The sequence below is a fragment of the Dendronalium sp. ChiSLP03b genome, assembly GCF_034531165.2.
GTDB lineage: Bacteria > Cyanobacteriota > Cyanobacteriia > Cyanobacteriales > Nostocaceae > Dendronalium > Dendronalium minutum.
The window spans coordinates 1-57671 of the sequence record NZ_JAVRBR020000112.1 but is presented as its reverse complement, the minus strand read 5'-3'; the positions used below and the strand labels follow the sequence as shown (position 1 = coordinate 57671).

Below are 57671 nucleotides of genomic sequence, written 5' to 3'. Positions count from 1 at the left end.
ATTTTGTTAATGGTACTCGCCTAAGTGTAGGAGAAATGTTTGAAGAAGGCTAAAAGACAAAGGGTAAAATATGAAAGGTTTCATTTTTTATCATTCATCCTTCTCATAGAAACGGCAAGACTCGCAAGGTCCATTTGGATTGACTGCACAGCGAATGATTTCAGAATAAGCATTATAGCTACAGGTAGCATCACCAATTACCCAACGTCCTTCTACTAAAGTTTTTTCTGCTGGTCTTTGAGCAAATTGGACGTAAATAGCTATAGTATTCAAGCGGTAACGCCCTGATTTAAATTGGTATCTGTGGCGGCGCTCTAAAACTGCGTAAGTTTTACCTTCAAAATCTAGATAATTTCCAGGTTGGGGTGTCCAATCGAGTTGGACTCTACCAAGGGACTGACGCGGATGCGTCAGAATCACCTCGGTTGGTAAAGAGTCTGGCTCCATAAGTTTATGTGATGTGATTTACATTATAAAAATGGTATCGCAGTAGCCTACTCTAGCCTACCGAATTTAGAATATAATTAATGATTCACTAAATTTGTTGGAAATCTGCAAAGTAGGGACTGGAGACTGGGAAAGAAATATTTGTATTACCTCCTTATCCCCACGAGACACTCATGCTTTTTCCAGAACTAATAATTTTAATTATGGGGTTTCCCCCCTCTGCGTCTTGTTGACTCAGTAATAACTACCAGATTGAATATAAAATAAATAGAAATATTTATCGTTAGTTCAAAGTAATGTGCATTGAGTTCTTAAAACCTAGGAAATAATTAAATTTTAATATACCAAGTATGTGCTAGAAGGGAAGGTCTAAACGTAGAAACACCTTGGTGTAAACTTTGGCAGTTAAGGAGAGAATTGTTTTCAAACCTTAACAAAGTCATCACATTTTTACAAACACAGTATAAAGAATTGGCAACATTGGGTAAAGACAGTCAACAATAGCCATAGCTTAACTAGGAGTATTGCCAACCTATGCAGCCAATTCGCACATTCAACGTCTCCCCCTCACTACCGCCGCGACTCGAACCGCTGCGGCGGCTGGCATATAACTTGCACTGGGACTGGAACGTTGAAACCAAAGATTTATTTCGTCGCTTAGACCCCGATTTGTGGGAGTCCAGTCATCATAATCCGGTGTTGATGCTGGGTACTATCTCGCAAGGGCGGCTTTTGGAAGTTGTCGAAGATGAAGGCTTCCTCGCCCAAATGGATCGAGCCGATCGCCAGTTAGAAGATTATTTACAGGAGCGCACTTGGTATCAAAAACAACGCAGCCAGAAGCCAAAAGAATGCTACGCCTATTTTTCGGCTGAATTTGGACTGGTGGATTGTTTACCTGTCTATTCTGGTGGCTTGGGAGTTCTGGCGGGAGATCATCTCAAATCTGCCAGCGACTTAGGGCTACCTCTGGTCGGTGTCGGCTTACTGTATCAGCAAGGGTACTTCGCTCAGTATCTCAACGCTGATGGCTGGCAGCAGGAACGCTACCCAATCAACGATTTTTATAACATGCCCTTGCACCTAGAGCGCAATCCCGATGGTTCAGAACTGCGGATTGCGGTAGATTATCCAGGACGTAAGGTGTATGCCAGAGTCTGGCGCGTACAGGTGGGAATGGTGCCACTGTATATGTTGGACACCAATATTGAACCTAACAACGCTTACGACCACGACATCACAGATCAGCTCTACGGTGGCGACATCGATATGCGTATCCACCAAGAAATGATGCTGGGTATCGGTGGTGTGCAGATGCTGAAAGCACTGGGATATAATGTCACCGCTTACCACATGAATGAAGGTCACGCGGGATTCTCTGCTTTAGAGCGCATCCGCATTCTGATGCAAGAAGAAGGGTTGAATTATGCCCAAGCTAGACAGGTAGTGGCTTCCAGCAACATCTTTACTACTCACACGCCAGTGCCAGCGGGAATTGACTTGTTCGCTCCCGACAAAATTATGTACTACCTAGGATACTATGCAGAAATCTTTGGCTTGCCCAAAGAGCAATTTTTAGGACTAGGGCGTGAGAATACGGGTGATTTATCTGGGCCTTTCAGTATGGCTGTGTTGGCGTTGAAGATGGCAACATTTTCTAACGGGGTGGCGCAACTGCATGGCGTAGTATCGCGGCAGATGTTTCAGGGTTTGTGGAAGAAAGTGCCAGTAGAGGAAGTACCGATCGCGGCAATTACTAATGGTGTCCACGCCCGTAGTTGTGTTGCTAAATCAACTCAGGAGTTGTACGATCGCTATCTTGGGCCAAATTGGTCATCAGTACCACCAGATAACCAATTGTGGGAACGGATGGATGCTATTCCGGATGAAGAGTTGTGGCGCAATCACGAACGCTGCCGCTTAGACATGATTTTGTATGTCCGAGAGCATTTAGTCAAGCACTTGCGCGATCGCGGTGCTTCTGCCTCGGAAATTGGCCAAGCGCAAGAAGTTTTAGACCCGAATCTTTTAACCATTGGCTTTGCCCGTCGTTTTGCTACCTACAAACGCGCCACCCTCTGGATGCGCGATATTGAACGTATCAAACGGATTTTACTGGGCAATAAAGACCGGAAAGTGCAATTCGTGATTGCTGGTAAGGCGCATCCTAAAGATATTCCTGGTAAAGAACTGATCCGCGACATCAATCACTTTATCCGCGAACAACACTTGGAAAAACAGGTGGTGTTTGTTCCCAATTACGACATTCATATATCCCGGTTGATGGTGGCGGGTTGCGATATCTGGTTAAATACACCACGTCGTCCCCGCGAAGCTTCTGGTACTAGTGGCATGAAAGCCGCAATGAACGGATTGCCAAATTTAAGTGTCCTTGATGGCTGGTGGGATGAAGCTGATTACGTCCGTACTGGTTGGGCAATTGGACATGGCGAGAATTACGACGATCCTAATTACCAAGACGAAGTAGAAGCAAATGCTCTCTACGAGTTGCTAGAAAAGGAAGTGGTACCGCTATTTTACGACCACCGAGATGTTGATGGCTTGCCTCGTCCGTGGGTTGCCAAAATGAAGGATGCAATTCGATTGAATTGTCCGTTTTTTAATACAGCGCGGATGGTGGGAGAATATGCACTACGGGCTTATTTCCCTGCTAGCGATCGCTACCACATCCTAACTACCGATAACTATGCCCCAGCTAAAGAATTAGCTGATTGGAAAGCAAAACTGAGTGAAGACTGGTTTAACATCAAAATCAAAGATGTTGACGTATCGTCAGCTGCGGACATTGAGGTTAACCAAACCGTTGCCGTCAAAGCCAAAATTGACTTGTCAACTTTGACCAATGATGATGTGCAAGTAGAACTCTACCAAGGTGCGATCGATGCCAATGGTGAAATCGTCAACGCTGTGCCAGTAGTGATGGATTTCCAAGGACAGGATACTCAAAAATTGAGTGTTTATACAGGTGACATCACTTACACCAGTTCTGGCTTGCAAGGCTTGTCTTTGCGTGTGTTGCCGAAACATCAATACTTGTCTAGTTCCTATGAACCAAGGTTGATTGCTTGGGCGGAGTAAACCAATTTTGGATTTTGGATTTTGGTGAGGCAATCCGGTCTTGGGGTTTCACGCCACTTCCTACCCTGCGGGAAGGCGTTCCGCCTACAACGGGGGGAACCCCCGCAACGGAGTGGCTCGGCTCCCCAAGTAGAGGAACTGCCGTTAGCGCAGCGAAGCGCGAGTCCTCTCCCAAGGGGAGACGCTAAGAGCGAACGAGCGTCACCCATAAGGGTTCCCGTCGTTAGCGCAGCGAAGCGCGAGTCTTCTCCCAAGGGGAGACGCTACGCGAACGAGCGTCTGGGGGACTGCTGTTAGCGCAGCGTTAGCGACGCAGGAGCGTCACCCGAAGGGATTTTAGAGTGATAATCCAAAATCTAAAATCTAAAATCTAAAATTTTCTGGGGGATGACAATATAACCAGTAGTGCGATCGCCTAATACTAGGTTACGTTGCTCTCCCCAATACCACCAGTGTGCTGCGACGTAAGCGCAGATTAGGCTATCTAGTTTATCTTCGGTTTCTTTGAGTGCTGCACCTGTAGAAGGGATTTCCAAAACTAAGGAACCGTTAAGGGAAGAGAGAAGTACAGGAGGTGTAAGGGTAGGTAGGATATCAAGAATATATTGATAGAGTTTGATTAATTCTAAACGACGCTCGCTGATGCGTCCTTTTTTGTATTTGAGGATGCGTTCTAAACCAAATAAATGCACTATTGCTGGATGGGGAAAAACTTCGATTTGATATCTGCTGAGTTTTTGCGGTTCGATAGTGGGTGCGTGTACAAAGCCACGAAGTTCTAATTCTACGCCAAAGTTTACAGTGCGTTCTGCAAACGGTAAGTTCATGTTAGCTGGGTAGCAACCAGCGTGATATTTGCCAAAGTATTTGTGGGTGAGTTTGTCGGGTAAGCGACTCCCCGTAGTGTTGGGGATTAAGGTGGGTGCGTCTACAGCAATTATGGCTGGTTCGTTTGGTTGTACGCTGCGATCGATCCAAAGAAGGATGTCTGCAATGGCTTCTTTGCGGTCTAAATCGAGTAGTTGCAGTTGTCGATCTGTCCATTCTAAGCAGCATAAGCCACTTGGTTGCGACTTCCAGCCTAAATCAATACCGATAAATTTCATGGAGCAAAGCAAATCAGCAAAATAGCTACCAAATTAGTTTAAAAAATAATCGCTAATTGCAGAAAATACAATTAGCGAAAATCATCTGGAAATTAGATGCTAGAAAAATTCATAACATGCGTACTCATGTCAAGTCTCTAAAGATACAAAATCACTCTCGTTAATCAAGCTGGAATTAATGCTGCTTAAAGTAGCCAATACTTGATTTGTGGAGGTAATACGAATGGAAGTATTACTGCCACTTGAAGAAATAGTCAAAGCCCCATAAGTCAAACCACCAAATAAACCGAGTCGATCGATACCATCCTCAAAGCCGTAGATGGTATCAATGCCATTGCCAGAAGCAAGAACTAAGATATCTGCACCTGCTTGCCCATACAGTATGTCATTGCCTGCACCACCATTGAGTAAGTCATCACCATTACCACCGTATAGATAGTCATTGCCTGCATTACCCGTGAGGCGATCGCTGCCATCCTGCCCATAGAGGGAGTCTTTACCACTACTGCCCAACACGGTATCATTCCCTGCACCACCGTAGAGATAAACACCAGCAACAGTGAATGCCGTAGCATCTAAAATATTGTCACTAATACCACTAGTAAGCGTTATCCGTTCGATGCTACTGAAGATGTCATTACCCAAGCCAGAAAGTTGAGTATCAGTCAGCGTAAAGTTGACATCACCTGATTCAGTTAAAGAATCATTGCCATCGCCACCTTCGAGAATATCATCACCCGCACCGCCAGAAAGGTTATCATTGCCAGCGCCACCGATGAGATTATCGTTGCCATTCTCACCGTAGAGGTAGTCATTACCATCACCACCTTCGAGAGTATCATTAGCACTACCACCATATAAATAGTCATTGCCTGCATTACCAATCAGGCGATCGCTGCCGTCTTGACCGTAGAGATAGTCATTGCCACTACCACCGAACAAGGTATCATTTCCTAAACCGCCATAGAGATAGACACTACCAAAACTGAACGCCGCAGCATCTAAGATATTGTCACTAATACCACCAGTGAGCGTTACTCGTTCAATACTCATGAGGGTGTCGTTACCTAATCCAGACAGTTGGTTGTTACTCAGGGTAAAGTTGACATCACCTGATTCACGGAGAGAATCATTGCCATCGCCGCCATCAAGGCTATCATCACCTACATCACCAGAAAAGTTATCATTGCCAGCGCCACCGATGAGATTATCGTTGCCATTCTCACCATTGAGGTAGTCATTACCATCGCCACCTTCGAGAGTATCATTAGCAGTACCACCATATAAATAGTCATTGCCCAGACTACCGTAGAGGCGATCGCTGCCATCTTGCCCGTAGAGGTAATCATTGCCAGCACCACCCAATAGAGTATCATTTCCTAAACCACCGTAGAGATAGACACCAGCAAGACTGAACCCCGAAGCATCCAAGATATTGTCACTAATACCACCAGTGAGCGTTACCCGTTCGATGCTACTGAAGGTGTCGTTACCTAACCCAAACAGTTGATTATTAGTCAGAGTAAAGTTGACATCACCTGATTCGGTCAAAGAATCATTACCATCGCCACCTTCGAGAATATCATCACCCGCACCACCAGAAAGGTAATCATTGCCAGCACCACCATAGAGGCGATCGTTGCCATTCTCACCGTAGAGATAGTCATTGCCATCACTACCGTCAAGGCTATCATCACCTACACCTCCATAGAGAGAGTCAAGACCGACACCACCAGAGATGGTATCTTTTCCTGCTTCTCCATAAAGGCGATCGTTCCCTTCATAGCCGTAGATGACATCATCACTTGCGCTTCCAGTCAGCTTATCTGCTGAAGCCGTACCATAAAGGGTATTTTCGCTGACATCTTGAAGGTTGACTGTGACAGTTTGTGCGGTACTAGTATTAGTGCCGTCGCTGACAGTAACTTGCAACTGAAAGTTAGGATTACTCTCAAAGTCGAGGTCGTCGCTATCGTTGACAATAATTTGTCCAGTGGTGGAGTTGATGTTAAAAGCGGCCTGACCGTCGCGATCGCTGTCAAGGTTACCACCTGCGATCGTCCAGTTGGAGAATGTACTGCCATCCACATCTGTAGCAACGACAGTGCCAACCACCGTACTATTAGCAGTATTTTCATTAATGCTAAAGCTTTGACCTGCGGTAATCACCGGAGCATCATTGACAGCAGTAACGTTAATAGTTTTAGTAACGCTGGTACTGATACCGCCGTCACCGTCAGTGAGGACGAAACTGACAGTACGGGGAGTTGTTGAGGGGTTCTCTGAGATGTTGCTGTAAGCAATACTGCGTAGCAATGCTTGAACAGCAGTCGGCGTTGCTTTAGAAGTAAAGTTGATTACTAAATCTTGAATGCCGACACCACCGTTGAAAGTACCGATGAAGTTGCCATTATGTAAAATGCTGTCTGTGCCGCTGACTGCAATTCCATTTGTCGTGCTGTTTTGGATAGCGAGGCGGTCATCGGCAGTTCCACCAGCACTGAAGCGAACTGTTAGCTTACCTGTGTCAAAGTCTTGAGAATCAGGGTCTGTGAGAGTTGCACTAGGGTCGATGAGAATAGTAGGAGCATTTTCAGTGTAGGAGGGATTAGTTCCTGGCAAACTAATTTTAGGAGCATCGTTGATGGCAGTAACGTTAATAGTCTTACTAACAGTGTTACTAATACCACCGTCACCATCAGTGAGAACAAAATTGACCGTGCGGGGAACAGTAGAGGGATTGTCTGAGATATTGCTGTAAGTAATACTGCGTAGCAATGCTTGAACGGCAGCAGGCGTAGCTTTAGAGTTAAAGTTGATTACCAATTCTTGATTGCCGATACCGCCGCTGAAAGTGCCGATGAAACTGGTATTGTGGGAGATGCTTGTGCCGTTAACTACAATGTTATTGATTGTGCTGTTTTGGATAGCAAGACGGTCATCTGGGGTAGCGTTAGCACTGAAGCGAACAGTCAGCTTGCCTGTGTCGAAGTCTTGGGAGTCAAGGTCTGTAACAGTTGCACTAGGGTCGATGAAGATAGGAGTAGCATTTTCAGTGTAGGTGGGGTTAGTCGCTGGTAAATTGATGGTAGGAGCTTGATTACCAACATACAAAGTGACCATTGCAATATTAGAATCTGCAATACCGTCATTAGCTTTGTAGGTAAAGCTATCAACACCTTTAAAGCCAGCTTGAGGATTGTAAGCAAAAGAGCCATCTGAATTGAGAACAATGGTACCGTTGTTTGGCCCAGACACTAGGGTTGCTTTTAGTGCAGTTTTTTCGTTATCTGTGTCATTGGTTAATACACCAGCAATGAGATTGTTAGGCGTAGCACGGTATTGAATGCGACCTTTGAAACCTTCGCTGGCAGGGTCGCCGTCACCAAATTCTTGGAAAGTGGCATCAAAGCTGAGAATTTCGTCACCAGAGCCGTAGACGATTTGATTAACGGTAAACTGACCTGTCAAGCTGTTATAACCACGTCCATCGCCACTCACATCTAAACCAGGCTGACTAGGGTTTTGGAATGGAAAACGTGCTGCACCTGTGTATGTAGTGCCTGCTTGGAGTGGAGCATTAAAGGGAGCAGCAAATTCTAAATCCCACCGTTTGCCACTAATTTCAGGCTCAGAGTAGCTGATTCGGATGGCATTATTACTACTGGAATTGGTAGGGTAAGCACGGACAGCCTTAAATTGACCTGTGGTGGGAGTATAGCTATAGTAATCGCTCTGACCGATATAGTTACCGCGATCGCTATCTAAAGTCAGGGCTGTTATAGCAGCAGCAGTAGTTAATTGTATGTTTTCAGATACGAAGTATGTGTCGTTGGTCGCTACTGGTGCCTGATTGGTGCTAATAGCTGTACTCGTCACCTTGATATCATCAATCCCAATCCACTCATCTTCCCCATTGGCATCAGTAGTAATGAAGCGAATTTGTACTTGCGGCTGATTGGTGACTTCGGGTGGCAACAACACACTCAAGCGTGCTTCCCGTGCGTCATAAGAAGCTGAGGTTGTAGCATTATTAGAAGCATCGGGTACAAAAGCTGCTGGCAGATTGATGAAGTCTCCTGTATTGCCAAGACGGTATTGTACAGCAATCGGTTGTATAGCATCGCGTGTAGAAAAATCAATGTCTTTAAGCGTGAAATTTAGGCGGAGATTATGCCGCCCAGTGGCATCTAAATAAAGTACTAAATGGGGTGCAACAGTTGATGAACCTCTAAGAGCAATAGTTGGGTTGCTAAGTGCGAACTCTGCAATGCCACTATATGTGTAGGTATTAGGATTGGTCTGATTAGCGTTAACATCAATAGGAGTTGCAGAACCGTCTATACGCACGGTTTGTGGATCGATACCAGGGCTGCTGATTAAATTATCCCCTCGGAATCCTCTAATGGTGGGTATATTGCTCCAATCATCATCAGTATTAATTAGATTTGTGTTTGACCAATCTTGGCTAAAGTCGCTCTGTGCAAGTTGGTGATAGACAAAAGTATTGGATGCTACTGTGATTGAGGCAGTATCGGTGGCGGTGCTTACAGAATTGGGGCCTCCATTACCTCCGATGAAAGCAAATGCACCATTGGGACCGAACGTTCTGTCCCAAGCGCGAAAGGTAATGGCATCAATAATATTGCCTTGGAAGTTGAAATTTGGTTGGAAATAAATACGGGTGTTGGCATCTGCTGCCAGCAGACGAGCAATTTCAGTTGATACATTACCTAAAGAGTACCAATTTACACCATTATCAGTAGTAAACCACCACTGACCATTGTCAGTCTTAGCATTGGTTACAGCAATACCAGTAACTGCCCCACTGTCTGGATCGAATACATTTTTTCCTATGCTGACCAAGGAGGAAACTAGAGTACCTACCGCCCCCCAAGGTGTGCTTGCATTTCCATTGACTGAGTCGAGGGTAACAATGGTGTCAATCAAAGTGGGAGGAGTATTTGATGAGGTGGGAGTCCCAGTGGAAGTTCCTTGGTAGCGCAGCACCGCAAAGTCACCGTAGCTACCCCCTGCCACTACAATATTGCCATCAGATTGAATAGCAACGCTTTTACCGCCATCGTTAGCACTACCGCTACCGATCGCAGTAATCACCTTACCACCACTGCCAAAGCTGTTATCTAGAAAGCCATTGGCATCATAACGTGCCACAGCAAAGTTTTTGGTGCTGCCATTCCAGCTAAACCCTGTCACCACAATCTTGCCATCTGACTGAAGGGCGATACTATTGATGACTTCTACGTTGCTACCACTACTAGGGGTAACAACTATACCACTATTACCAAAACTGGTATCCAGTAAGCCATTGCTGTTGTAGCGTGCTAGGGCAAAACTATTACTACCAGTTCCTGCCACAACAATCTTGCCATCTGACTGAATCGCAACGCTGTAAGCTTCATCATTACCATTGCTGATGTCGGCGATCGCTCTACCACTACTACCAAAACTGTAATCTAGAGTACCATCAGTGTTGTAGCGTGTCAGGGCAAAGTTTTTGTTCGCACCAATCCCCGCCACGACAATCTTGCCATCTGCCTGAATCGCAACACTATTGCCATAGTCGTAGCTGGCATTTATATCAGTGATTACCTTACCATTATTACCAAAACTAATATCCAAGCTGCCATTTGTGTTGTAGCGTGTCAGGGCAAAGTCACTTGTACTGCTATTTTGGGTATTACCTGCAACTACAATTTTTCCATCTGACTGAATAGCAACGCTTTTGCCATAGTCGTCGCCGCCTACCTCAGTAATCACCTTGCCGGCATTGCCAAAGCTCGTATCTAGACTGCCATTTGTGTTGTAACGTATTACAGCAAAGTCTGCTTGGTAGCCATTATGAGCATATCCTGCCACGACAATCTTGCCGTCCGCCTGAAGTGCCATACTATAGCCGTAGTCGCTGATGCTGCCAACAGGAGTGATGACTATACCGTTATTACCAAAGCTAGAATCAATGGTGCCATTGGAGTTGTAGCGAGTGATAACAAAGTCATTATATGTACTACCGTTATCTGCAAATCCTGCCACAACTATCTTGCCGTCTGCTTGAATAACAACGCTTTTAGCACCATCGTAGTTACTTGTACCGATAGGAGTGATAACTTTACCACTGTTGCCAAAAGTAGGATCTAAGTCTCCAGCAGCAAGTACCTCAGGATATTTAGCAAGAGTATCTTGCCGGAATGCTAAGCTCATATCCTCTCGTGTCCCTCTTGAAAAGAGAGTTAATCCGACGCTAACTTCTAGTTCCCAATTTCCCCCCAACGCGGCATTACCTGTCCGCGTAGTCGAAGCAGCAATATTTGCCCCTGTTAATCGGTGCAACTTCTCGATGAATTCCTCTCCGGCATCCCCTGCCGCGACGTTACAGCCGTAGAGTAATAGAGATGGGCATAACCAGCTTTGTAAATTTTGAGTGTAGCGTTGCAGTGTACTAAGGCTGAGTTGGGTGTTACCCAGGTAAACGCAGCCAGGAGAGCCGTGAGAGACGATGTGGACACTTTCAATTCCACGGCGCTGTGACAGTACTTGAGTGATTTGCTCTACTCCATCCTGGCTTGAATCAAGAACGATTGTTTCAGTCCCTGATACAACGGCTTTAAGTAATGTTGCGTAATCAATTACAGAAGCGTCAAAGAAAATAATTCTTGCAGTTTTGAGATTCATATGATTAAGATTTTGTGTCAGTTTTTGAGTTTTAATGGTTATTAAAACCATTAAATGAAATATTGGAGATTGGATAAAATAACTGAAGCAATTCTCTATCCAACAGTTGTTTTTTCAACAATTAAGCTTGGTTTATTAGCTTAATCCAACTACATAGAGTCAAAAAAATAACAGTTTTTCTCCTAGGACTATTCTGCTGATATCAAGCATTAATTCCATCGATGAATTTTCTGAAATATTGTCAAGATGCTGTGAAGCGCTTAAATGCAAATGTGTTTATTAATACAATACTACTCTAAATAAACAAAGTTGACTATTGAACGCTAGTCGCTACCCTACTCTGTCTTTCGGGAACGCCTACTGTAGGGTGCCCGGCTGTAGGGCAGGCGCGTCTACAAGTCGGGAAACCTGTCCACGGCGTTGGCTCTTGTTGACTGCCAACGTCTGAATGAACTGATTGTGCAACGATTATGTGTTTTAGCTTATTATTTCCTCATGTCTTCAATTTTCCTGCCTCCTCCTATCCAACAAATCAACAGCAAAATTACCCGCCGCGCTGGTGTTGATTTGTATGTACTGCGCCTCGATCTCATGCATCCATGGGTGAATGGCAACAAGTGGTTCAAGCTGAAGTACAACCTCTTGGAAGCCAAGCAGAACAATTTTACGACGCTGCTCACCTTTGGTGGCGCTTATTCAAACCACATCTATGCAACCGCCGCAGCTGGCAATCTTTTTGGATTCCGTACCATTGGTGCAATCCGTGGAGAGGAAAGACTGCCGTTAAATCCTACATTACATTTTGCTGTACAGCAAGGTATGCAGCTTGTGTACCTCGATCGCGAGAGATATCGACAACGAAACACCACAGCCCTACAGGAATATCTGCGGCAAAGTTTCGGTGAGGTGTTTATGATTCCTGAAGGTGGCAGCAACTTGAACGGTGTGCGCGGTTGCACGGAGATAGCTAGCGAAGCAACGGACTTCAATTGTATCTGCGTGGCCTGCGGTACGGGCACTACACTGGCTGGCATCGCACTTTCATTGCGTAAAGAGCAGCGAGTACTTGGTTTTTCCGTACTGAAAAATGGTGCATTTCTCGCCCCAGAAATCAACAGCTTGGTAGAGAATTACTTCGCCTGTGGTCTACCCACACCAACTGACTCTCCAGCATCCTGGGAGTTGATATGTGATTACCACAGTGGTGGCTATGCAAAAGTAAACGACGAACTACTACTGTTCAGCCAGCAATTCAGGCAGGAACATGACATACCCTTAGATTACGTATATACCGCTAAAATGTTTTATGGAGTGATGGATTTGCTACAGCAGGAATTTTTTCATAAAGGCGATCGCCTCCTACTCATACACACAGGAGGCTTGCAGGGCAATCTCGGCATCGAAAAACAGTTAAAGAAGGTACTGAGTTAGGAATTATTTATCAGTTGGTAGTTAGAAGTTATTCTCCCTCTCCCCAGTCACTTCACTGCGTTTCTGATTGTTGAGCATCTTCAACTGGACTAGCTATTGTAAAAGAAATCGATTTAGGGGATTGAGTTGGTGAATCTAATAAAGATGCTTCAGGTGATGTATCCATAGTTGCATCACTGAAGTAAGAGCCAATAATCTTGTCATAATTAGAAGCAACAGCTAAAAAAGCCCCTCCCAAAATATAGATAGGCAATGGCAGAGTAAATTCTTGTAACCAGTCAAATAATTCTGCCAACGCAAACAACACTAAAAAGCAGGCAAGCCAAACCCTCATTTTTTTATCCCCCGTCTGCAAGCGACTCTACTAATAGGGTAGACAGCTTGCATCATAATTGGTGTTCACTCTAGCTCATTTAACCACAATTTTTCGGAGGGACTAATATTCTACTTGGGCTTGAGGAAGATGACGGGAAAGACTTGTAATAAATTCTCCTGTGCCCCTCCGCCCCACAAATCAGCTCCTCCTCTGGAGAGATATATATCTCTGGCATCTGCATCATTAGCCAGATGGAAGAGGGGTTTGAGATTTTTAAGCTGAGTTTAGCAAACTATGAATCTATATTGGTCTTGACTCACAGGCATTAGAGCTACAAGTTATTTTACCTCAATCCTCTGCTTTGCTGCTCATTTGTAGCACACGTGTGAAATAGGATGAAACGGAGTTTGGAACTCGTACAGTACTTCTGAATATTTAATTTTTATGCTAGACGCAACTATAATTAACCTAGCTGATGCAGTGCGTAAGTCTGCATACCAACTGACTGGTGCGATCGCAGACTACAACCCATTGATGCACTTTATCGGCAATGCCCGTTTTGCTTTGATTGGCGAAGCTTCTCACGGGACTCATGAGTTTTACGAGCAACGGGCTGAAATTACCAAACGGCTAATTCAAGAGAAGGGATTTACAGCCGTAGCAATTGAAGCTGACTGGCCAGATACCTACCGTGTTAATCGTTACGTACAGGGTGCAAATGACGATCCAACACCTGCGGAAGCGCTCTCAAGTTTCCAACGTTTTCCCACTTGGATGTGGCGCAACACAGATGTCCTGAATTTTGTCAATTGGTTGCGGGAATATAATGACGCTCTACCCGAAAATGCTATCAAAGTCGGCTTTTATGGGCTAGACCTATATAGCATGTATATCTCTATAGAAGCAATTCTCAATTATCTGGATAAAATTGACCCCGAAGCTGCCCAACGTGCCCGTTATCGCTACTCTTGCTTTGAGCATTTTGGCGAAGATACTCAGACCTATGGGTATGCTACTAGTTTTGGACTCACGAAATCCTGTGAGCAAGAGGTAGTAAATCAACTGCAAGAACTACAACAACGGACTGCCGAGTACATCCAAAAAGACAGTCGGATAAAGGCAGATGAGTTATTTTTTATTGAGCAAAATGCTCGACTGGTGAAGAATGCCGAAGCCTACTACCGTGCCATGTTTACAGATCGAGTATCGTCATGGAATATTCGCGATCGCCACATGGCAGAAACTCTAGAGCGGCTAGTTGACTATCTAGATCGACAAGGTCAACAAACTAAAGTCGTTGTTTGGGAACACAACTCTCATATAGGAGATGCACGAGCAACTGATATGGGGACGCTGGGTGAAGTGAATGTTGGTCAATTGGTGCGCGATCGCTATGGTAGTGACTCAGTACTGATAGGCTTTACTACTTATATAGGTACAGTTACCGCTGCTTCTAACTGGGGTGGAACTACCGAACTCAAGCAAGTTCGGTCTGCTCTACCAGTAAGTTACGAAGCGCTATTTCATCAGACTGGATTACCGCATTTTTTGCTACTTCTACGAAATGATAATCCTGCAATTGCTAATCTGCGGCAACCGCGACTGGAAAGAGCAATCGGTGTCATTTATCAACCAGAAACTGAGCGTATCAGTCACTACTTTTATGCCCGTCTCCCCGAACAATTTGACGCAGTAGTTCACATTGATGACACAAAAGGAGTACAACCCCTAGATCGCACTGCCTACTCAGAAATGGGTGAACCACCGGAGACTTTTCCCTTTGCAGTCTAATTCCATCATCAGGCTGAGTGAGCTAGTCCAGTAACGTACTCAAACTATGAGACAAAACCTTGGTGTCATCAGAATGGGAACCCGCTTAGCTCGAAATTGGTGGATAGTCGCATTGCGGGGAGCGATCGCCATTATCTTTGGTTTAGTTGCACTATTCTTGCCTGCGATTACCTTGACAGCATTGGTCTTTTTCTTTGCTGCCTTTGTATTGATAGGTGGAATTTTATTAGCGATCGCAGCATTCAGAGACGATCTGAATAATACCTGCGGATGGTTGCTGTTACTAGAAGGAGAAATTGGTATTGCAGTGGGAACCTTAGCTTTCATCTGGCCCGGTATAGCTGCATTAGTGTTGCTTTACTTCATCGCAGCTTGGGCGATCGTGACTGGCATTTTCGAGATCCTAACAGCAATTCAGGTGCGAAAACAAATCGAGAATGAGTGGTTACTAGCATTAGCCGGCACGGCATCGATACTCTTCGGTTTACTACTGATAATTTGTCCTCTTGCTGGGGCATTAGCAATTCTGCGGATTATTGCTGCTTACACAATCATTTTCGGTTTCCTTTTCTTAATTCTTGCCTTCCGACTGCGTATTTGGTGGATTAAACGCAGGCTCCTCTGAAGAGGACAAGGAAACAAAGAGAAGATAAAACTCCTCATTTCTATTCCTGGGCATTATTTTCTTGGAACTACTTCAGCAGAAAACTTCCGTTCTAATTGAGTTATACCGATCTCATAGAACTAATGCATTTAGTAAATCGAAAAGTTTGCCTAAAGAAGTAATACTTCAGAATTTTGTAGTCGGTAACACTTTTTCTCAAGAGATTTTTTTAACAACAAAGCAATTAATGATTACGATTACTTATGAGTAATTAGCTTTTTATTTGTTATTTTTGAAGAGTCTCATACAAAAGTATGATTTTTTTTAATATTTTATATTTATTTTATTTATGATTAAATGAAATAAAGTAATAAAAATAACATATATCGTAATTAAAAACTGAAGAACAATCAATAGTTTTTAGTTATTAAAGTCAAAATTAATACTAATTTTTCTGACAAGAGAGTACTTCATTATTTGCTATTGTGCTTTTTTGTAAATTACTTTGTTTGTAGTATGCTATCAGTACCATTTTAGTATTTAAAAAATAGGTATTAATTCATACTAAACTTTTTTGATTCTTAATATAATCTATAAGAATATTTTAATGTTATTTATAAGACGTGTTAAATAAATAAACTGCATATTTATACTGATATCAAAAATCATGAAAACTCAATTTAGACAATCTCAACAATAGAAACAATAATTTTCAACATAAATATCAAATCTTTTTTTCAAGCCGATCTACACCTTTCGCAAATATAAATTTAACGTAGATACATTAACTCTAATCCATGCCCAGATTGACTTTTTGAAATTAAATGCAGGAAAGTGAAAAATAAGATGAAATATTTTTTGTTTATATATATAGATTTTGCATTTTGGCAAGAGTACTAACAACCAATTGACATTGGTTTTAATTTGTGTATAAAGCCAAATTAGGAAACATTTTAACTTTTGGTTTGGGAAACACCTTTTAATGAAAAGACTTAAAAGAAGTAAAAAGTGTTCCTTCATCTAATCTTTACTGATTGCAATCAATCAAAAGTATGAGAAGATGCTTGGTTAAAAATTAGGAGGTTTAACTCTTTCGCTCAATTTAAGTAGATTCACGGTGAGATTTTCATGTTTCCAAGTTTATAAAAAGGCAAACTAAAGTGTTCTGAATTCCATCGTCTCGAACGAAGGATCAACTGTTTCTGAATCACAACAAGAGTGATTTTGGACAAAATGTCTATCTGAAAACCTTGAATTAAAAAGGAATTCAAAGCATGGCTACCATTAGCGTTACTACTACTGCAGACAACGGAACAGGTTCTTTAAGAGAGGCGATCGCCTCTGCTAAAAGCGGGGATACTATCGAGTTTGCTTCCACACTGGCTAATAAGACCATCAAACTTACCAGTGGTGAAATTGTAATTACCAAGGATCTGACGATTAATGGAGCAGGAGCAGCAAATTTAAAGATTAGCGGCAACAATGCCACAAGAGTATTTACTGTAGAGCGGCAGATTAATGCCAAGTTTCAGAACCTCACTATTGCCGAGGGTAAGACGACTGGAAGAGGCGGTGGGATTCAAGTCTGTGACTACGGCAGCATCACAGTCGATAACTGTGAATTTAACAACAATAGTGGTGGTACAGGCGGAGCCATCTACCTTGGCTATGGTGGTCGTTCTACAGTACTTAACAGTAGCTTTGATGGGAATGATGGTACTTCTACAAACTCTGGTTGGAGTGGTGGAGCGATCGCCACTTGTGGTGCTGGTGACCTCGTTGTCAAAGACTCTATATTTACAGACAACAAAGGGGTAAATGGCGGTGCAATTTATAGCTTGCTGGGCACATTGACAGTAGAGAATTCGGTCTTTGAGGGCAACACTTCAGAGGGTGATGTTGGTGGTGGTGCAATCTTCACCGATGGAGCAAACCCCGTAGGATCTGGTTCTCCAGTCGGAGGTACAATTATCGTCCGTGGCAGTCGCTTTGAAGATAACCATACCAAAGGCGAAGGCGGCGCACTCTTTCTCTATGGTTACGGTACAGACAAAATCATTCTTGAAGACAGCACTATAGTCGGCAATAGTGCAGGTTACAACGCTCAAGGAGTATCACGAGGAGGGGGATTACGAGCTAACAGTGCCCTGACTATCAAGAACGTTACCTTCGCCAACAATACTGCTGAAAGGCAAGGAGGAGGTTTGTGGATAGATAGAAGCTCGTCGGTGGACATCATTAACAGCACCTTTTCTGGAAACAAGGTGACCAAAGATGCGGGTGGAGCCATGTTCTTTGACACCGATCCTACCGCCCCCGTCAACATAGTCAATTCCACCATCGTTAACAACTTTGCTGGACGGGCTGCTGGGGCAGTCATGTTCGGTGGTAATAAGAACATAACCTTAACTAACTCGATTGTTGCTTACAACACAGCAGGCGATCGCTACCAACAGCAAGTCGCGTTTTCACTCAAAGATGGCGGTGGTAACATTGAATATCCTGCCCCCGCATACAGCGCTCGCCGAGTTGTAGCTGGCAGTCGGATTGTTGATCCTCGTCTTGATGAACTGCAAGACATCGGAGGAGTTTTAGTGCATCCTCTTGAACCAAATAGCCCTGCTATTAATGCTGGTGTAAAAGGTAGTAATGTGCCTACTGTCGATCAAGGCGGGGTAAAGCGAGATGCTCAACCGGATATTGGTGCTTACGAAGTCACCGCTAGTAGACCTATTTCATCAGATCAATCAAGTGGATATACAGATCCACCTAGCAATTCCTGGTATGGCACTAAAGGTAACGACAGATTGATTGGTAACAATGGTAACAATATTTTGCTTGGTGGCTATGGGAACGATACCTTGATTGGTGGCAATGGTAAAGATGTCTTGCTTGGTGGACCGGGTGATGACGTATTTGCCTATCGTAGCCTTTCAGAAAAAGGCGATCTGATCGTTGGTTTTAACCCTGCAAAAGAAGTGATTGACCTCAGCAAAGTTTTCGATATACTTGGGTTGATCAGCCTCAATCCTTTCAAAGACTATATACAATTAGGCCAAGTTGGCAGTAATACGAGTGTTAAAATCGACACAAATGGTGATAATGAGTTTGAAAGTTTTGTGACACTAAGGAATGTCAAAGTCAGCAGTTTAGATAGCGGTAATTTCATTTTGTAAGACTAGGTTGTCATTGGGTGCATCCCAGTTTTTATTTTGCAATGAGAGAATAGCTGTAATCCGCGATCGGTTGCTCTTAATAAGTAATCTGTGGAATATGAGCCGCTTGTTATGATATGTACATTGCAGTTTTCGGTACTGATAGAAGAGCAGCATCTTACATATCTTGAACAAAGACAGCTAATACCCCTATCAGGGTTGTATTTCATCGCTTTTATCCTCATCCTTTAAAGCGATCGCCATAATCTCAAGGCTATCGCAGTTTTCTATTATGCTGGGACGGTGTAAAACTGGGGATTAGACCTCTTGCATAAATCCTTAAAGTGTCATGTTAAGCAAAGCGAAACATTGGGTGAGATTCTTCACTACACTACGTTTCGTTCAGAATGACATTCCTAATTTTTTGACTTTTGCAAGAGGTCTATTTCTTCAGTCGGTAAGCTCATAATAATTATAGATTTCGGCTATTTAGATACATAGTCGAGATTGCTTTTTTTTGAGGCTGATTGAAGAGTAGAAAAAGAAAATATGGGTGATAACTCGTCCACAACTACCAATTACAAAACTCATACTTTTGATATAGCTACACTACCCCCTATGACTGAGGCGATCGCTAAATTTTAATTTATTTTAAAAGCTTAAACTGATAGCAATAACTGAGATTCAAAAGTTCCTTATTTTCGTAAAAATAACTTCATAAAATACGTAATCTAACATAATAAATTTTCTATGTCCTGAGCAATAAAGGGTAGTTATTCCATTAGAAAGAAGCGGTTGTCTCTCCTACTCTCTAGAGTTAACCCAGGAAGAGTGAAATAAATCTCTGACCAAGATATATAGCTTATCCCGTTTCTTTGTGAAGCTGCGCCAAACTCTCTTAATCTCTCATTTCTTCGCGTTCTAGCCTGCGGCTTCTGCTTTGCAGTGTGTGTCTTCTCTGCGAGACGCTGACACGAACGCGGTTTGTTTTTGATTTTTTTGCTAAGTCCTAAGATAATTAGGCGCATCTTCATACAGAATTGGTATTAGATTCATGACTATTTTTGGTTTGAGAAGTTACGACTCATAACTAAAGCCAAAAATTAAAAATAAAAAGTCGAAAGAGAGAATCCTGTCTTTTACATTAAGCATATTGGCAATGTCTTTTGGGAAAACAGCAAGGCTTAGCCGAAAAAGAGTGATTAGACAATGGATTTACTGAGAATTTATCGATGCCCTTGATTTTCATACAGGAAAACTATCATGACCACACAGGAGCAACTACACCAATGGCATGAACTAGCACAACAGTTGCGTGTTGATAGCATTCGCGCTACAACCGTTGCGGGTTCGGGTCATCCTACTTCGTCGATGTCCCCAGCCGATCTGATGGCTGTTTTACTTTCGAAATATCTCCGCTACGACTTTGACCATCCGGATAATCCTAATAACGATCGCTTCATCCTCTCTAAAGGACACGCTGCACCACTGCTTTATGCTATGTACAAATCTGCGGGGGTCATCTCTGATGAGGATTTGCTATCACTACGAAAATTAGGCAGTCGGCTAGAGGGTCATCCTACACCAGTTTTACCTTGGGTTGATGTAGCAACAGGCTCCTTAGGACAAGGATTGCCAATAGCTGTAGGAGTGGCTCTGGCAGGTAAATATCTAGATCAACTCCCCTACCATGTGTGGACGCTCCTAGGTGATAGTGAAACATCTGAAGGATCGATTTGGGAGGCTTTCGATCGCGCCTCACACTATACCTTAGATAATTTGATTGCCATTATCGATGTGAATAGATTGGGACAGCGGGGTCAAACAGAACTAGGTTGGAACACACAAGCCTATGCCGCACGAGCCAGAGCCTTTGGCTGGCAAGCGATTGAAATTGATGGACATAATTTGACAGAAATCGAGCAAGCATTTAGCGCGGCTTTAACCATCAACGATCGCCCCACTGTAATTATTGCGCGGACAAAGAAGGGTAAAGGTGTAGCTGCTTTAGAAGATTTAGGTGGTTGGCATGGCAAAGCACTGAAAGCCGAACAAGAGAAACAGGCGATCGCAGAATTAGGTGGTGAACGCCAGATCAAAATTCAGGTCAACAAACCTGAAGAACAAGGTCAACCTGTCTCTACAGGTAAAGCTCAACCACTACAACTTCCCATTTATGACAAAGGTGCAAAAGTTGCAACACGTCGAGCATATGGTGATGGCCTACTAGCCTTAGGAGCCGCTCAACCAGATGTAGTTGTTCTCGATGCCGAAGTCAGTAATTCCACTTATGCCGAAGATTTTGCCGAAGCTTATCCCGAGCGTTACTTTGAGATGTATATTGCTGAACAGCAAATGGTAGCAGCTGCCGTAGGTTTACAAGTACGAAAATACAAACCTTTTGCTTCCACTTTTGCTGCTTTCTTGACTCGTGCCTATGACTTTGTGCGAATGGCTGCTGTCTCTCGCGCCGACATTAAATTAGTGGGTTCTCATGCTGGAGTCTCGATAGGTCAGGATGGCCCTTCGCAGATGGGATTGGAGGATTTAGCAGCCTTTCGGGCAGTGTGGAATAGTACAGTACTTTATCCTAGCGATGCCAATCAGACTGCAAAAATAGTAGCCCAAATGAGCGATCGCGATGGAGTAGTCTATCTCCGCACCACAAGAGAAAACACTCCAGTCATCTATAGCTCTGATGAAGAGTTTCCCATTGGTGGCAGTAAAATAGTCCAAAGTTCTGACCAAGACCAAGCTACTGTAATTGGTGCAGGTATTACTCTGCATGAAGCCCTGAAAGCTTATGACCGCTTAAAAAATGAAGGCATCATGATACGCGTTATAGATGCATACTCTGTTAAACCCATTGATGTACAGACGCTGCATCAAGCTGCACGCAATACAAAGGGTAATTTAGTAGTTGTCGAAGACCACTGGCTGGAAGGTGGATTAGGCGCAGCGGTGCTTGATACCTTTGCTGGTACTAGCAGTACTCCTATCTATGATGGGCCGCAACTGCGACTAATTAGGCTAGCAGTTAGTGATATGCTAGGTTCCGGCACACCAGAAGAACTACTTCATGCTGCCAAAATAGACGCAGATGCCATTGTGGAAGCGGTAAAATCGCAAGTTCGACAGCCAATAGGAGTATGAGCAAAGGGGCAGAGGGGAAATGTAAATAAAGCTGAAAGATGGCATACGTTCCTGTGTCTGGTTATCGAAAGGACAATTCAGGCAACAAACATCTAAAATAAATTGAAAACTCCATAAGTACATTTTGCTGGGTATGATATTTAATCTGCAAGCATTTACCTAGTGAATACCAGCTATGACCCAGAACTACCGCATTACCCTACTCCCCGGCGATGGCATTGGACCCGAAATTATGGCAGTAGCGGTAGACGTGTTGAAAGTCGTAGGGAAACAATTTGATATTCAGTTTGAATTCCAAGAAGCTTTGATTGGCGGTGCGGCAATTGACGCTACTGGCGAACCCCTACCATCCGCCACTCTAGATACATGCCGCAATAGTGATGCTGTATTACTCGCAGCCATTGGCGGCTATAAATGGGACTCCTTGCCATCCAATTTACGCCCGGAAGCGGGTTTGTTGGGACTGCGTGCGGGGTTACAATTATTTGCCAATTTGCGCCCAGCCCAAATTTTGCCCCAGCTAATTGATGCCTCGACTTTAAAACGCGAAGTCGTGGAAGGCGTAGATATTATGGTGGTGCGCGAACTGACGGGTGGAATTTACTTCGGCAAACCCAAAGGAATTTTTGCCACTGACACTGGTGAAAAACGCGGTGTCAATACAATGGTTTACACAGAATCAGAAATTGAACGCATTGGCAGAGTAGCATTTGAGGCAGCGCGGAAACGTCAAGGCAAACTCTGTTCGGTGGATAAAGCGAATGTGTTAGAAGTATCTCAGTTATGGCGCGATCGCATCACCAAACTCTCCCAAGAATATCCAGATGTGGAACTATCTCATCTGTATGTTGATAACGCTGCTATGCAACTGGTACGCGCTCCTAAGCAGTTCGATACTATCGTGACAGGCAATTTGTTTGGCGATATTCTCTCTGATGCTGCTGCCATGCTCACTGGTAGCATTGGTATGTTACCCTCTGCTAGTTTAGGAGCTTCTGGCCCTGGCGTATTTGAACCCGTCCACGGTTCTGCACCAGATATTGCCGGACTTGATAAAGCAAATCCCTTAGCCCAAGTTTTGAGTGCGGCAATGATGTTACGCTACGGTTTAGACCAGCCAAAGGCAGCAGACCGCATTGAGCAAGCCGTACTCCAAGTTTTAGAACAAGGCGATCGCACAGGCGATATCATGTCTGAAGGCAAAAATCTGCTAGGATGCCGCGCTATGGGCAATGCACTCATTCAGGCTCTTGCAGAAAAATAATTTCTTGTCTTACCTAGGCAATTTGGCAGCCTTTGCTGAAAGTTTCAGATAAACTAGAGAGAAATCTAGCAATCATATAAGCGGTCGATAGTGTACGCATTACGACAAGAACAAACAAACTATACTGCCTCAAGTACTGCCTCCAGGAAACAACCTCCTTTGGTCGATCCTGCCGTGATTAGAGCGGCGGGGCAGATTTACTATACCCACTGTGAGGTTCATCCTGAAATAGTTGGGCAGCCTTCAGGAGTAGCAATTAATCGCGTTACTCATCGAGGTAAAGTGATTTTTACTAACCAACCAGTTCTCTTGCCACAAGAATGTTTTGTGCCATTAAGTCAAATTGAATCGTGTATGTATTAGTCAATGGTCATTAGTCATTAAGTCATTAGTCAAGGGTTAATTACTAGTGCGGCATGGCAAAAAAGTATGCAGTCAGAAATAACATTAAGGTTTATATTCTTAACCTCCTGCCTTCTGCCTCCTGCCTTCTTGTAACTCTCGACAAAGGACGAAATATCGACGACAAATGACACAGAACCCTCCGGGTGACGCTCGTTCCTCGCTAACGCTGCGCTAACGCCAGTTGCTCATGAGGGAAATCCCCAAGACCGCACTGGCTCACAATTGACAAATGACTATATGGACATTTTGATAGTCATCCCGGCGAGTATCATTGTTTTCGCCTTGGGTGCATCTATTGGTAGTTTTATCAATGTTGTAGTTTATCGGCTACCAGCCAGGTTGTCGATTCTTTGGCCGCCTTCCCGCTGTCCCCATTGCTTAAATCAGCTCAAGGCTTACGATAATGTCCCAGTGCTGGGATGGGTATGGTTACGAGGGCGATGTCGATACTGCAAAAGTAAGATTGCTGTCCGTTATCCTGTAGTAGAAGCGGTGACAGGTATCATTTTTGTACTCATTTTTTTGCTATTTAAAGTTTCAATTGCTACGCTAGGATACTGGGCTTTTTGTAGCTGGTTATTAGCACTATCGCTCATTGACTTAGATACCATGATCCTACCCAATGCACTTACTCAGTCGGGTTTGGTACTAGGGATAGTTTTTCAAATGACAGTTGGTTTTTTTTCAGAAGCTAGCTGGGTGGGATTAGTACGTCACCTGATGATGGGGATAGTGGGGGCAGTATTAGGCTTATGGCTATTTGAAGCGATCGCCATTGTTAGTAAAGTATTTTATAAAGACGCAATGGGTGCAGGTGATGCCAAATTAGCAGCCATGATGGGAGCTTGGTTGGGTTGGAAATATTTGCTCCTAGCTGGTTTTGTTGCCTGTACGGCAGGAGCATTGGTAGGAATCGGGGCAATTGTAATGTCGCAGCGAAAATGGGGTCAAAAAATACCTTTTGGTCCTTTTTTGGCTTTAGGAGCAATAATTACTGTGTTTGGCGGCGAAGCAATTTTGTCTGCCTATCTGCGGTTATTTTTTCCAACTAGTTGAAGATTGAGAGATAAAAACTAAATTAAAAATTAATAATTAAATTTGATGTTTGGGATTTTTCATCTTTGTTATTTCATCAGTTCATCATTAGAAAGCTTCATTATCCTTGACTGTAGCTGGCATTACGCCACTGATTCTTCAGAGCTTGGTAATATCAACCTGTGACTTGTATTACCCTCTCAATGAAGAGTAGCTTTTGGTAAGCAACTAATTGTAAAAAAAGTATGAAATTTTAAGGATGAAGGATAAAAAAACAGTACAAGCTCACGCAACTTGACGGCAGTTGCGACAACGGGGAGGCAGCCACGTGGGCGGGTTTCTCACGCCACTTGCCACAACGGGGGGGGGAACCCCAACGGACACTTGCTTCAAGTCGGCAAAGCCGCCCAACGCAGTACCCTCCGCAAGGCAGTTGCTCGACTTGAGCGGACTGCCGTGGGAACCCCTAGAACGCACTGTCTCCTCTACTTGAGCAAAGCCCAAGACCCTATCCTTTTAGAGTTCATTTACAAGATTAGACAAACAAAGGACTTGTGTTGGCATAAGTAATTTCGTTAAGCTGGCAACCAAAGATGCAAAATAAGGTCTAAATTGCTTATAAGCGTAATTTGACGATGTAGTCAAGAGGAGCCAGTACAATAGGTGGGCAATGCCCGACTGATGCATCTGGCGTTCAAGAGCCAAAAAGGGGTGTTATTTGCGTCTGTATAAGAGCAAATCTGGAGACTTTGAAAGCTAAGGTCAAGAGTTACAATTATTTACTCTGGACTTAGGATTTGTTAGCATAAATGCCCCGTAGCGACTTGACTTGTTTTCGACCTCATAACCACTTGAATAAAATAAAAATGGCGAACAACGAAGAATCACGCGGTTTAAAGTCTCTATTTGATTGGTTTGCAAATCGGCGTAAACCAGGATCTACCAGTCCAGAACGTCAAGAACGTGAAATTGCTGATGGACTATGGCATAAATGTTCACAGTGTGGGGTATTGACATATACGAAAGACCTGAGAGCAAATCAGATGGTTTGCGCTGAATGTGGTCATCACAATCGGGTGGACAGCGATGAACGCATCCGCCAATTGATAGATCCCAATACCTGGAGACCGATAGATGAGCATTTGCGGCCAACAGATCCGCTGCAATTTCGCGATCGCAAATCATATAGCGATCGCTTGCGGGAAACTGAAGAAAAACTTGGTTTAGTAGATGCAGTTAAAACTGGTTTGGGTCAACTTAATGGCTTATCTGTTGCCCTTGGCGTGATGGACTTCCGCTTCATGGGTGGTAGTATGGGTTCAGTTGTGGGAGAAAAAATCACACGCTTGATTGAGCAAGCGACTCAGCGACGATATCCTGTAGTTATCGTCTGTACTTCAGGTGGAGCAAGAATGCAAGAAGGAATGCTCTCCTTGATGCAGATGGCAAAGATTTCCGCAGCCCTAGAACGCCATCGCAACGCCAGACTATTGTATATTCCCGTTCTCACCAATCCGACTACTGGTGGTGTCACCGCTAGCTTCGCCATGTTGGGCGATATCATTCTGGCAGAACCAAAAGCCACGATCGGTTTTGCAGGACGGCGGGTAATCGAGCAAACCTTGCGGGAAAAACTGCCAGACGATTTTCAAACGGCAGAAGATTTGCTCAAGCATGGCTTTGTCGATGACATCGTACCCCGTACCCAGTTAAAAAACACCCTAGCGCAGCTGATTGCTTTGCACCAGCCCATACCAACCACACCCCCTATGGTATTGTGGGAGACAATGACTTTAAGTTCCAGAGTTAGTGAATAACAAAGTTATGAATTCAGTAAGGGCACGGTATTATCGTGCCCTTATTTTACTTTCTTTTATTGTGTATTACGCCACTCCAGCAATTAGCTGAAGTTGAAGCCGGAAGTCGAGAAGTTGTCACAACGAGCCTTACACGATTGAGTACAAAATCACCGAGAGATTACCGCTACGGATTTGGTAAGGGTGCTGGCGGCTCTGGGATCAGCTTAACAGGGCGTGGTGGTAGACTTGTGTATATGACTTTTTGGAAATCTTTGTTGAAGCCAACACGATCGCTTGAGTTTTTTTTCCTAGCCATAGAAATCACCTTTATGTACTACTAGATAGTACAATAATGTACTCAACTTGGATAGTAGTCGATTTGGCTTAAGATTGCAGCGCGTCCCCGTGGAGTAAGAGACTTTCGATAAAAAGTCTAAATTACCAATCGCCCGAACATCTCAAACCCGATGAGGTCAAGCGATTAATCACCGCCAAGTCGGTAGGCAGGCACAAGCAACGCGATGAACTGCTATTTATTGTGGTGTAGAACAAAATGGATATAGGTTTGTAGCCCAGTCAGCGAACAAAAACGGGAAATACTCCTATGACAGCACTTACATTAAACCTCAATTCTGTAATTCAACTCACAAGAGAGCAATTTTATCGATTGTGTGAAGAAAATCCCGATTTAAAATTAGAACGCAATGCTCAAGGAGAGTTAATTCTAATGCCACCTACGGGAGGAGAAACAGGAAAAAGTAATTCTACTATTAACGCTCAAATATGGTTCTGGAACGACCAAAATCAATTGGGCGAAGTTTTTGATTCATCAACTGGATTTACTTTACCTAATGGAGCTGACCGTTCTCCAGATGTTTCTTGGGTGGAAAAATCTCGTTGGGATGCTTTGACTAAAGAACAAAAAGAAAAATTTATTCCTCTATGTCCTGATTTTGTCATTGAGATACTTTCACCTAATGACAGCTTGAAAAAAACTCAGAATAAGATGCAAGAGTATATCGAAAATGGGTGTCGTTTGGGTTGGTTGATAAACAGAAAAAAACAGGAAGTAGAAATTTACCGTCCAGGACAGAATACAGAAGTTTTAAAATTACCTCAAACTCTTTCTGGGGAAAGTGTTTTACCTGGTTTTGTACTTAATATGCAACGAATATTGTATTGATAGTTAACTGTTAACAGTTAGCAGTCAACATTTTTAATATTACTAGAGCTTGAGCCAAGATAAATCAATCGCCTTAATGCCTAACTTTGAGCTATCTTTTTACGACCTAACCAAACTTGTATCATCTGAGTTAAAGATTGTGTTGGTTGCTCTTTCACAAAGATGAGTGGCACAAGGGCTACTAGTCGAAACAAACTAGAAACGGTAAACAATCCTAGTAAGCCACCATAGCCAATAAATTGGGCGATGAAGCTGCCGATGGTTGTACCTAAAGCACCACTAGCACCAGAGACAGCAGCTGCGATCGCAAAATAAATAGCCTGATTTTTAATTGGTGTAATCCCTATTTGCAAATTGTTGTTACACAAGTCAATTGCCGCCCAAGTCACTCCAGCTAAGATATGTAGCAGCGGCAACCATAGCCAAATGTCAAGGTGATGATTACTAGTTCCCAGCCAAAGCAGTGGTGAAACAGCAACTAAAATTCCGACTGCGATCAGAATTGGACGGTTGCCTATCTTATCTGCTAACTTGCCCCATAAAATCAGCATAAGCAAATTTGCCCCCGCCTGGATACTAGTGTAAAGGGTTACTAAACTTACATCTAAATGCAGCGTGTCTAGCATATAGAGGTTAAAAAAAGGAGCGCTAATATTAACAGCAAGCATCCATAACCCGAAATAGAGCAGAAACCTCAAAAAATTAGAGTTTTTCCAAATACTGCTAGCAAAATTGTTTTGTGGAGAGCTAATATTTGCTATGGAGAGTGATTCATCACCCAATTCATCTTTTTGAGGTATGAAACTTTCACTATTTTGAGGGTACTCGACAACAGTGTTTTGCAATTGTGGATTCACATCAACTTGAAAATACTGACACCACAACCCTACAATTCCAAACACAATACCGACCAGCAAAACTACTCCATAACCTTGTAAAGCTCCACCAGGCCAATGTGATACAGCTAGACCTGCTAAAGGCAGACACAGCAAATTAGTTAGACTGGCGGCGCTATTGCGTAGCCCAAAATATCTACCTCGCAATCGCCGAGGTACTATCATTGCTATCCAACTTAACCACGATGCGTTTCCTAGTCCTCCCAAAAGATGAGTGGCTAGAACAATCAAGAGTGTCAACACCATCAACTGGTGTGAATTAATTCCTCCCCAATAGAAAATGACGATGCCTATAACTAAAAACAGCCAGAGTAGTCGAGAAATTCCATATGTCCGCAGGGCATACTGAAAGCGGCTGGTGGTGCGTTCCGATAAATAGGCACCTAAGGGTTGAATCAGATTCACCAGCATGGGTATAGAAGACAGCATTCCAAACACTATTGGACTGGCATCTAACTCTACTAGGAAATTACTCAGCAAAATCCCACCTGTAATCAGGGAGAAAATCGCTGAGAAAACAGCATCCCCTGTAGAAGCTTTTAAACTAGTGCGAATCGCCTGCTTGGAAATTCGGGTACTGGGTCTTGAAGTGGGAAGTGCTTTTGGTGGTAAGACAATCTGGGGAATTTCCAGAGTCAGAGGTGAAGCTGTTTCAATTTGAGCAGAATCCATAAATGCGGGGGGCGGAGGGGGCGGAGGAGCAGAGGGGTCAGGGGAGCAGAACCACTGACAATCCTTAACTTTTTCGCAAACTACAATTGAATTAAAAAGTACTTAGCTAAAAACTATTGGTTGAAATACTTAGTATGTCTTCATAAGCTTTGGTGATAACTTTTTGTTATTTTATCTTGCATTTCTTAACAAAAATTCAGAAGACTAAAATATCAGCCCGCAGTTGCAGAAGATATAAGTGAAATTAAAGAGACTTTTATCTAGTTGTGAGCAAAAAAAGCTGGTTGAAATTTTGGGGACTGATAATAGCGATCGCGATCGCTTTGATTACTGTTCACAGTCTACAAATGTCAAGTAAATTGTCAAGTCCCACGGCAGTTACTATCAAACTCAGTGGATGGGGAGGCAATCCTGTTGAGCAAAAACTATTAAAACAAGTATTGCAAGACTTTGAAGCAGAACATCCAACTATCAAAGTCAAATATGAGGTGATTTCTGACCAATACATGGATGTACTCAAAACCCGCTTGGTTGGGGAAGCAGCACCTGATGTTTTCTATTTAGATGCCCTAGAGGCTCCTTTTTTGATGAGCCAGAATGTCCTGGAACCGCTAAATAGTTATATCACCCCCGAATTTGATTTAGCAGATTTTGAGGAGACTTTACTTAACAGCTTCAAATACCAGAACCAAATTTATGGTCTTCCCAAAGATTATTCTACCCTCGTTTTGTTTTATAACAAAAAAGCCTTCGCCGCTGCTGGCTTGAGTAATCCCCCAAAGACTTGGGATGAATTGCGCTCCTACTCCAAGCAGTTGACAGGTAAACTTAACAGATACGGTTTCGGAGTTACCCCAGAGTTGGCACGTCAGGCATACAAAATTAAAGCCTTTAATGGGCAAGTCGTTGACCAAAATGGTTACGCGACCTTTGCTAGTGAGGCAGGTTTGCAGGGATTGCAGTTAGTGGTAGACCAGTATCGAAAAGACCGCTCCTCTGCCCTAAAATCTGATGTTGGGACAAATTCTGGTAATGAAATGTTTGGTCAGAGTAAGGTGGCAATGGTAATTGAAGGCAACTGGGCAATTCCTTACTTAACTGAAACTTTCCCTCAACTAGAGTTTGCTACAGCCGAAGTACCCACCATTAATGGTAAAAAAGGTACGATGGTGTATACCGTAGCCTACGTGATGAACAAACAGGCACAGCACAAAGCCCAAGCCTGGGAATTAATTTCCTATCTTACAGGTAAACAAGGGATGCAAAAATGGACGGGAACAGGCTTTGCATTGCCAACACGTAAATCGGTAGCCCAGAAATTAGGTTATGACCAAGACCCTCTCAGGTCGCCATTGGTAGCTGGAGTTGATTACGCTACACCGTGGCAGGTTGGTAAGTATCCGGGGGCAATTGTCAACAACTTTGATAACCAATTTATTAGCGCTTTGCTGGGGCAACAACCATTAAAACAGGCGATGGTGCGATCGCAGAATGCGGCTAATCGGCAAATTAAAACTATGGAGTGATTAAAGCAGCAATGCTGACAGACATTGCAAAAGCTATATCTTATCTATAAACTTTTGAATTGCTTGCAAGTATGAGTTACTTCCAGGCTGATAAATACGGAAATGTTCTGCTCCTGGAATCAACAAAATTTGTTTAGGTTCAGGAGCAGCATTGTACAATTGCTGACTCATATAAGATGGCACAACGCTGTCAGCAGTTCCATGAATAAACAGAACAGGAATACGTAAAGAGCGAACTTTAGAGATAGAATCAAATTTTTGTGTCAGCAGCAAATCGACGGGAAACATCCATAACCAATTTCTATGTTTGACTTCCTCAGCCATTGATGTAAATGAGCTTTGCACAATTAATCCGCTGGCTTCTGGATGTTTTATTGCCAAATCTATAGCAACTGCTCCTCCAAGAGACTCTCCGTAAATAATAATTTGCTTGGGAGGAATTTGTCGTACTTTTACTAAAAAATTCCAGGCTATTTGGCTATCTTGATAAAGCTGAGATTCACTTGGATATCCCCCTTTGCTACTGCCAAAACCTCGGTAGTCGATTACTAATACAGAAAACCCTAATTGCCGCATTCCCTTAAGTCTGGCTACATGATTGTAATAACCTTTGTTACCAGCAGCACCGCAAAAATACAAAAAGGTTTTAGGCGATTTTATAATTCTTATAGGCTCATTTGGGATAACAGAAATTTTCTCTTGAGGAGATGGTGCTGGAATCCACCAGCCATGTATATATTCGCTACTAGCAATAGGTAAACGCACATCTTTGTAGGGAAGAAGAAAGTCAGCCGAACTCGGTAGCGTTAAAATTTGTGGAGTCGGGCGAAAGATAATATAACGCTGGCGAAAAAATAAAAATACACAAGTCGAAATGTAGGCGATCGCCAGTATTCCTATACTTATTAGCAGCAGTTTGCGAAGATAAAAATTTCGCTTCAAATTGTTGGTCACAGCTATAATTACTAGGGCGTTAAATTAACGTTCATAGCAGATTGTTAACGCTAATAAAATAAGCGATCGCCATTTTTATTAAGCTATTGCTAATCTAATCCCCATTCTAATTTAAGAGTTTCCAACTTGGGATTTTTTACACTCAATTGCTTACATTCATCCAAAAATTCCTTGACTTGCTCTTGATTGAGACTTAAGCCACCATCTTGCAGATTATTAATGTAGGTGATGACATCTGAAGTTGTCAAAGATGAACTTATCTCTTCTAGAATGATGGCATTTCTGACTTCCCGACAAATCAACTCAATATCTGATGATGTAAATCTTGCGCTTTTTTCTGCGAGAATTTCAAAGTTAACTAGCTGATTAATCTCAATCTGTGACAAGTAGTGTTTGAACAAATCTATTCTTTCTGCTTGGTCTGGTGGAAAGATAGGAATCTTCCAATCTAATCTGCCAGAACGTTTTAAAGCACTATCAATACCACTTAGATAGTTAGTTGCAGCAATTACAATTACATCACTATTTTGGAGATTATTCAGTTCTATCAGTAATTGGTTAATGGTTGCTTTTTGATCCGTATGTGCGTTGTCTTCATTACGATTAAAGCCAATACTGTCTAACTCATCGATAAATAAAAGTGAAGGAGCTTTTTTCTTAGCTTGAGCAAAAATATCTCGAATATTTTTTTGACTTTGGCCTATCCAAACACTAACAATATCAGCAGGAGAAAACTTAAAAAAATATCTCCCAGACTCATTAGCGAAGGCATTTGCCAGGAAAGTTTTACCGCATCCAGGCAAACCATAAAAGAGAATTCCCCCAATATAGCCTTTATATCCCTTAGATTGTAGCTTTAGGAGTTTGCTTAATTTTTCTTTCTCTTCATTTAGACCTTTAACTTGGTTAAAGTTAAGCTTAACTTCTCTGATACGGTTACTAATGGGATGTGCTTGTACTAAACTAGGTTGTTTAGCCGTATATTCAAAAGATGGGTAGTCAATAGAGTCAAAAGATACTGGAACTAGTTGATGTTTTTCATAATCAGGAGCCATGACTAAAATTTGAAAGCGATCGCCATAATATCTAGAAAGCTTATATTCTAATATTTCCTTAGCTTTTTTAAGTTGGTAATAGTTGCGTGCTATTTCAAAGCCAGGAATTACCAACCAAACATTCTCTAGTTTATTAGGCCAGACCTTTGATTTTCTGAGAATTCTTTTAATTGTATCTAAAAACAGATTATTATCCTGAAATTCTTGATATTGGAGAGTTTCTATCTCAACAACTACCTGATTTTTTACATATACTTCTATAATTTCACTTTGATATTCTTCATCATCTGACGTATCTTCATCTATTGTTTCCTCATCTCTAGAACTCAGCTCCACTTCACAGCTTATATTAGATAACTCATAACCTAAGCTTTCCAAAGTTTTGATAGCAAAATACTTGAGATAAATATATTCTTTGCTTTCTTGTTGCCACTTCAAAATCTCAAAATGTTCAGGTTTCATTCTCAACAATAACTGTGATTCAGTCTGTATTTGAGCTTTTTGTAATTCTAGAAAGTAATTCTGCAAAGATGCATCATCCTCTTCAATGTCATAAGATGGAAGTTCCAGTAGGAGGCGAAAATGGGCATATATTTCTTCTTTATGGTCAACAGCAGCTTCATTTGGATATTTACACCTGAGAGTAAAAGTGAAAGGAATTTTACTCGCAATTCTATCTACCAAATATCCTAAAGTATCTTCTTGTTGATGAGCTTGAATTTCTGTGACTGATGGGCAATGAAATAAAATAAAAACTTGTTCATTACTATATTTATTAGCATGTAAAGATATCTGTTCAAACTGCTCATCAAATTTTTCAGAATCCAGCAATTCTAAACCAGTGTTACCAAGTATAATGCTAGTCATAGTTGAGCGATAAAACTGAAAAATACTAGCATCGGAGATAGAATTTTCTTTTTCATCTTCACAGTCTCGGTCTGAGACAAGATGTGTTGCAAGTTTTCGGTTGGAGGCTTTGGGTATAGTGTTACTGCCTCCATACTGAGATTTTCTAATTAACTCATAATTGAAGATTTTGACAGCAATATCAGAAAAGAAGTCTTCTACTTGGGGAATTAGAAAAATACCTATTGGCTGGTTAGAGTCTAAACATGCTTGAAATCTTTCATATTCTTGGTCAGAACCAAAATCAAACAAGTAGTAGAAAAAATCATGTTTAACTGAAATAGTCTCTCGTGGTTTTGCTGCAATTAATTCCGATTCAGCTACTTGATTTACTCCTTTAATAGAAATAGCTATCTTAGTATCTAAGGGAATATATAAATCAAATACTGGATCTGCACAAAGCCCCACTTGTTCAAGAGCAGTATTAAAATCATCTATAAAAGATTGACTTCTACGCTGGTAGCCAAACTGTTCCATGATAGTTTTGACTCGTAGGCTTCTTTTGGTTTTACCAGTTCTTTGAAGTTCGTTTTTGATTGAACGTAAGTAGGTTGTATATGACATTTTGTATCCTATCGCTTTAGTCGAGTCAATTAGTATCCCAAGGAAACCAAATATATAGTTCCCTAAGTCACACATGCAGCTAACTTACACAAGCGATCGCTTTCCCGATGAGATTCAATATTTTCCTTCTAGGGTACGATAAATGATCGTGCACGACTCAACGCTACATCCGAGTTGTGCGGGATGTAAGCGGAGGTTCAGTTGTGTTTGAAATGAACAGGCGGCGCAGAAACCGCAGTTGGAATATCACAGAAAATCTGGCTGGATACTTATTCATGACTCCCACCATTCTGGTTGTGGGAACTTTTGTGGTGTTGCCCATTCTCTATGCCATTTTTCTTTCCCTACAAAAAGTTAAACTTTTGGGCGGTATTGAGTACGAGTTCATTGGCTTTCGCAATTTCACGCAATTAGTTAAGGACGATCGCGTTTGGATTGCTTTGAAAAACACAGCAGAATATGTAGCAATTGTAGTTCCAACTCAAACTGTACTGGCTTTAATTCTGGCTGTAACCTTGAATGCTGGCATTCGTGGCAAAAACTGGTGGCGAATCCTTTACTTTTTGCCGACAGTTACTTCTTCGGCAGTGCTGACACTCATTTTCATGTGGATTTATAACACTGATGGGCTATTAAACGATTTTCTCGCTTTTGTGGGACTGCCTACCTATAACTGGTTAGGCGATCCAGCAGTTGCCCTCAAAGGCATCATGATTATGAATATTTGGTCAACTGCGCCATTTTACATGGTAATTTACCTAGCGGCGTTGCAGGATATTCCCCAAAAACTTTACGAGGCGGCAGAACTTGATGGGGCAAATGAATGGCAAAAGTTTATCTACATTACTATTCCCATACTCAAACCTGTAACTTTCTTTGTGGTGGCAATCGGGGTAATTGGTACGTTTCAATTGTTCGATCAGTCTTATATCTTCTCTGGTGGTACTGGCGGCCCCAATAACGCTACTCTGACGGTGGTGCTACTTATTTATCAGGCTGTATTTCGCAATTTACAGATGGGTTATGCCGCAGCGATCGCCTTTTTGCTGGCAGCGGTAATCATAACCATCACTTTGATTCAGCAGCGATTTTTTGGAGGGGAAAGGACTTGATTAACATTTCTCGCTTTTCCTGGCTCAAAATACTGTTATACGTCTTACTGACTGTATATGCCCTCATCACCCTAATTCCTTTCTTGTGGGCACTATCGGCATCATTTAAGCCGCTATCAGAGATTGTTAACGGCGAACCCAACTTTTTACCCAAGAATTTTACCCTGGATAATTACAAGCAAATCTTTCTGCAAGAACCCCTGTTTTGGCGCTGGCTGCTCAATAGTATAGTAATTGCTGTCAGTGTGACGTTGTTAAACTTGGCGTTCAACTCAATGGCTGGTTACGCCTTGGCGAGACTGCGCTTTGTGGGCAAACGCTTCTGGTTCTTCTTGATTTTGGCAGTGCTAGCAGTCCCAGCACAAATCACACTTATTCCCACATTTTTGATTTTGAAAGCGATCGGCTGGCTGAATTCTTACCAGGGCATGATTGTCCCTAGTATGGTCAATGCTACTTTCATCTTCATGATGCGGCAGTTTTTCGTCAATTTCCCTAGGGAACTAGAGGAAGCTGCTCAACTTGATGGCTTAAATACCTTTGAGATTTTCCGTCATATTGTTTTGCCGCTAGCAACACCAGCACTGGCAGCACAAGCTGTTTTCGTGTTCATGGGAAGTTGGAATAATTTCTTGCTACCTGTAGTTATTCTGTTTGAACCAGAAATGTTTACCCTACCTCTAGGGCTGAACACCTTCAAAGGGCAATATATCAGCTATTGGAATTACATTATGGCAGCTTCCATGATATTCACCCTGCCAGCTTTAGGAATTTATGCCTTTTTCAACCGCTACTTCATTCAAAGCGCCACATTTACAGGGGGGAAAGGTTAGTAGTCAGTTGTCAGTTGTTAGAAGGCAGGAGGCAGGAGGCAGAAGTGAAGAATTATCTTCCTTGTCTTCCTTGTCCCCACGTCCCCGCGTCCCCGCGTCTCCCTCTACTCCTCTACTCTTCACTCCCTCCCCCGATCCCAAACCGTATTTTGGGCGACAAATTGCGCTCTTAACATGATATTGGTATTACAGCGACTCAATCTCTATCTGTCAGTTAACAAAACATTATGGGTTTTGCAGACCTATCGATCGCAGAGATAGCAGCAGACTACAGTCTTCCTGTAGAAAAAGTGTTTTCTCTGTGCAACCAACTGGGAATTGCCTATAAACACCAAAAGACCCGTTTGGCGTTAGAGGATGCAAAGGCAATTATTTCGCAAATATTGTCTGAAATACACCCAAAAGGTACTAGCGACTCGGTGGGTGATACCGATGTCACCTAAAGGGCTATTTTAGGCTTTAGCTAATCGCTAACGACTAGCGACACGGGAGATTGAGCATCGCTTTTTTAGCTGTGTTGAGCGTCAAAATCTTTAAGGGGAAACATGTTTAGAAGACTAATTGGCGTTGTTGTAGCTACTATTTTGCTGACGTTTCAGATGATTGTCGGTAGTGCGACAGCGGTGGAACTGGACAAAGCTACCAGAACAGTGCCATTAAATGATGATGGTGATACCGTTGTACTCAGCCTAAAAGAAGTTAAAGAAGGCAAACGTTTATTTCAATACGCTTGTGCCCAATGTCATGTTGGGGGCGTTACTAAGACAAACCAAAACGTGGGACTTGAACCAGAAGCGCTGGCACTGGCAACACCCAACCGTAACAACCTTGAAGGCTTGGTGGACTACATGAAAAATCCCACTACCTATGACGGAGAAGAAGAGATTTCAGAAATTCATCCCAGCACCAAGAGCGCAGATATTTTCACAGAAATGCGAAATCTGACCGACGAGGACTTGAAAGCGATCGCCGGTCATATTCTCCTGCAACCAAAAGTTGTTGGTCAACAATGGGGAGGCGGTAAAATTTATTACTAAATACCCAACTTAGTGCTGAATCATTGGGGATTGGGTATTGGCGATTGGGTATCGGTTATTGGGAAAACTCTTCCCCAGTACTCAGTCCCCGACCCCCATTACTCCTAATCCCCAAAGGGAGAACCCTGAATTTCCCATACCTCAGTTACTAATACGTATTCGCTCACAATACACTCACAAGCTTCTGATGCTGTGTCGGTTATTTACCCGTTTACTGATTTTAATCGTTGTTTTTGTGGTCTATTACAGCAGCACCTTGCCAGCCCAAGCTGCTAACAAGATTGATTTTTACATAGCTAGATACTTACATGTTACAGAGCCAATAGCTCTGGAAATGGATGAACAAGGTAACATGCGTTTGTTTTCACCGCAAGAATTGTCTATAGGCAAGCAACTTTTTGAAAATAACTGCATTAATTGTCATGTGGGCGGTGCAACGTTGCCAGATCCACAAGTATCTCTGTCGCTTCTAAAGCTTCAAGAAGCTAATCCTCCACGCGATCGCATTAATGCTTTAGTTACCTTCATGCGCCAACCTATGACCTACGATGGTAGTCAAGAAACCTATTGGTGCCGTCAGTTACCTCCAAGTCTACTATCGCAACAGCAAATAGAAAGTTTAGCTGCTTTCGTTCTCACAGCAGCACAAAAATCTCCAGGTTGGGGTACAGAAAGTTTTTGAAAAGCAAGGGAGTATTTCTAAAGAAAAAATAAAAATTTCTGATTTTGACTGTTTACCTTCTTTTTTCCCTGAAACTTTTTGGTGTAATCCAAATCTAGTAGTTATTGCTATTTGTACAACTTTTTGCTATGGATTTTTCCCCATTGTAAAAAAAAATTCTATCTACGACAGATTGTCATATTTAGCGGTTGATTTTATTTAAAATGAAATAAGGAAAATAAAAACTATTGTTAGGAGAGAGTCATGAAATTAATTGCGGCAAGTTGGAAACGGTTTAGTCTAGCTATGTTAACAATCCTTTTAGTTGTTAGCAGCTTCGCTGTTTTTACTCCCAGCGCTATGGCTGAAACATACCAAGTGAAACTGGGTAGTGATAAAGGACAACTGGCATTTGAACCAGCAAAGTTGACAATTAAACCAGGCGACACAATTGAATGGGTGAATAACAAAGTTCCTCCCCATAATGTTGTGTTTGACGCTGCCAAAAACCCAGCTAAAAGCGCTGATTTAGCAAAATCTCTGTCTCATAAGAGTTTGTTAATGAGTCCTGGTCAAAAGCTAAAAACCACTTTCCCCGCAGACGCACCTGCTGGTGAATACACCTTCTATTGCGAACCCCACCGTGGTGCTGGTATGGCTGGTAAAATCACTGTCGAAGGCTAGAATCAGCGCTGTTGAGACAAGATAATTTTCCCACTTCCTTAGCAAAATTGGTAAAAACCAACATGCCACATTCCTAGAGTGTCCTATAAATTAGACAGATAAATGGCGGTGACGAGTCCTATTTCCGCCGAAAATGCTCAACGCCACAGGCGATGGAGGTTATTAGCTCGTCACCGCTAATTTTTGTTCAAATTTTACTACATCAGGAATGAATAGCGTTTATACTCTCTAGAAAATAAAACCTTATGGAGTAGAGTACAAATAGCAACTGGCAACTTTAGATATAACTATTCTGAGGCTTCTTTGTATGAACCCTAGAATAGGTTGCTGGAGATGGTTTTTTAGTTGCTGGAGGCTTCTGGCGAGGAGAATATCTTGAGAATAATTTTATTAAAAATATTATTGCTGGCGATCGCTCTATTCAGACTTACATCTATTCATCCAGTACTAGCTGCCGAAGCACCCAACGCTGCCAAAATTTTTAACGATAACTGTGCTGCTTGCCATATAGGTGGTGGTAACATCCTCATTTCTCAGAAAACCTTGAAAAAGGAAGCATTGTTAAAGTACTTGGAAAACTACAATCGAGACGCGATTCAGGCAATTATTCACCAAGTACAGAACGGCAAAAATGCTATGCCTGCCTTCAAAAGCAAGTTGAGCGCTCAGGAAATTTTGGAGGTAGCTGCTTACGTTTTCCAAAAAGCGGAACAAGGCTGGTAATTTCGGTAACCGAATTTTAAATTTTGGATTTAAACATTCAAAATCTGGGCATCATTCAAAACTTAAGCTTGTATAGCAATTCTCAGATGAATGAAATATTGCCAACTTACAAGACCCAAGAGTCAGGAGCCAGAATATATAATTATCCTAACTCCTGGATTCCTGGCTTCTGACTCCTAAATAAAATGCATATTGCACTCGACTGAGAATCGCTATAGTTTTAACTAGAGTCTTCGCCCAAGAATCGATGCCTAGGGCATTAGCGAGTACTCGTCCAAAGGGCGACGCTAAGAGCATTAGTGCAGCGTTAGCGAGTTCTCTCCCAAGGGGAGACGCTAAGAGCGAACGAGCGTCACAAGTACCGAAATCCCTCACTATACTTTTATGTTGGTGGCGGGACGGCAGCTCTTAGGGAAACCTCAAAACGGCTTTTATTTTTCTGGATTAGTAGAGTCTTGTCTTTGTTGCCTCACTTCGTTCAACTTTCGTATTAGTTTTTGACTAGATTCCACAGAGGGCGACAGCTGAGTGCTATTAGCTGTTGGTGTAGACAGTGGTTTAGCATTGCTTGTCGGCGCAGGTACTGGCTGCTCGTTTCTAATTCGCAGTGTTGGTAATGGTTTAACACTAGCTGCTGGTGCTGGCGTTGGCTGATTTCCAGTAACTGGCGTAGACAACGGTTTAGGAATCACTACAGCTGGCGTTTGCTCTTGAGTAGTTCCAGCAGAGTTATTACCATAGTTTTGGAAACGCAGGCTAAATGGATAACGGTTAGTCTGCTTATCTCCCTTGGGAGCCTTGGTATTGAAATATTCTCTCGCCTTTAGTTGTAAGTCAGGGGTAACTGACTTGTCCTGAAACTTGATATCTAAGACTTTACCTTCGGGATCTACTACTAAATAACCCAAGACCGTACCTTCAATACCTGGTTTATTTGTAGAGATTGTGTCACGGATAACTGCTTTTTCTTGCGAGTTGGGGTACTCTCGCTGGACTGCTTTTCTCAGGTTTTCGTAAGAGGTTACCTGTGCGACGATCGCCTGTTCTGTTCCTTTAGTAGGCGAATTAGGTATCCTAGATGTAATTCCAGACTGCCTATTAATATTTTCACTTGCCAGGATCAAGTTATCTCCAGCCTTGGGAATTTGTCCAATAGGGGCTACTTGTGGCTGGTTTTGAGCAACTTTGGATGCACCATTCCCGGATTGCGCTGTTTGTGGAGTAATGTTACTGCTTGCCGTTGTCATCGGTGGAGTAACAGAAGGGCTGGGAGACTGGGCATTCAGCAAATCATTGGGTATTGTAGCCGGAGATACCTTCGGCAATGAATCTACAGGCAGGGGTTTGGATTCTCCTAATGCTATTTCCTTTTGACTAAAATTAGGAATTGGCGCAGTGAATTTTTTATTCGCAGCATTGAAACCAGACGTATCAAATCCGAAATCATCTTTGGGAACTCGCTGCAAAGACTGTCCTTTGGATGAGGAATAAATACGATAGTTATTAGGTGTTGTGGCAATTGGTGGCGGGATCAGTTGCGTATACGCAGGTGGTGACGGAGGCAATACAATTGATTGGGCATCCAGATTAGGAGGAACTGGCTGTTGTAGAGGTAGTTGAGATTGTTGCGGTAGTTGCAGCTGTTGAGGTAGTTGTAGTTGTTGCGGTAGTTGCGGTTGCAGAGCAACTTGGTTGCTAACTGGAGTTTGCGGCAGACGGTTTTGGTCAGCTTGGCTTAATTCCAAAATTCCTACCGATTTTGCTGATGCTGATTCTTTAGGTTTGCTAGAATCTACAGGCATCAATGGCACAATCAACGCAATAGCACCGTGGATACCAAGAGATGCTATAGCTGCTATCCCAGTTGGCTGGCTTAAGACTTCTGGTATATTTTTTAACAAGGAGACGTAAGACATAGCTGTTATCGTTCACTCGGCTCAATTGCAGTTAACACAAGGGAATTTATCTTTGTTGCAATAGTTGCGCCCTCTTAAAAATAATAACTTCCTGTGCTGGCACTCAAAACGGCAACATTGTATTTTTTTGAAGTTTTTATTTTAATAAGGCAGTATTGCACTTTTGAATTGCATTTGCTGATGTAGCTCCTGGAAACGATCGCTTTTAATTTTTATGAGGAGATGCACAACAAAAACTGAAACCTAGAGTAGTTGTTAGTTATAGCGATCGCGTCAGTCTCAAGACATAGACTACGCCTACTCAAGTTATTTGTTTGAGTAATCAACTACTTTTCAGTCACTTAGGGTTTTGTAATATATTTCCAGACTTTCGTAATACATAAAGGACTTTGAGTTCAGAGTACCACACCACCCCAGCTGCAAACTGTAGCTAACTTTGCTCTTTTCTTAAGATGCGGAACTAACACCTCAAAAGTAAAAAAATATTTTATTTTTACCTTTTAATTTTTAAATTCCCAATACTCAGTCCTCAACCCCAAAAATGCCATTACCCACCGTTATTTTACCTGGATATTTAGAAAGTGCGATCGCCTATCGCCAATTAGAACAATCTCTCAAAGAGTTGGGGTTTCCTACGATTACAGTACCGCTGCGACGGCGTGACTGGATACCTACTCTCGGTGGAAGACCAGTAACACCAATTTTGTGGAAACTCGATCGCACAGTCAAACAGATATTACAAGAATGTAACGCTGCTCAAATCAACTTGATTGGTCACTCAGCAGGAGGCTGGATTTCCCGTATTTACCTGGGAGAAAAACCTTATTTAGCACGTGGTGAACTAAAACCATCCCTCTGGAAAGCTCACCCCTTTGTTGCTACTCTGATCGCTCTAGGTACACCCCATATCAGCCAAGAACGCTGGACGCGCTCAACTCTAGATTTTGTTAACAATAATTACCCTGGAGCTTTTTACCAAAATGTCCGTTACGTTTGTGTTGCTGGGAAAACCATCTTTGGAGAAAGGCGGCGCGGTAGCTGGTTAGCTTACAGCAGTTATCAATTAACCTGTGGCACTGGTAACACTTGGGGAGATGGCATCACACCCATTGCCGCTGCTCATTTAGAAGGTGCTGAAAACATTGTGATTGAAGGTGTCAGGCACTCTCCCAGAAGTCCTGGGACTTGGTATGGCTCACCAGAACCATTAAAAACTTGGGCGCAATATTTACTTTAAAAAACTTTATTTTTATATAAAAATAAAAAACTTAATTTTTCTTAGTTAAAATTGTAATAAAAATACATGATTAGCTAAAAAAATTTAAGAGGAGTCAGCCATGCAAAGCACCGAGTTCGATAGGATTTTGCGGCGACTAACGACTGTACTCTCAGTCGTGATTCTTACCTTGTCTTTAATTTATGTCTCTACCGGAGTTTTACTGTCTTTTTACTACGAACCAACAGCAGGTGGCGCTTATCATTCATTGAGAATGATTGATACAGAGGTAACTTATGGGTGGCTGTTCCACAGAGCGCACGATATTGCTGGTAACGCAGTAATTGCGATCGCCCTCATTCAGATTGTGGCAATGTTTTTAAGTCGGCAATTTCGCAAGAGTTGGCTGATTGCTTGGGTGAGCGGGATTTTATTTACCCTAAATGCGATCGCCCTAGATTGGACAGCGATGATTTTATCTTGGGATCAAGAAGGATACTGGCGTTTTAACATTGAGCTAGGAAATATTGAAGCAATTCCTTTGATTGGTTCCCAACTGCGAGACATCTTAACAGGCGGTGGAGCAATCAGCAGCGTTACTGTCCAACACATGTACAGCATACACAACTACCTGATTTCCATTGCTGCCATTCTTTTGGCTGTAGTGCATTTATCAGCATTACTGTGGCAGGAAAAAGAAATGTATCAAGAAGCGCCCAAAAAAGTTCTGAGTGCTGAGTAGAGACGTGATTAATCGCGTCTCTACAAGAGTGAGGATTTAATAATTTTCCCCCTTCTTTCTTTGCCCTCTTCCTCACCCACCAGGAACATCACTAACGGAAAGTTGAGCCAACTTGGCTAGAGGCACTTCTTCCAATTCTGGTAACCTTTCTAGAGACAAAGGAGTAGACTGGCTAGCGCCAGATAAACGTTTTAAAAGGTTAGGTCTGGGGTCATATAGTAAGTAGATAATCCGATCGCCTACTTCCCACTCTTGGTTTGCTGGCATTATTTGTAAGCGTTCTTCTCGTTCTAGCAACAAAGGTGCTAGCACCCCAGCCCGAATCTTTTCCTGGATACGATCTATTTGATTAGAAAATTCAACTTCATCCAGTGTGGTTGTGCCTAACTTGACCCGCCCATCATTGAGGTACTCGTTCCAAGTCTTAATTGCTAAATCTGTAGCAAAAGCTTGATTAACCTTATTATTTGAACCTACAGCCGCTTGTGGATCGCGAGGAAAAACCGCTAAGACACGCGGCGGATGAAATTCCTCAGCAGCCCGTTGAGCTAAGACAAAATTTACCTCACCATTACTCGTCATCGCCAAAAAAGTACCCATAGAAGCAAGCCCCGCTTCTTCCAAAACAGCAGCATCAAGGGCACTGCTGGATATCACCCGCAGATTTTGAGCTTCTGCTTGAGAAAAACATTCTGGGTCAGTATCAATCATGACGACGTTTTCTCCCCGTTCTTGAAAGAATCGGGCAATTAACAGACTCAAGGGATTACAACCTACAATTACTGCTCCAGTAGCTTCTTTAGAAGTGATTTGTAGCCAGTTAGCAACCCAGCCAGCTGTTAACCCTTGACAGACAACTGTCATGATAATCGTCAAAAAGACTAAAGCCTTGATGGCATCACCACCGTTAATGCCTCGCTGTGTGAGTAAAATTGCAAATAAAGAAGCAACAGAGGCAGAAACAATTCCTCTAGGAGCAACCCAGCTTAAAAACAATTTTTGTCGCCAATTGAGATCGCTGTTCCAGGTACACAATAGGATGTTAATCGGGCGAACGACAAACATCAGTACTAAAACGGTAAATAAACTGCCCCAACCCAAGGCAAACACACTAGCGATTGATAAGTCCGCTGCTAGCAGGATGAATAGTACAGAAACGCTGAGAATTGTTAACTGACCTTTAAAGCTTCGCAATAGGCGTTCTTCTGGCACGGAGGAATTGGCAAATACCGCTCCTGCAACTACTGTTGTCATCACACCCGATTCACTGCGGATCGTTTGCGCCCAACAAAACAAACCCCAAAGTATTGCCAGCACCACTAAGTTTTTTAACTCGAATGACAGAAAATGAGCGCGTTTGAAAATCAAGCTCATCAAATAGCCGCCTATTCCACCAATTGCTCCACCAATTCCCAAACGCATAAGTAACCCGATAATGGCGTTAATGGGATCGGTATCGCCATTCATAATGGTGTCAAGAACAACGAAGGCAAGGATAGCTCCCACTGGATCGATTAAAACCCCTTCCCCTTCCAAAAGCGTTGCCACTTGTCGATCCACATTGATTTGTTTAAGCAGAGGACTGACCACAGTTGGCCCTGTCACCACAACTATAGAAGCATAGAGAAAAGCTATATTCCAAGGAAATTCACCCAACCAGTGAGCTGCCATGCTACCGCCAAGCAGTGTGATTAGCGTTCCCAAGGTGACGAGTAATTGCAGGCTAACAGAAACTCTACCCAACTCTCGCAGATCCAAGTTGAGTCCGCCTTCAAATAAAATTATTGCCGTCGCTAGAGCAACAATGACCTCTAGTCCTGTGCCTAGCAAGTGGGGGTGCAAAAACCCAATGCCATCAGAGCCAAGCAGAATGCCTATTAGCAGCAACAACACAATACTAGGTACGCGCAAGTATGCAGCCAGCACTTGGGCGCTAATCCCTGCAAAAACAGCGACCGCCATTTGTAGGGTGATTTCAAAAGATGCTTCCATGTTGTAGATTTTGAGCGATATATTTCAAAATCTTTTGTAAAGAAGAGTAAATATTACCTCTAAAGGGTACAACATCACACCCTTTGTCTTTGCTAAATTCAAACTTTTTTTCATACTTAGTTATTTATAATACTCAATTTTGCTAGCTTGGAAGAAATAGCGGTGTCTAGGTAGAAATTAAAAGCACTCTTTTAGATACGTGGTATCAACCCAAGATAGCGAAGTATATTTGAGTTTGCAATTATCTAAAAATCATAGTCAAAGAGATAGCAGTCCTATGTCAGTTATCAAAAAAGAAGTGCTGACAATCAACAGGAGTTAGTGCTTTGGCAAGATACTGTGTTAAGTTGATTTCCAAGGTACTCTATGGGCAGCTTTGGCAACTTGTAGACGCACTCTGCGCGGTTTTCCGCAAGGGTATCAACTGGTGTTCAACAAACAGTCCATACGCAAGATTTCACAAATAATTTAGGGTTACTATGTATGTCTTTCGCTGTGCCCCCACAGTTTCAGTTCAAAGACGAGAGCTTATTTGATTCTGATGGCGATCGCTTTTATCAACAACGTGTTGAACTTCCACTCAAACTTTCTTGGCAAAAGCTGTTGACATCAGCGGGAAAATTCGTTAACTTATATAAGGTCTGAGTCTGATGCCCCCATCGTCTAGAGGCCTAGGACACCTCCCTTTCACGGAGGTAACGGGGATTCGAATTCCCCTGGGGGTACTTAAAAAATGAAAAATAAATCAAAAAGCAGAGTAATATTTGTTTATGAGAACTTAGCCTTCACCTCAAGAAGATTTTTGAAGCAAAGGCAGATAAACATTAGGAATTTTGATTAGCTAATTGCTCAACACGTTGGTGAATAGCTAAAAGATTTAAACGCAAATCTTTGCTGAGGCGACGTTCAATAATTGTCACTGGCATGGTGAGTTTCGGCCAGATTTGGATGGTATAGCAGAGATTAGTTCCGATACACTCACCGAGGAAATAAGGCTCTAGATACCAGCTACCAGAAAAGCCTTTAAAATCTCCCTCTACCATCTGGAAATTAATTTCTTTGGGGAAATTTTCTACCAAATCCAAAACCACACGCGCACAAAAGTTGAAATTGAGTAAGCGCTGAGAACCGATTTGTTCGAGTCGAATACCACCTTTAGGATGTTCAAGCAGACGACTTTTGGCTAGGTTGGGTATAAAGTCAGCTAAGGCTTCATAATCTGTAAGCACCCTCCAGATTGGTTCAACTGGTTGGGGAATTTGCACCTTAGCAGTAATTTGCCGCTGTCGCTCTGCTATTTTCTCAATTTCAACTGCTACAGATGGCAAATTATTTACATTAGCAGCCAAATTGTCTTCTAGGTTTGTGTCCTCACCAGCGGCGATGAGATCGAGATCCTCTGTGGTGTTGTATTGTTCAGTCACTTTCGCCAATTATGGTTTACTTTCGTCAGAAAATTGAGGCAGAGTGAGAGTGAAGCAAATTTTGCTCAGTTGGGAATCTAAGATGGGAATACTTTCAACGGAAATTGACCCGTTGAGATGCTGTACTAAGGACTTGACTAAAGCAAGTCCCAAGCCAGTCCCAGGTGTCCAGCGTCCTCCTCTACCGCGACGGAACCTATCAAAAATGTAGGTCGCCTCTTCTTCTGAGATGCCACGTCCTGTGTTAGTCACTTTAATCATAACTCGATCGGCAAGTTGCTCAACTTGGTGAGTGGCTTCCAAGTGAACGATACTGTCACGTTCCGAGTATGTAGATGCGTTATTTAATAATTCTTGGAGGATGCGGTCAAAACTTTCTAGTTCAGTTTGTAGTTTTAACGGTTCCTGTGGTAAATCTACGGTTATGCTTAATCCTTTATCTACCAGTCTTCTCTCAAAGGATGACCCTAACTCCTGAATTTTAGTATTTAAATCAATAATTTCAAACTGAGGAGATTCTTGGTGAGACTCTAATTTTTGTAGTGTCAACAAGTCATTAATTAAATTTATTTCTTTAGTACATTCTTGCTCTAGGATATTCAGGTATGTGGACTGACGCTCTGGTGTGACTCCCGGCCGACGTAAATTTTTGATCGACATCAGCATATTTGTAAGCGGGTAGCGCAGGCGATCGCTCATATTGCTCAGAAACTCGTCTTTGAGTTCGTTAAGTTCCCGCAGCTGCTCTACATATTGCCGTGTTCTTTCATGCAATTTTGCTTGGAGTTCCAGACTGCTTTTGAGTTTTGCCGTCCGCTCATCTACCACAGTTTGTACCTGCCGCAATGTCTGTGACTGAATTATGGCATTGCTCACTTGGGCACAGACCATTTCCACAAGATTTAATTCTGCTACTTGCCAACTGCGAGCAACAGCTTGCTGTAGTACTAGGAATCCTAAAACTTTGCCTTGATTTTCTAACGGCATTAACAATACCGCAGGCAATGCCTCAACTGCAAACAAGGGTGCAACTGTCGATGTATCCTGTAAGTCTGTATAGTCATTAATGATTACTGGTTTTCCAGAATCTGTGAACACACGCTGGCATAAACCACAATCTGCAAGTGAAAATGACTTCTCTAAGCTGTCTGGTCTACTAGTAGTACTAGTTTGTGATTCCCGATTCCATTCGCCAACAACAGTAGCTTTGGCATTAGGAATTTGTTTTTTGGATTGAATCCTAAATAGGGGATCTGTATATTTCAGGAGTATGAGCAAACCCCGATCTGCTTGTAGAGATTCGGCAGTAGAAGCGATCGCCAACTGGAGCATTTGATTGATCTCCAAGTTAGTACGACTGAGTATTGTCAATTGCTTGATCAAGCTTTGATGTTGGTTGGTCTTTTGCAAATACTGCTGTTGAGTAGCAATCAACTGTGCTTGTGCCACTTGAGAGAAAGCGATCGCGCAAGACGACTCCACCGCTTTTAGGAGTTGTTTTTCTGACTCACTCCAGTCATGGGGTTGGAACTTGATCAGACTAATCACGCCATTATTTTTTCCTGCGAAACGGGTAGGAATAGCTAACACAGCTTTGATCGGCAATGGTAAGTATTGACATCCAACTACCAAACTGTTTTGAATCGTTGAAATATCTTCAATAGTTAAAGTTTCAGCTCCACATTGCAATACTCGCCAGTCCATTAGCAACTGTTCCATCGGGAACATCTCGTTAAGGTGCGGCATTCCTAGATATTCATTAGAACACCAGTTAGCAGTAGTTGGTTCGACTGATGCTTCATCCGTAACTGTAACTAGGCAGCAATCAACTTGAGAGGCAACTCCCAACAATTGGGCAATCTCTTGCAGCATCAGTGCCGTTGCTGACGTATTGGCAATGATGTGGTTAATCTTTTGTGCCAACTGGTGGGCTAGTTCTTCCTGATGCTGCATCAGCTTGACTGGGTATGGTTGTAGTCGCTCTAGGTCATCCGGGCACTGTGGCGGCAGTGATAAATGATTTTTCATTCCTGGCACGCTCTTAGATAATGACCCCATTTATTTTGCACCCAACTTCTTGGCATATTCTTCACTTTTAGTGGTGTTGTTCCACCTGAGGAATTACAAATCTTTGTATTAAGACTTTGCTTTTACCTGTTGTAGCCTTTTTTTATATGGATGACCAAGATATTGGTATATTAAACCAATTTATACATAGGTATTAAAATATTCAAAATACATTAAAGTGCTTCAGCCAACTCATCTTTGGGTGGCTTATGCAGACTTGATTTACTAACTTTGGCCTAGAATACCCTGTCTGTAACTATACATAAACCGTAATTCTTCTGTAATTGAGGCAGCAAGTTCAAAAATTTTTCAGTGCTACTACTGAGGTAATTCTATAAATTTAGTATTATTTTTGGCATTAATTTTTATAAAGCAAGCTAATCTTCTATTTGATTTGCTAAACGTTAAATACTATTACAGCAGAATTACAGTAAAAATGTGGATACCTGACTGAGTAGCGCAGCAAATTATCTGCGATCTTGTTGTCTAACCTTATTCTCTACAATCATTTGCTTATTAGTCCGATGTTTTTCATCTGTCAAGTGCCGTTACACAGTAAGGCAAGGAGATAGGATGATGGAGATATGAGGGGATAGGGAACAAACCTTTACTGCAACTGGGGGTTTGTCACAAATATGCCCTATTTCTTTGTTGCAATGTCCAAAAGAATAAATCTTTTTTTTCCATATATAAGCACTATAGTATAACTTTTTTGAAATTAATTTTAAAACAAAATAAATAACACTAAATTATGAATACAGCCCAGTTACTAACCAGGGCAACTGAGCTGCATTCACTTGAATATAAGGCTATCCAGCCAGACTCTCGACACTCAAAGGAACCATATCGCCATTCCTTGTCAGTCCTAGCAACATCGGTTGTTGGGGTTGAATTAGTTGACCTGTTAGTACACAACGTTCTTCTTGCTGAGCAGTGGCAGCTATACTAGCTCGAATATCGGCTCGTGAAAATCGGGGTTTCCACTCACCTGATTTTTGTTGAACATAATTCCAGAGAATATCTCGGATCAGGGCTTGATACCCTTGATTACCTGCTATCTCTTTGAGTTTCTCTTTGAGTTCTCGCTCTAGGCGAATGCTGGTAACTTCCATGTCAGTGGTTGGGGTGCGAGCGATTGTATGCATAACTTTTTCTCCTTAAAGTATGGACAGGATAGTAATACAAGTGTAGTATGTTTAAAGGAATGTTCAATAGGTGAAATTTTCTGTGATATCCATTTACCCCATCTCTACTTCTTTGCTTGCTACCAACTGCCGAGCCAGTTGGGAATCAGCAGCTGCGGGAGTGGAGTATTTATTTATGGGCGATGGGAGCCAAATCCATCGGCAACTCACAGAGGGTAATTATGATTTTAGATATCTCAACATTGGCGCGCTGAATGTAAAACCACAACTATATGAAAGAAGCGGGAGGTACAGACGAAGGAATACTGTACCGATATAAGACCAGAAAATATTTCGGTCAATTTCTAACCCCCGCTTCACCTGAGCCAGAAGCGGGGGTTTCTTTATAAGGAGTGAAGCTGTGACGACATCTTCGATATGCTGCGCGAAATTAATGCAAGTGTTAGAGCAATCTATGGTGGTTTTTTCGCAAAATTACTTGCCATTATGTCAGGTTAATATCAAGCAAGCAATTGTATTGTTAATAACAAACAAGGCTGAAGCGTTAGGTTTCCTGACGCAAAGCGGATGGTAAGTTCACTCACCTAGCTTACTAATAGATGTACCAAAACATATTCACTTGAAAATTGCTTCTAGTGAGCGTATGTGAAAAGTTCCGCCAGTCAATCGGCGGGAAGTGTTGCCGCAAGACTATTACAGTTGCCAATATTGCAATAGTAGCAAATATCTAACACTAGATCGTGTGGTTTTGCGAGCTTAAAGGCGGCTCACACACTTGGGATAACTTAGTCACAGCTTGTGAAAGATGTAACTCCCGTAAAGACGACCGTACCCTATTTGAAGCTGGTATGCAACTGCAAAAAGCGCTAAAGGCATTAATCTACCAGGCGATTTCTTTGGCCGAACAGTTCTGGATAAATGTGCAAGCAAACCTGGAATAACAGGAGAGCATAAGGAATGCTGAAATTAACTTATACCGAAGGGAGCTTTTATTTAGAGTGTCTCACTCAGTCGCTAGAGGAATGGGTGGCACAGCGAGTGATTTTGGCACTGCGAGTTGGGCAAAGTCTGTGCATTGAACCTAGCACTGCTTCCTTTTTGCTGCCTGTTGATTTACCAGGGGTAGATTTGCTCAAGGCTGAGGTGAAACGAGATGACAGCGAAATCATTGCTCTGTGTGCTTGCGATGTTGAGTATCTAGAAGTCACCCTGCGGGGTTCTTGGCTATCAGATGGTTCTGAGGATGCTGAGGGTGTGTTTGTCACCACGATGAGCAATTCGCCTAACGGCGACAGCTTTGCTTCACGCGCTGAGTTCTTGTTACACAAACTTTGGCAGGAGGCGCAAGCTTGCGCTTCTGTCATGAGCGAATAAACAAAAGAGTAAGGTGAGTCTAATTCTCACCCTTTATGGCCCTATTTTTAGTAGTTCGGGAATTGTCACGAATCGGTAGCCTTGCTGTTTAAGTCCGGTGATGATTTGTGGCAAAGCCTTTACGGTTCTTTGGCGATCGCCGCCACCATCGTGCATTAAAACAATGGCACCAGGTTTTGCGCCTTTAAGAACATTGTTCACAAATGCTTGCGGTTTGGCGTGAGGATCGGTATCAGCTGAAGTTAGCGACCACAGAACTACAGTTTTTTTCTGAGTTTTAGCGTAAGCAGCTAGTCCGTTGTTTAAAACGCCTCCAGGCGGACGAAACAAATAAGTTTTCACTCCTGTGGTTTTGTAAATTAGGTCGGCTGTGCGTTCAATTTCACTTTTGGCTGTGGCTTCGTCCATATGCCGATACCAATGATGCCAAGTATGGTTGCCGATCGCATGTCCTTCGGCTATCTCTCGCTTGGCAAGTTCGGGATTGGCTTGTAAGGCTTGTCCTACCCAAAAGAATGTCGCTTTCACATCATTTTGCTTGAGGATATCCAGCATTTGTGAGGTTGTGTTTTGCCAAGGGCCATCATCAATAGTTAGGGCAATAACTTTTTCATTGCTACCAGGATGCACCTGATAAACTGTTTTTCCCTGAAATTTATTTGGTGCAGCAAAAGATAGGTTTCCTACTTTGGCTGATGGTAATAATTGGGAATTGTCTTTGCTGTTTGCTGGATGATCTGGAATTTGTAGAGTATGGAGTTGACTTGTTAGCACGTCAGTCTTCAACTGTGGAAGCTTGCCTGGGTTAATACTACAAGCTGTTACAGAAAAGGCGATCGCCACAATACCAATTATCCTTTGTCGCTTAAGGTTGTTTGTCACATCAGGTTTCCAAAAACTCGCTCGATCATAAGCTGTAGTTTTGCCCCCTAGAGAGATTAATAACCTACATCCTAAGCTCAGAAACACTTTCAGACAATTTCAAAAAATTTTTCCCAAACCCCTTGACATCTTATGTAGTATTTATGTAGTATAAATGTAGTAAGACAAAGACAAAGCTTCTCAAGGGTTAAAGTCATGTTCTACATACAAGTAGTACACAAACGCAGGGGTAGCAAAGCTCCATCTACTTCCAAACCATCTGAAGTAGAAACAAGAAACGAAAAAAGTTCTAAATTTGCAAAGGTAAAAGCAACCGAATACATCAGTAATACACAACAGGTTTATTACTTAGAGCGTCGGTTATTTTGCTAATAGTTCCTAACAGTTAAAAGTAGTTTTTCCGAACCTTGAAAACTAAATAATGGGCAAGTTCACCAACAATCTGTGCCTAAAAGCCAAAAAATTGGGCACAGATATCAAACATGGGGGTATAGCTCAAGTGGCTAGAGCGATCGTCTGTCGAGCGATAGGTTGCGAGTTCAAGTCTCGTTACTCCCGTGTAGCCTTGTGGACGACTAGATAAGTCGCTGTGCCTCTCAAGCACAGAGAAGCGGGTGCAACTCCCGTCGAGGCTTCTAAATGGCTGAGTAGCCAAGCGGTCGAAGGCATTGGTCTGCAAAACCGACATCGTGAGTTCAAATCTCACCTCAGCCTTTGGTGCGATCGCAGCGTAGCTTAATTAGAAAAGCACCAGGTTCATACCCTGGTTGATGTGGGTGCAAATCCCACCGCTGCCACCAATGCAGGGATGGTGTAACGGCAACACCTCGTGACTCCAAATCCGATGTTCTGGGTTCAAATCCTAGTCCCTGCGTCACACAATTTTGGATTTTGGATTGCCGATTTTAGATTGAAAAATTTAATTTCAAATCCAAAATCTAAAATCTAAAATTTCGTCAATCATGCCCCCGTGGACGAACGGTTTAAGTCGCTGTTCTTTCAAAGCAGAGATTGCGGGTTCAAATCCCGTCGGGGGAATTATTCTGGGTCGGTGGCCGAGTCTGGTTGAAGGCGACAGTCTGTAAAACTGTTCTATTTTGCGCGCAGGTTCAAATCCTGCTCGACCCACTGTGGAGAGGTGGCTGAGTGGCTAAAAGCATCCTCCTGCTAAGAGGAAGCGGGTAGTTAATACCCGTCGAGGGTTCAAATCCCTCTCTCTCCGCCTTAAAAGTGCTGAGTACTGAGTGTTGAGTAAGCGATGAGGGAGATGAGGGAGATGTTACTATTACTTCCTTGTATACCTTGTCTGCCTTGTCTCTAATCCCTAGTCCCCAGTCCCTTTTGAGAGCGTGGTGTAACTGGATAACATCTCAGTCTACGAAACTGAAGACGTGAGGGTTCAAATCCCTCCGCTCTCGTTAGATGGGAGAGATGCTGGAGTGGCTGATTCAGGTCGAATTAAACCAGTCCACGGGGTAAGACCCATCTCTCCTCTTTATCCCCCGGTAGCTCAGTTGGTAGTTAGCGCCTGTCTGAAGAACAGGAGGTCGTCGGTTCGATTCCGACCTGGGGGGCTGCGTTGCCTTGTAGCTCAATGGTAGAGCCAGCGGCTGTTAACCGCGAGGTTGTAGGTTCGAGTCCTACTGAGGCAGCCATTTATTTCATTGCCGGGTGGACGAATTGGGAAGTCGCATCGCTCTGAACGATGAGGTTGCAGGTTCAAACCCTGCCCTGGCAATACAGCCCTGTAGTGTAATTGGCAACATCGCGCCCTTTGAAGGCGGAGATTCCAGGTTCGAGTCCTGGCGGGGCTGCCAAATCTTGCTCCTGTAGCCCAACTGGAAGAGGCTGCCGTCTCAAAAACGGTAAGTTGTGGGTTCGATTCCCACCAGGAGTACCAAATCTAAAACTTGCTCCTGTGGCCCAATTGGAAGAGGCGGCAGACTTAAAATCTGTTTGATTGTGGGTTCGAGTCCCACCAGGAGTACCAACGGGGTGTAGCGCAGCTTGGTAGCGCGCCTGCTTTGGGAGCAGGATGTCGCGGGTTCAAATCCTGCCACCCCGATACGCCCCTGTGACGGAACTGGCATACGTGCTGGAATCAAAGTCCAGATTTTGCAGGTTCAAATCCTGTCAGGGGTACTAAGCTCTCGTGGCGGAATGGAAGACGCACTAGACCGAGGATCTAGTTTTTTGCAGGTTCAAATCCTGTCGGGAGTATCAAAATATCTGGGTGTGGCGCAGTTGGGAGCGCAGGAGTTTCGGGAACTCAAGGTCGTAGGTTCAATCCCTACCACTCAGATTTTGCCCTTGTAGCCCAACGGAAGAGGCGCTTCGCTTAGAACGAAGAGGTTGCTGGTTCAAATCCAGTCAGGGGTATTGGTGAAATCGCGGGGATGGAGCAACAGTAGCTCGTTGAGCTGCATAACCTGAATATCGGCAGGTTCGCCTCCTGCTCCCGTCACCAAAATAGTGCTGGTGTAGCTCAATTGGCAGAGCAACTGACTTGTAATCAGTAGGTTGCAGGTTCAACTCCTGTTACCAGCTTCAGAATGCGGGTGTGATGTAACGGTAGCATGAGACGTTTCCACCGTCTTCGTGCGAGTTCAAATCTCGCCGTCCGCTCTGATTTTTGCGGGTGTGATGTAGTCGGTAGCATCTGAGTGCGCCACATTCAGTGTGCGAGTTCAAGTCTCGCCACTCGCTTACGTAGTCCTGTAGCTTCAACGGTAGAGCAATTGCCCTACAAGTAAAGGGTTGTAGGTACCCTTCGGGAACGCCTAACGGCGAACGGGAAGCCGCTACTCTTCGAGAACGCTTCGCGAACGCGTCTACGATTCCTGCCAGGACTACCAAATATTGGGAGTGTAGCTCAATGGAATAGAGCTTCGAGCTTCTACCTCGAAAGTTGTGGGTTCGAGTCCTACCACTCCCGCCTATGGGTCTGTAGCTTAACTGGTAAAGCGTCTAACTGGCTGTTAGAAGGATGTCGGTTCGATTCCGACCAGTATCCACCAAATATGGGGTCATAGCTCAGTTGGCTAGAGCGCCTGCCTTGCAAGCAGGAGGTCATGGGTTCAATTCCCATTGATTCCACTGATGGTGTCTGAAGCCAAAGTGGTCGAGGCGCTGGTTTGTGGAACCAGTTATAGCGGGTTCAACTCCCGTCAGGCACCCCTGAATGGAAGATGCTGCTGAATGGACGGCAACTGGTCTTGAAAACCAGGGTATGGGTAACTGTAGGGGTTCGATTCCTCCATCTTCCGCCTATCCACCTGAAGCCGAAAAGCGAGGCGCTGTACTGATAAGGCAGAGATAGGAGGGGCAGTACCTCCCTGGTGGATTAACAACTCAACTGTTGTAGTTCGACTTTATCTAGAATCCCCAGTGACTGAGATTGTACCGGAATGTAACAACCTTCCGTAAGTCAGATAACTTAGATTGCCACGGTAGCGAACGCACTTTTATGAAGTTACAAAGTTTAAGGTAGGTTCGGAGTGGTGATAGCGCCTAGATGTAAATTGCCACTGTGTCAAACTTAACTAACTGAGGTTATAGCAGGCAACACACAGTATTTTAGCTATTACTTGCCTGTTACAGTAGCTTTGAATTACAAGTGTAAAGTCCTATTTAGTTAGGCACTCTTGAGAATCGTTCTGTGCGATGCTCTCATGATAATTCTCTATTATAATCTAACCTTTTCTCATTAACAACAAATAAAATCACTCCTATTTATTAAAAACAGGAGTGATTTATAATTTTTTACTAATGCTAAAGCATCTTGAAACTGTATGAACCGTCATAGCTCCTGAAGATTCTACCTAGACTAATCTAAACTATTCTATAATCTTCTTCACTTCATCTTTGATGTTTTCTGTAGTATGAATAACTTGAGCTTCAGCTTGCTTGTCTTGTCCTTCCACTTTGTCTGCTGGATTACCAGTTACTTCCCCAACTACTTCTTGAACTTTACCTTCGATGTTTTTTGCAGTAGCTTCTACTCTTTTTTCGATGCTCATAGTTTTATATTTTACCTTTAAGTTACTGAAAGATTTTACCCAAAAACAAGATACCAGGAAAGTAGATTTTTTATATCTATAATTGGACGTATTAAATTTTCAAGCATCTAACAACTTAAGATAGATGCGTTATAAAATGGTAAGATATCTTTAAAAGCAAACGTTTAATTAAGCAAGTTTTATACTTACAATCATTATCTTCAGGTTCTGCTTTACAGTACGTGTCTATGCGTTCTTTGCAGTAGCCTGGGGCAAGTCCCTGCGCGTCTACGTTAACAAAAGGCAAATTTCATTTACAAGGAAAACATCAAAAGTGGCAACAAAGTATAAGAAAAATGTCTGGGCGAGAGAGATAAATGACATTATTCGGGGTGCTTGTGGAGGTTTTTTATTTGGAATACCGTTGCTTTATACTATGGAGGTTTGGTGGATTGGCTCACTCGCCGAACCGAGACAAATAATGACGGCGATCGCATTAATGTTTATCGCGGTTTTCTTACTCAACCAGACAGAAGGCTTTCGTAAACGTAGACGTAATTTGCGAAATTATGAAGCATTAATAGATACAGTAGAAGCAATCGCGATCGGTCTAGTTTGTTCTACCTTGGTGCTACTATTATTGCGAGAATTAACATTTGAAACTTCTCTCAGAGAAATCTTAGGTAAAATTATTTTTGAAAGTGTACCCTTTACCCTTGGTGTAGCATTAGCCAACCAATTCTTAGGAGACACCAGTAACACTAATGCTGAAGTACAAGCAAGTTATCAGGCAAATACCGCCAAGCACAATCAGAGCGAGTTACATGCCACCCTTTCTGACATGGGTGCAACCCTAATTGGTGCAACTGTAATTGCATTTAACATTGCCCCAACTGATGAAATTCCCATGCTAGCAGCCGCTGTTTCACCACCTTGGCTTTTGGCAATTATCGCCGCATCTTTGGTGATATCCTATGGGATTGTATTTCAGGCAGGCTTTTCAGACCAGCAAAAACGCAGACAGCAGCAAGGAATTTTCCAACGACCATCAAGCGAGACTATTATGTCTTACTTATTATCCTTACTAGCAGGTGCTTTTATGCTGTGGTTCTTTCAAAAGATAACTTTTGACGATCCTTGGACGATGTGGTTAGAGCATACTTTAGTGCTGGGTTTACCTGCAACTATTGGTGGTGCAGCTGGTAGATTAGCAATATGACTAAAACACAAGAACAAAAACCAGAGCGATCGCCTGCGGAGTGGGTAACATTCAGCACTGCCTCACTTATCCTAGCAGTAATTGTGGGATTAGTAATCTACACTTGGCTTGAAGATAAACATGAACCTCCAGTCCTTTCTGTCACTAATAAAAGTGTTAGAGAAATTGAGGGACAATTTTATGTTCCCTTTGAAGTCATCAATACTGGAGGAGAAACAGCTGAGTCAGTTCAGATCGTGGCTGAGTTACAGATTGACGACAAAGTAGCAGAAACAGGAGAGCAACAAATTGATTTTTTATCCCGTGGCGAAAAAGAAGAAGGTGCATTTGTTTTTAGTAAAAATCCTCGGCAAGGTAAGTTAACTCTGCGCGTCTCTAGCTATAAATCACCCTAATAATAATTCGTAATTAATGTATGTACGGATAAAAATGTGAAAGCAAAATTATTACTTACTGTGACTTGAATGAAAAAATGGGCTTTTAGCTCACATTATGCTTCACAAAGCAAATATCCATTTTATACTTTGCAAAAATAGTAAAAGTAGAAAATTTATGTTTCCATGTAATACGCGGTAAAAATTTGTTAATCTAA

The 57671-nt window shown here is 42.7% G+C and carries 43 protein-coding genes, 30 tRNA genes and 1 pseudogene (1 of these 74 running past the window's edge); 59 read left to right on the top strand and 15 right to left on the bottom strand.

Annotated elements, in window-relative coordinates:
• Positions 1-53, top strand: the end of a protein-coding gene (fmt, locus tag RMY31_RS25780; protein ID WP_322663679.1) for a methionyl-tRNA formyltransferase. It extends 949 nt beyond the left edge of the window; only the last 53 of its 1002 coding nucleotides appear in the window; its start codon lies beyond the left edge, outside the window; the stop codon is at positions 51-53.
• Between the two features lie 37 nt (positions 54-90).
• Here fmt and RMY31_RS25775 read toward each other — a convergent pair whose 3' ends face one another.
• Positions 91-447: a DUF6464 family protein gene (locus tag RMY31_RS25775; protein ID WP_322663681.1), complete on the bottom strand. Its 357-nt coding sequence runs from the start codon at positions 445-447 to the stop codon at positions 91-93.
• 534 nt (positions 448-981) lie between these two features.
• Between RMY31_RS25775 and glgP the strand changes: the two genes are divergently transcribed.
• Positions 982-3546 (top strand): alpha-glucan family phosphorylase, encoded by a 2565-nt coding sequence (gene glgP, locus RMY31_RS25770; RefSeq protein WP_322663683.1) that lies wholly within the window; start codon positions 982-984, stop codon positions 3544-3546.
• Between the two features lie 356 nt (positions 3547-3902).
• Here the strand turns inward: glgP and RMY31_RS25765 are convergent, their stop codons facing one another.
• Positions 3903-4652 carry a DUF429 domain-containing protein gene (locus tag RMY31_RS25765; protein ID WP_322663685.1) on the bottom strand — a complete coding sequence of 250 codons (750 nt, stop codon included), beginning with the start codon at positions 4650-4652 and terminating at the stop codon, positions 3903-3905.
• A gap of 129 nt (positions 4653-4781) precedes the next feature.
• The gene (locus RMY31_RS25760) at positions 4782-11345 is read right to left on the bottom strand and encodes a DUF4347 domain-containing protein (protein ID WP_322663687.1); all 6564 of its coding nucleotides are present in this window, start codon (positions 11343-11345) and stop codon (positions 4782-4784) included.
• A gap of 495 nt (positions 11346-11840) precedes the next feature.
• Here RMY31_RS25760 and RMY31_RS25755 point away from each other — a divergent pair, with 495 nt between their 5' ends.
• Positions 11841-12776 (top strand): 1-aminocyclopropane-1-carboxylate deaminase/D-cysteine desulfhydrase, encoded by a 936-nt coding sequence (locus RMY31_RS25755; protein WP_322663714.1) that lies wholly within the window; start codon positions 11841-11843, stop codon positions 12774-12776.
• Positions 12777-12828: 52 nt separating this feature from the next.
• Here RMY31_RS25755 and RMY31_RS25750 read toward each other — a convergent pair whose 3' ends face one another.
• On the bottom strand, positions 12829-13110 hold the full coding sequence (locus RMY31_RS25750) for a hypothetical protein (RefSeq protein ID WP_322663689.1): 282 nt from the start codon (positions 13108-13110) through the stop codon (positions 12829-12831).
• A gap of 426 nt (positions 13111-13536) precedes the next feature.
• Between RMY31_RS25750 and RMY31_RS25745 the strand changes: the two genes are divergently transcribed.
• From RMY31_RS25745 to RMY31_RS25715, 7 genes are all read left to right on the top strand, one after another.
• Positions 13537-14883: an erythromycin esterase family protein gene (locus tag RMY31_RS25745; RefSeq protein WP_322663691.1), complete on the top strand. Its 1347-nt coding sequence runs from the start codon at positions 13537-13539 to the stop codon at positions 14881-14883.
• Between the two features lie 46 nt (positions 14884-14929).
• Positions 14930-15508, top strand: coding sequence for an HdeD family acid-resistance protein (locus RMY31_RS25740; protein WP_322663693.1), 579 nt, complete (start codon positions 14930-14932; stop codon positions 15506-15508).
• A 1253-nt stretch (positions 15509-16761) separates the two neighbouring features.
• Complete coding sequence (locus RMY31_RS25735; RefSeq protein ID WP_322663695.1) at positions 16762-18663, top strand: choice-of-anchor Q domain-containing protein; 1902 nt, start codon at positions 16762-16764, stop codon at positions 18661-18663.
• A 1242-nt stretch (positions 18664-19905) separates the two neighbouring features.
• Positions 19906-21795: a transketolase gene (locus RMY31_RS25730; protein WP_322663696.1), complete on the top strand. Its 1890-nt coding sequence runs from the start codon at positions 19906-19908 to the stop codon at positions 21793-21795.
• 175 nt (positions 21796-21970) lie between these two features.
• Positions 21971-23059 carry a 3-isopropylmalate dehydrogenase gene (gene leuB / locus RMY31_RS25725; RefSeq protein WP_322663697.1) on the top strand — a complete coding sequence of 363 codons (1089 nt, stop codon included), beginning with the start codon at positions 21971-21973 and terminating at the stop codon, positions 23057-23059.
• Positions 23060-23149: 90 nt separating this feature from the next.
• Entirely contained in the window at positions 23150-23422 is a 273-nt protein-coding gene (locus RMY31_RS25720) for a hypothetical protein (RefSeq protein WP_322663699.1), read from the top strand.
• Positions 23423-23701: 279 nt separating this feature from the next.
• Complete coding sequence (locus RMY31_RS25715) at positions 23702-24520, top strand: A24 family peptidase (RefSeq protein WP_322663701.1); 819 nt, start codon at positions 23702-23704, stop codon at positions 24518-24520.
• Between the two features lie 264 nt (positions 24521-24784).
• On the opposite strand, the gene RMY31_RS25710 is transcribed toward RMY31_RS25715, so the two are convergent.
• Positions 24785-25003, bottom strand: coding sequence for a hypothetical protein (locus RMY31_RS25710; protein ID WP_409878411.1), 219 nt, complete (start codon positions 25001-25003; stop codon positions 24785-24787).
• 362 nt (positions 25004-25365) lie between these two features.
• On the opposite strand from RMY31_RS25710, the gene accD reads away from it, so the two are divergent.
• The 3 genes from accD (at position 25366) to RMY31_RS25695 (ending at position 27481) form a co-directional block, all read left to right on the top strand.
• On the top strand, positions 25366-26316 hold the full coding sequence (gene accD / locus RMY31_RS25705) for an acetyl-CoA carboxylase, carboxyltransferase subunit beta (protein WP_322663703.1): 951 nt from the start codon (positions 25366-25368) through the stop codon (positions 26314-26316).
• Between the two features lie 35 nt (positions 26317-26351).
• Complete coding sequence (locus RMY31_RS25700) at positions 26352-26639, top strand: hypothetical protein (protein WP_322663705.1); 288 nt, start codon at positions 26352-26354, stop codon at positions 26637-26639.
• Between the two features lie 263 nt (positions 26640-26902).
• Positions 26903-27481 (top strand): Uma2 family endonuclease, encoded by a 579-nt coding sequence (locus RMY31_RS25695; protein ID WP_409878408.1) that lies wholly within the window; start codon positions 26903-26905, stop codon positions 27479-27481.
• Positions 27482-27561: 80 nt separating this feature from the next.
• On the opposite strand, the gene RMY31_RS25690 is transcribed toward RMY31_RS25695, so the two are convergent.
• The gene (locus tag RMY31_RS25690; RefSeq protein WP_322666244.1) at positions 27562-29049 is read right to left on the bottom strand and encodes an MFS transporter; all 1488 of its coding nucleotides are present in this window, start codon (positions 29047-29049) and stop codon (positions 27562-27564) included.
• A 347-nt stretch (positions 29050-29396) separates the two neighbouring features.
• Here RMY31_RS25690 and RMY31_RS25685 point away from each other — a divergent pair, with 347 nt between their 5' ends.
• Positions 29397-30575 (top strand): ABC transporter substrate-binding protein, encoded by a 1179-nt coding sequence (locus tag RMY31_RS25685; protein ID WP_322666281.1) that lies wholly within the window; start codon positions 29397-29399, stop codon positions 30573-30575.
• Positions 30576-30608: 33 nt separating this feature from the next.
• On the opposite strand, the gene RMY31_RS25680 is transcribed toward RMY31_RS25685, so the two are convergent.
• Positions 30609-31529 (bottom strand): alpha/beta hydrolase, encoded by a 921-nt coding sequence (locus tag RMY31_RS25680; RefSeq protein ID WP_322666246.1) that lies wholly within the window; start codon positions 31527-31529, stop codon positions 30609-30611.
• Positions 31530-31618: 89 nt separating this feature from the next.
• On the bottom strand, positions 31619-34054 hold the full coding sequence (locus tag RMY31_RS25675) for an ATP-binding protein (protein ID WP_322666247.1): 2436 nt from the start codon (positions 34052-34054) through the stop codon (positions 31619-31621).
• Positions 34055-34266: 212 nt separating this feature from the next.
• Between RMY31_RS25675 and RMY31_RS25670 the strand changes: the two genes are divergently transcribed.
• The 7 genes from RMY31_RS25670 (at position 34267) to petJ (ending at position 39104) form a co-directional block, all read left to right on the top strand.
• Positions 34267-35166 carry a carbohydrate ABC transporter permease gene (locus RMY31_RS25670; protein WP_409878423.1) on the top strand — a complete coding sequence of 300 codons (900 nt, stop codon included), beginning with the start codon at positions 34267-34269 and terminating at the stop codon, positions 35164-35166.
• Positions 35163-35999, top strand: a complete 837-nt coding sequence (locus RMY31_RS25665) for a carbohydrate ABC transporter permease (protein WP_322666250.1) — start codon at positions 35163-35165, stop codon at positions 35997-35999. Before RMY31_RS25670 ends, RMY31_RS25665 begins: the two co-directional genes overlap by 4 nt.
• 227 nt (positions 36000-36226) lie before the next feature.
• Positions 36227-36442, top strand: coding sequence for a hypothetical protein (locus RMY31_RS25660; protein ID WP_322666252.1), 216 nt, complete (start codon positions 36227-36229; stop codon positions 36440-36442).
• A gap of 102 nt (positions 36443-36544) precedes the next feature.
• Positions 36545-37036 carry a photosystem II cytochrome c-550 gene (psbV, locus tag RMY31_RS25655; RefSeq protein ID WP_322666254.1) on the top strand — a complete coding sequence of 164 codons (492 nt, stop codon included), beginning with the start codon at positions 36545-36547 and terminating at the stop codon, positions 37034-37036.
• 37 nt (positions 37037-37073) lie between these two features.
• Positions 37074-37718 carry a photosystem II cytochrome PsbV2 gene (gene psbV2, locus RMY31_RS25650; protein WP_322666256.1) on the top strand — a complete coding sequence of 215 codons (645 nt, stop codon included), beginning with the start codon at positions 37074-37076 and terminating at the stop codon, positions 37716-37718.
• 243 nt (positions 37719-37961) lie between these two features.
• Positions 37962-38381, top strand: a complete 420-nt coding sequence (gene petE, locus RMY31_RS25645; RefSeq protein WP_322666258.1) for a plastocyanin — start codon at positions 37962-37964, stop codon at positions 38379-38381.
• A gap of 375 nt (positions 38382-38756) precedes the next feature.
• Positions 38757-39104 carry a cytochrome c6 PetJ gene (gene petJ / locus RMY31_RS25640; protein WP_322666260.1) on the top strand — a complete coding sequence of 116 codons (348 nt, stop codon included), beginning with the start codon at positions 38757-38759 and terminating at the stop codon, positions 39102-39104.
• A 431-nt stretch (positions 39105-39535) separates the two neighbouring features.
• On the opposite strand, the gene RMY31_RS25635 is transcribed toward petJ, so the two are convergent.
• The gene (locus RMY31_RS25635) at positions 39536-41020 is read right to left on the bottom strand and encodes a hypothetical protein (RefSeq protein ID WP_322666262.1); all 1485 of its coding nucleotides are present in this window, start codon (positions 41018-41020) and stop codon (positions 39536-39538) included.
• Between the two features lie 541 nt (positions 41021-41561).
• Between RMY31_RS25635 and RMY31_RS25630 the strand changes: the two genes are divergently transcribed.
• Entirely contained in the window at positions 41562-42257 is a 696-nt protein-coding gene (locus tag RMY31_RS25630; RefSeq protein WP_322666264.1) for a lipase, read from the top strand.
• 100 nt (positions 42258-42357) lie between these two features.
• The gene (locus RMY31_RS25625; RefSeq protein ID WP_322666266.1) at positions 42358-42978 is read left to right on the top strand and encodes a cytochrome b N-terminal domain-containing protein; all 621 of its coding nucleotides are present in this window, start codon (positions 42358-42360) and stop codon (positions 42976-42978) included.
• 72 nt (positions 42979-43050) lie between these two features.
• Here RMY31_RS25625 and RMY31_RS25620 read toward each other — a convergent pair whose 3' ends face one another.
• Positions 43051-44970, bottom strand: a complete 1920-nt coding sequence (locus tag RMY31_RS25620) for a cation:proton antiporter (RefSeq protein WP_322666271.1) — start codon at positions 44968-44970, stop codon at positions 43051-43053.
• Between the two features lie 483 nt (positions 44971-45453).
• On the opposite strand from RMY31_RS25620, the gene RMY31_RS25615 reads away from it, so the two are divergent.
• Both RMY31_RS25615 and RMY31_RS25610 read left to right on the top strand, forming a co-directional pair.
• Positions 45454-45615, top strand: a complete 162-nt coding sequence (locus RMY31_RS25615) for a hypothetical protein (RefSeq protein WP_322666273.1) — start codon at positions 45454-45456, stop codon at positions 45613-45615.
• 7 nt (positions 45616-45622) lie between these two features.
• A tRNA-Glu gene (locus RMY31_RS25610) sits at positions 45623-45695 on the top strand.
• A gap of 99 nt (positions 45696-45794) precedes the next feature.
• Here RMY31_RS25610 and RMY31_RS25605 read toward each other — a convergent pair.
• The 3 genes from RMY31_RS25605 to RMY31_RS25595 form a co-directional block, all read right to left on the bottom strand.
• Positions 45795-46394 carry an SRPBCC family protein gene (locus RMY31_RS25605; protein ID WP_322666275.1) on the bottom strand — a complete coding sequence of 200 codons (600 nt, stop codon included), beginning with the start codon at positions 46392-46394 and terminating at the stop codon, positions 45795-45797.
• Positions 46395-46403: 9 nt separating this feature from the next.
• Positions 46404-48422 (bottom strand): GAF domain-containing protein, encoded by a 2019-nt coding sequence (locus RMY31_RS25600; protein ID WP_322666277.1) that lies wholly within the window; start codon positions 48420-48422, stop codon positions 46404-46406.
• A gap of 848 nt (positions 48423-49270) precedes the next feature.
• Entirely contained in the window at positions 49271-49606 is a 336-nt protein-coding gene (locus tag RMY31_RS25595) for a hypothetical protein (protein ID WP_011321131.1), read from the bottom strand.
• Positions 49607-49676: 70 nt separating this feature from the next.
• Here RMY31_RS25595 and RMY31_RS25590 point away from each other — a divergent pair, with 70 nt between their 5' ends.
• From RMY31_RS25590 to RMY31_RS25580, 3 genes and pseudogenes are all read left to right on the top strand, one after another.
• Entirely contained in the window at positions 49677-49925 is a 249-nt protein-coding gene (locus RMY31_RS25590; RefSeq protein ID WP_409878402.1) for a hypothetical protein, read from the top strand.
• A gap of 114 nt (positions 49926-50039) precedes the next feature.
• Positions 50040-50547, top strand: a pseudogene (locus RMY31_RS25585) (HNH endonuclease).
• Between the two features lie 16 nt (positions 50548-50563).
• Positions 50564-50980: an alr0857 family protein gene (locus RMY31_RS25580; protein WP_409878400.1), complete on the top strand. Its 417-nt coding sequence runs from the start codon at positions 50564-50566 to the stop codon at positions 50978-50980.
• A gap of 33 nt (positions 50981-51013) precedes the next feature.
• Here the strand turns inward: RMY31_RS25580 and RMY31_RS25575 are convergent, their stop codons facing one another.
• Positions 51014-51862 (bottom strand): polysaccharide deacetylase family protein, encoded by an 849-nt coding sequence (locus RMY31_RS25575; protein ID WP_409878398.1) that lies wholly within the window; start codon positions 51860-51862, stop codon positions 51014-51016.
• Positions 51863-52346: 484 nt separating this feature from the next.
• Here RMY31_RS25575 and RMY31_RS25570 point away from each other — a divergent pair.
• The 29 genes from RMY31_RS25570 to RMY31_RS25430 all read left to right on the top strand — a co-directional run bounded on the left by RMY31_RS25570 (position 52347) and on the right by RMY31_RS25430 (position 55128).
• Positions 52347-52420, top strand: a tRNA-Asp gene (locus RMY31_RS25570).
• 83 nt (positions 52421-52503) lie between these two features.
• A tRNA-Cys gene (locus tag RMY31_RS25565) sits at positions 52504-52576 on the top strand.
• Positions 52577-52586: 10 nt separating this feature from the next.
• Positions 52587-52662, top strand: a tRNA-Met gene (locus tag RMY31_RS25560).
• Between the two features lie 2 nt (positions 52663-52664).
• A tRNA-Trp gene (locus tag RMY31_RS25555) sits at positions 52665-52736 on the top strand.
• 91 nt (positions 52737-52827) lie between these two features.
• Positions 52828-52900 (top strand) — tRNA-Glu (locus tag RMY31_RS25550).
• 7 nt (positions 52901-52907) lie between these two features.
• A tRNA-Tyr gene (locus RMY31_RS25545) sits at positions 52908-52990 on the top strand.
• 4 nt (positions 52991-52994) lie between these two features.
• Positions 52995-53084: transfer RNA gene (locus RMY31_RS25540), tRNA-Ser, on the top strand.
• 121 nt (positions 53085-53205) lie between these two features.
• A tRNA-Arg gene (locus RMY31_RS25535) sits at positions 53206-53280 on the top strand.
• Between the two features lie 81 nt (positions 53281-53361).
• Positions 53362-53436 (top strand) — tRNA-Phe (locus RMY31_RS25530).
• A gap of 6 nt (positions 53437-53442) precedes the next feature.
• Positions 53443-53517 (top strand) — tRNA-Asn (locus RMY31_RS25525).
• A 10-nt stretch (positions 53518-53527) separates the two neighbouring features.
• Positions 53528-53600: transfer RNA gene (locus RMY31_RS25520), tRNA-Gln, on the top strand.
• Positions 53601-53603: 3 nt separating this feature from the next.
• Positions 53604-53679: transfer RNA gene (locus RMY31_RS25515), tRNA-Gln, on the top strand.
• A gap of 6 nt (positions 53680-53685) precedes the next feature.
• A tRNA-Leu gene (locus RMY31_RS25510) sits at positions 53686-53762 on the top strand.
• Between the two features lie 12 nt (positions 53763-53774).
• Positions 53775-53852: transfer RNA gene (locus RMY31_RS25505), tRNA-Leu, on the top strand.
• Between the two features lies 1 nt (position 53853).
• Positions 53854-53927 (top strand) — tRNA-Pro (locus RMY31_RS25500).
• A 3-nt stretch (positions 53928-53930) separates the two neighbouring features.
• Positions 53931-54004, top strand: a tRNA-Leu gene (locus tag RMY31_RS25495).
• Between the two features lie 4 nt (positions 54005-54008).
• Positions 54009-54082 (top strand) — tRNA-Leu (locus RMY31_RS25490).
• A 9-nt stretch (positions 54083-54091) separates the two neighbouring features.
• A tRNA-Pro gene (locus RMY31_RS25485) sits at positions 54092-54164 on the top strand.
• A 4-nt stretch (positions 54165-54168) separates the two neighbouring features.
• A tRNA-Leu gene (locus tag RMY31_RS25480) sits at positions 54169-54241 on the top strand.
• A gap of 11 nt (positions 54242-54252) precedes the next feature.
• Positions 54253-54329, top strand: a tRNA-Met gene (locus RMY31_RS25475).
• Positions 54330-54336: 7 nt separating this feature from the next.
• Positions 54337-54409, top strand: a tRNA-Thr gene (locus tag RMY31_RS25470).
• A gap of 7 nt (positions 54410-54416) precedes the next feature.
• Positions 54417-54487: transfer RNA gene (locus RMY31_RS25465), tRNA-Gly, on the top strand.
• 9 nt (positions 54488-54496) lie between these two features.
• Positions 54497-54568: transfer RNA gene (locus tag RMY31_RS25460), tRNA-Gly, on the top strand.
• Positions 54569-54573: 5 nt separating this feature from the next.
• Positions 54574-54717, top strand: a tRNA-Val gene (locus tag RMY31_RS25455).
• A gap of 6 nt (positions 54718-54723) precedes the next feature.
• Positions 54724-54797, top strand: a tRNA-Arg gene (locus tag RMY31_RS25450).
• 5 nt (positions 54798-54802) lie between these two features.
• A tRNA-Ala gene (locus RMY31_RS25445) sits at positions 54803-54879 on the top strand.
• 5 nt (positions 54880-54884) lie between these two features.
• A tRNA-Ala gene (locus RMY31_RS25440) sits at positions 54885-54958 on the top strand.
• A gap of 6 nt (positions 54959-54964) precedes the next feature.
• Positions 54965-55038: transfer RNA gene (locus RMY31_RS25435), tRNA-His, on the top strand.
• Positions 55039-55045: 7 nt separating this feature from the next.
• Positions 55046-55128: transfer RNA gene (locus tag RMY31_RS25430), tRNA-Ser, on the top strand.
• A gap of 570 nt (positions 55129-55698) precedes the next feature.
• Here the strand turns inward: RMY31_RS25430 and RMY31_RS25425 are convergent.
• Entirely contained in the window at positions 55699-55881 is a 183-nt protein-coding gene (locus RMY31_RS25425; RefSeq protein WP_409878396.1) for a CsbD family protein, read from the bottom strand.
• 313 nt (positions 55882-56194) lie between these two features.
• Between RMY31_RS25425 and RMY31_RS25420 the strand changes: the two genes are divergently transcribed.
• Together RMY31_RS25420 and RMY31_RS25415 are read left to right on the top strand one after the other, a co-directional pair.
• Positions 56195-57079: a TIGR02587 family membrane protein gene (locus tag RMY31_RS25420; RefSeq protein ID WP_409878394.1), complete on the top strand. Its 885-nt coding sequence runs from the start codon at positions 56195-56197 to the stop codon at positions 57077-57079.
• Positions 57076-57474 (top strand): TIGR02588 family protein, encoded by a 399-nt coding sequence (locus tag RMY31_RS25415; protein ID WP_409878392.1) that lies wholly within the window; start codon positions 57076-57078, stop codon positions 57472-57474. Before RMY31_RS25420 ends, RMY31_RS25415 begins: the two co-directional genes overlap by 4 nt.
• The last annotated feature ends 197 nt before the right edge of the window (positions 57475-57671 follow it).

Excerpts from the sequence above, each read along its gene's own strand:
- RMY31_RS25775 (WP_322663681.1), bottom strand. The coding sequence starts at position 447 with ATGGAGCCAGACTCTTTACCAACCGAGGTGATTCTGACGCATCCGCGT.
- glgP (WP_322663683.1), top strand. The coding sequence starts at position 982 with ATGCAGCCAATTCGCACATTCAACGTCTCCCCCTCACTACCGCCGCGA.
- RMY31_RS25765 (WP_322663685.1), bottom strand. The coding sequence starts at position 4,652 with ATGAAATTTATCGGTATTGATTTAGGCTGGAAGTCGCAACCAAGTGGC.
- RMY31_RS25760 (WP_322663687.1), bottom strand. The coding sequence starts at position 11,345 with ATGAATCTCAAAACTGCAAGAATTATTTTCTTTGACGCTTCTGTAATT.
- RMY31_RS25755 (WP_322663714.1), top strand. The coding sequence starts at position 11,841 with ATGTCTTCAATTTTCCTGCCTCCTCCTATCCAACAAATCAACAGCAAA.
- RMY31_RS25750 (WP_322663689.1), bottom strand. The coding sequence starts at position 13,110 with ATGAGGGTTTGGCTTGCCTGCTTTTTAGTGTTGTTTGCGTTGGCAGAA.
- RMY31_RS25745 (WP_322663691.1), top strand. The coding sequence starts at position 13,537 with ATGCTAGACGCAACTATAATTAACCTAGCTGATGCAGTGCGTAAGTCT.
- RMY31_RS25740 (WP_322663693.1), top strand. The coding sequence starts at position 14,930 with ATGAGACAAAACCTTGGTGTCATCAGAATGGGAACCCGCTTAGCTCGA.
- RMY31_RS25735 (WP_322663695.1), top strand. The coding sequence starts at position 16,762 with ATGGCTACCATTAGCGTTACTACTACTGCAGACAACGGAACAGGTTCT.
- RMY31_RS25730 (WP_322663696.1), top strand. The coding sequence starts at position 19,906 with ATGACCACACAGGAGCAACTACACCAATGGCATGAACTAGCACAACAG.
- leuB (WP_322663697.1), top strand. The coding sequence starts at position 21,971 with ATGACCCAGAACTACCGCATTACCCTACTCCCCGGCGATGGCATTGGA.
- RMY31_RS25715 (WP_322663701.1), top strand. The coding sequence starts at position 23,702 with ATGGACATTTTGATAGTCATCCCGGCGAGTATCATTGTTTTCGCCTTG.
- accD (WP_322663703.1), top strand. The coding sequence starts at position 25,366 with ATGGCGAACAACGAAGAATCACGCGGTTTAAAGTCTCTATTTGATTGG.
- RMY31_RS25695 (WP_409878408.1), top strand. The coding sequence starts at position 26,903 with ATGACAGCACTTACATTAAACCTCAATTCTGTAATTCAACTCACAAGA.
- RMY31_RS25690 (WP_322666244.1), bottom strand. The coding sequence starts at position 29,049 with ATGGATTCTGCTCAAATTGAAACAGCTTCACCTCTGACTCTGGAAATT.
- RMY31_RS25685 (WP_322666281.1), top strand. The coding sequence starts at position 29,397 with ATGTCAAGTAAATTGTCAAGTCCCACGGCAGTTACTATCAAACTCAGT.
- RMY31_RS25675 (WP_322666247.1), bottom strand. The coding sequence starts at position 34,054 with ATGTCATATACAACCTACTTACGTTCAATCAAAAACGAACTTCAAAGA.
- RMY31_RS25670 (WP_409878423.1), top strand. The coding sequence starts at position 34,267 with ATGAACAGGCGGCGCAGAAACCGCAGTTGGAATATCACAGAAAATCTG.
- RMY31_RS25660 (WP_322666252.1), top strand. The coding sequence starts at position 36,227 with ATGGGTTTTGCAGACCTATCGATCGCAGAGATAGCAGCAGACTACAGT.
- psbV (WP_322666254.1), top strand. The coding sequence starts at position 36,545 with ATGTTTAGAAGACTAATTGGCGTTGTTGTAGCTACTATTTTGCTGACG.
- petE (WP_322666258.1), top strand. The coding sequence starts at position 37,962 with ATGAAATTAATTGCGGCAAGTTGGAAACGGTTTAGTCTAGCTATGTTA.
- RMY31_RS25635 (WP_322666262.1), bottom strand. The coding sequence starts at position 41,020 with ATGTCTTACGTCTCCTTGTTAAAAAATATACCAGAAGTCTTAAGCCAG.
- RMY31_RS25630 (WP_322666264.1), top strand. The coding sequence starts at position 41,562 with ATGCCATTACCCACCGTTATTTTACCTGGATATTTAGAAAGTGCGATC.
- RMY31_RS25625 (WP_322666266.1), top strand. The coding sequence starts at position 42,358 with ATGCAAAGCACCGAGTTCGATAGGATTTTGCGGCGACTAACGACTGTA.
- RMY31_RS25620 (WP_322666271.1), bottom strand. The coding sequence starts at position 44,970 with ATGGAAGCATCTTTTGAAATCACCCTACAAATGGCGGTCGCTGTTTTT.
- RMY31_RS25615 (WP_322666273.1), top strand. The coding sequence starts at position 45,454 with ATGTCTTTCGCTGTGCCCCCACAGTTTCAGTTCAAAGACGAGAGCTTA.
- RMY31_RS25600 (WP_322666277.1), bottom strand. The coding sequence starts at position 48,422 with ATGAAAAATCATTTATCACTGCCGCCACAGTGCCCGGATGACCTAGAG.
- RMY31_RS25595 (WP_011321131.1), bottom strand. The coding sequence starts at position 49,606 with ATGCATACAATCGCTCGCACCCCAACCACTGACATGGAAGTTACCAGC.
- RMY31_RS25580 (WP_409878400.1), top strand. The coding sequence starts at position 50,564 with ATGCTGAAATTAACTTATACCGAAGGGAGCTTTTATTTAGAGTGTCTC.
- RMY31_RS25425 (WP_409878396.1), bottom strand. The coding sequence starts at position 55,881 with ATGAGCATCGAAAAAAGAGTAGAAGCTACTGCAAAAAACATCGAAGGT.
- RMY31_RS25415 (WP_409878392.1), top strand. The coding sequence starts at position 57,076 with ATGACTAAAACACAAGAACAAAAACCAGAGCGATCGCCTGCGGAGTGG.